Source organism: Sphingobacterium sp. UBA1498 (assembly GCF_002325125.1).
Taxonomy (GTDB): Bacteria; Bacteroidota; Bacteroidia; order Sphingobacteriales; family Sphingobacteriaceae; genus Sphingobacterium.
In genome coordinates this window covers 63,128-120,798 of record NZ_DCRG01000023.1, presented here as the reverse complement: position 1 = coordinate 120,798, position 57,671 = coordinate 63,128, and the positions used below count along the sequence as shown (strand labels likewise).

46 protein-coding genes (1 of these 46 cut by a window edge) are annotated in these 57,671 nt (G+C 41.2%); 15 read left to right on the top strand and 31 right to left on the bottom strand.

The annotated features are described in order from the left end of the window. Positions 1-119 carry the start of an excinuclease ABC subunit UvrA gene (uvrA, locus tag B3139_RS13735; RefSeq protein WP_293884009.1) on the bottom strand. The gene continues 2,722 nt to the left of window position 1, outside the view, so only the first 119 of its 2,841 coding nucleotides appear in the window; its start codon is at positions 117-119; the stop codon falls past the left edge of the window. A 157-nt stretch (positions 120-276) separates the two neighbouring features. Between uvrA and B3139_RS13730 the strand changes: the two genes are divergently transcribed. Continuing rightward, positions 277-1,332, top strand: coding sequence for a DUF2157 domain-containing protein (locus tag B3139_RS13730; protein WP_293884007.1), 1,056 nt, complete (start codon positions 277-279; stop codon positions 1,330-1,332). A gap of 3 nt (positions 1,333-1,335) precedes the next feature. Here B3139_RS13730 and B3139_RS13725 read toward each other — a convergent pair whose 3' ends face one another. Then, positions 1,336-2,010, bottom strand: a complete 675-nt coding sequence (locus B3139_RS13725) for a response regulator transcription factor (protein WP_293884005.1) — start codon at positions 2,008-2,010, stop codon at positions 1,336-1,338. Between the two features lie 73 nt (positions 2,011-2,083). Further along, positions 2,084-3,418, bottom strand: a complete 1,335-nt coding sequence (locus B3139_RS13720; protein ID WP_293884003.1) for a sensor histidine kinase — start codon at positions 3,416-3,418, stop codon at positions 2,084-2,086. A gap of 229 nt (positions 3,419-3,647) precedes the next feature. Here B3139_RS13720 and B3139_RS13715 point away from each other — a divergent pair, with 229 nt between their 5' ends. Then, the gene (locus tag B3139_RS13715) at positions 3,648-6,017 is read left to right on the top strand and encodes an outer membrane beta-barrel family protein (protein ID WP_293884001.1); all 2,370 of its coding nucleotides are present in this window, start codon (positions 3,648-3,650) and stop codon (positions 6,015-6,017) included. A gap of 141 nt (positions 6,018-6,158) precedes the next feature. Here the strand turns inward: B3139_RS13715 and B3139_RS13710 are convergent, their stop codons facing one another. From B3139_RS13710 to B3139_RS13700, 3 genes are all read right to left on the bottom strand, one after another. Next, complete coding sequence (locus B3139_RS13710; RefSeq protein ID WP_293883999.1) at positions 6,159-6,575, bottom strand: OsmC family protein; 417 nt, start codon at positions 6,573-6,575, stop codon at positions 6,159-6,161. 148 nt (positions 6,576-6,723) lie between these two features. Next, entirely contained in the window at positions 6,724-8,052 is a 1,329-nt protein-coding gene (locus B3139_RS13705; protein WP_293883997.1) for an SGNH/GDSL hydrolase family protein, read from the bottom strand. Positions 8,053-8,074: 22 nt separating this feature from the next. Further along, complete coding sequence (locus B3139_RS13700; RefSeq protein WP_293883995.1) at positions 8,075-9,301, bottom strand: OmpP1/FadL family transporter; 1,227 nt, start codon at positions 9,299-9,301, stop codon at positions 8,075-8,077. A 147-nt stretch (positions 9,302-9,448) separates the two neighbouring features. On the opposite strand from B3139_RS13700, the gene tpx reads away from it, so the two are divergent. After that, positions 9,449-9,949, top strand: coding sequence for a thiol peroxidase (gene tpx / locus B3139_RS13695; RefSeq protein WP_293883993.1), 501 nt, complete (start codon positions 9,449-9,451; stop codon positions 9,947-9,949). 78 nt (positions 9,950-10,027) lie between these two features. On the opposite strand, the gene B3139_RS13690 is transcribed toward tpx, so the two are convergent. Further along, positions 10,028-11,200: a trans-sulfuration enzyme family protein gene (locus tag B3139_RS13690; protein ID WP_293883991.1), complete on the bottom strand. Its 1,173-nt coding sequence runs from the start codon at positions 11,198-11,200 to the stop codon at positions 10,028-10,030. A 325-nt stretch (positions 11,201-11,525) separates the two neighbouring features. Here B3139_RS13690 and B3139_RS13685 point away from each other — a divergent pair, with 325 nt between their 5' ends. From B3139_RS13685 to B3139_RS13665, 5 genes are all read left to right on the top strand, one after another. After that, positions 11,526-13,409, top strand: coding sequence for an alpha-L-fucosidase (locus tag B3139_RS13685; RefSeq protein ID WP_293883989.1), 1,884 nt, complete (start codon positions 11,526-11,528; stop codon positions 13,407-13,409). Continuing rightward, entirely contained in the window at positions 13,399-15,738 is a 2,340-nt protein-coding gene (locus B3139_RS13680; protein WP_293883987.1) for a glycoside hydrolase family 95 protein, read from the top strand. Before B3139_RS13685 ends, B3139_RS13680 begins: the two co-directional genes overlap by 11 nt. Next, positions 15,725-16,927, top strand: coding sequence for a DUF4369 domain-containing protein (locus tag B3139_RS13675; RefSeq protein WP_293883985.1), 1,203 nt, complete (start codon positions 15,725-15,727; stop codon positions 16,925-16,927). The genes B3139_RS13680 and B3139_RS13675 overlap by 14 nt, the downstream gene beginning before the upstream one ends. Positions 16,928-16,992: 65 nt before the next feature. Next, the gene (locus B3139_RS13670) at positions 16,993-17,853 is read left to right on the top strand and encodes a helix-turn-helix domain-containing protein (protein WP_209578144.1); all 861 of its coding nucleotides are present in this window, start codon (positions 16,993-16,995) and stop codon (positions 17,851-17,853) included. 250 nt (positions 17,854-18,103) lie between these two features. Then, the gene (locus B3139_RS13665) at positions 18,104-19,546 is read left to right on the top strand and encodes a hypothetical protein (RefSeq protein ID WP_293883983.1); all 1,443 of its coding nucleotides are present in this window, start codon (positions 18,104-18,106) and stop codon (positions 19,544-19,546) included. Between the two features lie 90 nt (positions 19,547-19,636). On the opposite strand, the gene B3139_RS13660 is transcribed toward B3139_RS13665, so the two are convergent. The 4 genes from B3139_RS13660 to B3139_RS13645 all read right to left on the bottom strand — a co-directional run bounded on the left by B3139_RS13660 (position 19,637) and on the right by B3139_RS13645 (position 24,023). Beyond that, a complete protein-coding gene (locus tag B3139_RS13660) occupies positions 19,637-21,106 on the bottom strand; it encodes a glycine--tRNA ligase (protein WP_293883981.1) in 1,470 nt (489 codons plus the stop codon). A 32-nt stretch (positions 21,107-21,138) separates the two neighbouring features. Then, entirely contained in the window at positions 21,139-21,600 is a 462-nt protein-coding gene (gene bcp / locus B3139_RS13655) for a thioredoxin-dependent thiol peroxidase (protein WP_293883980.1), read from the bottom strand. A gap of 74 nt (positions 21,601-21,674) precedes the next feature. Then, positions 21,675-23,399, bottom strand: coding sequence for a M23 family metallopeptidase (locus B3139_RS13650; RefSeq protein ID WP_293883979.1), 1,725 nt, complete (start codon positions 23,397-23,399; stop codon positions 21,675-21,677). A gap of 12 nt (positions 23,400-23,411) precedes the next feature. Beyond that, positions 23,412-24,023, bottom strand: a complete 612-nt coding sequence (locus B3139_RS13645; RefSeq protein ID WP_293883978.1) for a fumarylacetoacetate hydrolase family protein — start codon at positions 24,021-24,023, stop codon at positions 23,412-23,414. 372 nt (positions 24,024-24,395) lie between these two features. Here B3139_RS13645 and B3139_RS13640 point away from each other — a divergent pair, with 372 nt between their 5' ends. The 6 genes from B3139_RS13640 to B3139_RS13615 all read left to right on the top strand — a co-directional run bounded on the left by B3139_RS13640 (position 24,396) and on the right by B3139_RS13615 (position 33,193). Next, positions 24,396-25,031: a DUF6266 family protein gene (locus B3139_RS13640; RefSeq protein WP_293883977.1), complete on the top strand. Its 636-nt coding sequence runs from the start codon at positions 24,396-24,398 to the stop codon at positions 25,029-25,031. Between the two features lie 36 nt (positions 25,032-25,067). Beyond that, a complete protein-coding gene (locus tag B3139_RS13635; RefSeq protein WP_293883975.1) occupies positions 25,068-25,727 on the top strand; it encodes an HAD family hydrolase in 660 nt (219 codons plus the stop codon). Positions 25,728-25,814: 87 nt separating this feature from the next. Continuing rightward, positions 25,815-26,303, top strand: coding sequence for a gluconate 2-dehydrogenase subunit 3 family protein (locus B3139_RS13630; protein ID WP_293883973.1), 489 nt, complete (start codon positions 25,815-25,817; stop codon positions 26,301-26,303). 7 nt (positions 26,304-26,310) lie between these two features. Further along, entirely contained in the window at positions 26,311-28,026 is a 1,716-nt protein-coding gene (locus B3139_RS13625; protein WP_293883971.1) for a GMC oxidoreductase, read from the top strand. 403 nt (positions 28,027-28,429) lie between these two features. After that, a complete protein-coding gene (locus B3139_RS13620; protein ID WP_293883969.1) occupies positions 28,430-31,612 on the top strand; it encodes a SusC/RagA family TonB-linked outer membrane protein in 3,183 nt (1,060 codons plus the stop codon). Between the two features lie 18 nt (positions 31,613-31,630). Next, positions 31,631-33,193 (top strand): RagB/SusD family nutrient uptake outer membrane protein, encoded by a 1,563-nt coding sequence (locus tag B3139_RS13615; RefSeq protein ID WP_293883967.1) that lies wholly within the window; start codon positions 31,631-31,633, stop codon positions 33,191-33,193. A gap of 226 nt (positions 33,194-33,419) precedes the next feature. Here the strand turns inward: B3139_RS13615 and nrdF are convergent, their stop codons facing one another. The 4 genes from nrdF to B3139_RS13595 are packed head-to-tail and all read right to left on the bottom strand — an operon-like array spanning position 33,420 to position 37,191. Further along, positions 33,420-34,406: a class 1b ribonucleoside-diphosphate reductase subunit beta gene (gene nrdF / locus B3139_RS13610; protein ID WP_209578155.1), complete on the bottom strand. Its 987-nt coding sequence runs from the start codon at positions 34,404-34,406 to the stop codon at positions 33,420-33,422. Positions 34,407-34,450: 44 nt separating this feature from the next. Then, the gene (gene nrdE / locus B3139_RS13605; protein WP_209578156.1) at positions 34,451-36,556 is read right to left on the bottom strand and encodes a class 1b ribonucleoside-diphosphate reductase subunit alpha; all 2,106 of its coding nucleotides are present in this window, start codon (positions 36,554-36,556) and stop codon (positions 34,451-34,453) included. After that, positions 36,516-36,923: a class Ib ribonucleoside-diphosphate reductase assembly flavoprotein NrdI gene (gene nrdI / locus B3139_RS13600; protein ID WP_293883963.1), complete on the bottom strand. Its 408-nt coding sequence runs from the start codon at positions 36,921-36,923 to the stop codon at positions 36,516-36,518. The genes nrdE and nrdI overlap by 41 nt, the downstream gene beginning before the upstream one ends. Before the next feature lie 34 nt (positions 36,924-36,957). Further along, on the bottom strand, positions 36,958-37,191 hold the full coding sequence (locus B3139_RS13595) for a thioredoxin family protein (RefSeq protein WP_046673718.1): 234 nt from the start codon (positions 37,189-37,191) through the stop codon (positions 36,958-36,960). A 460-nt stretch (positions 37,192-37,651) separates the two neighbouring features. On the opposite strand from B3139_RS13595, the gene B3139_RS13590 reads away from it, so the two are divergent. Further along, complete coding sequence (locus B3139_RS13590) at positions 37,652-40,054, top strand: S9 family peptidase (RefSeq protein ID WP_293883958.1); 2,403 nt, start codon at positions 37,652-37,654, stop codon at positions 40,052-40,054. A 113-nt stretch (positions 40,055-40,167) separates the two neighbouring features. On the opposite strand, the gene B3139_RS13585 is transcribed toward B3139_RS13590, so the two are convergent. The 16 genes from B3139_RS13585 to atpD all read right to left on the bottom strand — a co-directional run. Continuing rightward, positions 40,168-40,683 carry a DUF2911 domain-containing protein gene (locus B3139_RS13585; RefSeq protein WP_293883956.1) on the bottom strand — a complete coding sequence of 172 codons (516 nt, stop codon included), beginning with the start codon at positions 40,681-40,683 and terminating at the stop codon, positions 40,168-40,170. 173 nt (positions 40,684-40,856) lie between these two features. Continuing rightward, positions 40,857-42,104: a threonine ammonia-lyase IlvA gene (gene ilvA, locus B3139_RS13580; RefSeq protein ID WP_293883955.1), complete on the bottom strand. Its 1,248-nt coding sequence runs from the start codon at positions 42,102-42,104 to the stop codon at positions 40,857-40,859. A gap of 138 nt (positions 42,105-42,242) precedes the next feature. Next, on the bottom strand, positions 42,243-43,406 hold the full coding sequence (locus B3139_RS13575) for a 2-isopropylmalate synthase (protein WP_293883954.1): 1,164 nt from the start codon (positions 43,404-43,406) through the stop codon (positions 42,243-42,245). A gap of 123 nt (positions 43,407-43,529) precedes the next feature. Then, positions 43,530-44,603, bottom strand: a complete 1,074-nt coding sequence (gene leuB / locus B3139_RS13570; protein ID WP_293883953.1) for a 3-isopropylmalate dehydrogenase — start codon at positions 44,601-44,603, stop codon at positions 43,530-43,532. A gap of 85 nt (positions 44,604-44,688) precedes the next feature. After that, positions 44,689-46,167: an ATP-binding cassette domain-containing protein gene (locus B3139_RS13565; protein WP_293883951.1), complete on the bottom strand. Its 1,479-nt coding sequence runs from the start codon at positions 46,165-46,167 to the stop codon at positions 44,689-44,691. Beyond that, the gene (gene leuD, locus B3139_RS13560) at positions 46,161-46,751 is read right to left on the bottom strand and encodes a 3-isopropylmalate dehydratase small subunit (RefSeq protein WP_209578164.1); all 591 of its coding nucleotides are present in this window, start codon (positions 46,749-46,751) and stop codon (positions 46,161-46,163) included. Before leuD ends, B3139_RS13565 begins: the two co-directional genes overlap by 7 nt. A gap of 78 nt (positions 46,752-46,829) precedes the next feature. Then, positions 46,830-47,306: a PEGA domain-containing protein gene (locus B3139_RS13555; RefSeq protein WP_293883949.1), complete on the bottom strand. Its 477-nt coding sequence runs from the start codon at positions 47,304-47,306 to the stop codon at positions 46,830-46,832. Between the two features lie 33 nt (positions 47,307-47,339). After that, positions 47,340-48,737, bottom strand: coding sequence for a 3-isopropylmalate dehydratase large subunit (gene leuC, locus B3139_RS13550; protein ID WP_209578166.1), 1,398 nt, complete (start codon positions 48,735-48,737; stop codon positions 47,340-47,342). 132 nt (positions 48,738-48,869) lie between these two features. After that, entirely contained in the window at positions 48,870-50,351 is a 1,482-nt protein-coding gene (gene ilvC / locus B3139_RS13545) for a ketol-acid reductoisomerase (RefSeq protein WP_209578167.1), read from the bottom strand. A gap of 45 nt (positions 50,352-50,396) precedes the next feature. After that, the gene (locus B3139_RS13540) at positions 50,397-50,861 is read right to left on the bottom strand and encodes a DinB family protein (RefSeq protein WP_293883946.1); all 465 of its coding nucleotides are present in this window, start codon (positions 50,859-50,861) and stop codon (positions 50,397-50,399) included. 14 nt (positions 50,862-50,875) lie between these two features. Beyond that, entirely contained in the window at positions 50,876-51,466 is a 591-nt protein-coding gene (gene ilvN / locus B3139_RS13535; protein WP_209578168.1) for an acetolactate synthase small subunit, read from the bottom strand. 8 nt (positions 51,467-51,474) lie between these two features. After that, on the bottom strand, positions 51,475-53,217 hold the full coding sequence (ilvB, locus tag B3139_RS13530; protein WP_293883944.1) for a biosynthetic-type acetolactate synthase large subunit: 1,743 nt from the start codon (positions 53,215-53,217) through the stop codon (positions 51,475-51,477). Between the two features lie 94 nt (positions 53,218-53,311). Next, positions 53,312-55,012: a dihydroxy-acid dehydratase gene (ilvD, locus tag B3139_RS13525; RefSeq protein ID WP_293883942.1), complete on the bottom strand. Its 1,701-nt coding sequence runs from the start codon at positions 55,010-55,012 to the stop codon at positions 53,312-53,314. Then, a complete protein-coding gene (locus tag B3139_RS13520) occupies positions 54,996-55,886 on the bottom strand; it encodes a branched-chain amino acid transaminase (RefSeq protein WP_293883940.1) in 891 nt (296 codons plus the stop codon). Before B3139_RS13520 ends, ilvD begins: the two co-directional genes overlap by 17 nt. Before the next feature lie 396 nt (positions 55,887-56,282). Continuing rightward, on the bottom strand, positions 56,283-56,531 hold the full coding sequence (atpC, locus tag B3139_RS13515; RefSeq protein WP_209578172.1) for an ATP synthase F1 subunit epsilon: 249 nt from the start codon (positions 56,529-56,531) through the stop codon (positions 56,283-56,285). Positions 56,532-56,552: 21 nt separating this feature from the next. Further along, a partial coding sequence (gene atpD / locus B3139_RS13510; RefSeq protein WP_293883935.1) for a F0F1 ATP synthase subunit beta occupies positions 56,553-57,671 on the bottom strand: 1,119 nt, incomplete at its 5' end.

Here is a 57,671-nt window from a genome sequence, read left to right as displayed (position 1 = left end):
ATTACAACCAATTCATTTCTTGGAAAAGAAACATCTATATTTTTTAAATTGTGCGCACGCGCTCCAAATACCTGAACTTCACTTTGTTCGCCCAAATCTGGACTTCTTTTTATTGCCATGAAAACTCCTTAAGGTCCCTTTGTGAGGGATTAAATGCAAAACATGCAAAATTACAGATTTTAAAGGAATTATGCGAGCCGATCTGACTTTTGGAACAAAATGTGATATACAAGTGATTTAAAAAAATAATGTACCTTGCACCGTAAATCTAAATGTATGCGAAAATACGACGTCAGCAAACAAGAAAAGCAATCGATCGATGATATTGTCCAATTCTGGAAGAAAGAGAACTTATTGGATGAGCAAAAAGCGAACGAGCTGATGGAGAGTTTAGACGTGAAAAGTTTTGATTGGGGACAACTGGCTCGGTATGCCTTTTGGATTGCACTGGCATCTTTGGTATTCGCTGTTTTTTCGCTGTTTACCGATGCGTCATTCCTAGCCTTTGTGGATACCCTTTACGAAGCGCCAAATATCTTATTTTGTTTCTTTTTTGCTGCCGTGGCCGTATTGTTCTATACCCTGGGGTTTCGCTATAAGAAACGCTATCCTTATAAAAATTTATCCACCGAAACCATGATGCTGATTGGAGTTTTTGCTACAGCAGCCTGTATCGGATTCATGGGTAAGGTATTGGATAAAGATACCATGCACTACTCGCTTTTATTTTTGCTTTCCGTGGCGATTTATGGCTTCCTTGCTGTTAAGCTTGATAGTAAGCTCATCTGGACATTTATGCTTTTGGCGCTAGGGGTATGGTTTGCCACCGAAACAGCTTACCATAGCAATTGGGGATTCAAGTTTTGGGGAATGAATTATCCCCTTCGGTTCACCATTTTTGGGACACTGATCACTGCACTGGCCGTTTGGGCTCAACCCCGGTTCGCACAGCTGCAAGTCTTTCAGCCCATCAGTTATATTGTCGGATTGATCTACCTGATGGTATCCTTATGGACACTCTCTATTTTTGGGAATTATGCTGATTTTTATGAATGGACCGCCGTACGTCAATACCATATGTTCTATTGGGGGATATTGTCAACTGCGGTATCTGTATTTTTGGTCGTCTATGGTTTAAAGGCGAAAGACAATGTGAGCAGAGAAGTTGGGTTTGTATTTTTAGTGCTCAATATCTACACACGTTATGTGGAATACCTCTGGGACAACATCAATCGAGCCGTGTTCTTTTTAATTTTGGCCGTGTCCTTCTGGTTCGTCGGCCGTTGGGCAGAGAAATTATGGAACAAAAGGAAAGACGAAATAGCCGGATAATCGTCACAAATGGATGGTAAATCCAACACCTCTATTGGAATTAATGCTCAGATTGGGATCGAGGCTTAAGTATTTGCGGATCCGGGTAATAAACACGTCCATGCTCCTACCAGTAAAGAAATCTGCATTTCCCCATACCTTTTCAAGAATATCTTCACGGGTGACAAGCTGGCCCCTGTGTTGCCATAGAAATAGGAGCAGTTGTGCTTCGCGCTCGGTGAGCTTAAACTGACCTTGTGCATGGCTTAATACTAACTGTTCAGGGTGAAATACATACGTCCCGAGGACAATCGATCTTGGCGTACTATTTTTCTGATTTCGTTTTAATATATTCTGTATGCGAAGCAAGAGTTCTTCAGGGTCGCAAGGTTTGGTAACATAATCATCAGCACCGATTTTTAGTCCCGTAAGCTTGTCGATCTTTTGTTCTTTGGCGGTTAAAAAGATAAACGGTAATGCGGGATGCAGGGCATTAATTTCTTTGGCCAGACTAAAACCGCTGATTTGAGGAAGCATCACGTCCAGTATAACCAGGTCGTAGCTGGCTAGCTGCTGAAAATTTTCCGTAAGATCCTGAGGCTGCGCCATCCAATCTACGACAAATGCAGACAGCTCAAGATATTGCTTGAGCATAAAGCCAAAATCAGCGTCATCTTCAACGAGGAGTAATTTGTTCATTTTTTATATTCAGTCGTTCATCTAAACTACTAATCTACGGCTAAATGCCATCCCTCTAGCTGATTACACTACCTTATGATGGAATAGCAACGAGCGGCAATTGAATTTTAAACGTAGTACCTACACCAGGCTTACTAGTTACTGTAAGCTGTCCCTGATAACGATCCACGATTTTTTTAACAAGGAAAAGGCCAATTCCCAATCCTTTGGTGTCGTGTATATTGTTTTTTTGGATACGGTAAAACTTGTCGAAAATATAAGGGAGTTCGCACTCCTCCATGCCATCACCATTGTCTTGTACGTAAATTGAAAGCTTATTTTTCTTTTGCTCAAAATGAACTTTAAGCCATTTCGCGCCATACTTTACAGCATTGTTCATGAGATTCTGAAATAATGTTGTTGCATCGCTGAGGCCCAAGCATAATTTCCCTTCAGGCAATGGACTTGTTTCAAATGCAATGGCCGGGTTCGTCAATTGAAAATCATTGAAAATCGCTTGGAGTTCCATCGTGGTAACAGGAGGATGACCCGATGGTTTCAGGTCTTCGGCCAGTGGGGCAAGGGTGTGTTCCAGGCGATTGACTTGCCGCTCAATGACCGTTATAATATTTTCACCTGTCGATTTTCGAAGTGTCTTAGCGGCAATTTTTAAGGTTGCAATAGGGGTTTTAAGTTCATGCGATACATTGTCAACCACGTCGTGAAGCACGGTGATCTGCTTCTGCTGTTTTTTGAGATTTTGAATGGTTCTATAAAAAAGCCAAAGAAAGGCGGCCAATATAAATAAGGTGCTCAACAGGAGGGAGGTAAGTTCTTTGAATAATATCCAGTGGAGATTGGTTACCTCAAAAGAGCTCCTTCTATGGACTAAAAAGGTGTATAAGATTTCCTTGCTTTGGATGCTCTCTTCAATTTTCTGTGTTTCGGTTTTTTCCGTTATCCATTCACTGGAAGAAAGTTCAACAGGTCGTCGGAAATTTCCCTGTGTGGTGTAAACCGTAATGGGGCCATCAGCAATCTGCTTGTTAAAGTTTCTAAAATAAATACCCAAGATCTCCTTTTTTAGGATAACATCCATACCCAGTGGTTGAAATAGACTGTCGACATAGCGTGTGAGCTTCCCGGATGTTTTATGCGCATTGGCATGATATAGTCCTTTAAGCTGTTGAGCTGTTATCTCATTTTTAACCAATTTGATGTAGTAGTCTCTGGCGATGTCCTTGCTCATTAAATCATCATCAAAAAGACTGTCAATTTTGGGAGATTTGTTCAGTTTGCTTTTTACTGTTGCAAAAATATCGCGCTGTTTGAGCTGATAGGTGTTGTACAATTGATAGCCCTGAATGCCGATCAGTACAGCAAAAAATAATGTAAAGAGAACACTATAATTTTTGGGTTTCAATTCCATACACAAATATAACTGCTGAAGGCCAATATAATATACCTTAACGCAGTATTAACCCTTCATTAACCATTATTTACTACGGAGATGGACAATTTTGAGCCATCGGAAGCGTGTAAAAGTTCAGTGACTGTCAAATGCGGATAACCACAAAAAAGCATGCGTTTGACAGCACAGCTAATGGATATAACAATCCAGGTATGCGCTAATGAAATTAAAGACTAATTATTTGTACATGAAATCAATCCTATTTTTTCTCGCTTTCCCTTTAGTGCTTTCAGCACAGACAAAGATCGGGGGACAAGTGCAGGATACAAACAAAATTGTATTAGCAGGTGCAACCGTTATGCTATTGGATAGTAACTATCAAGCTATCCGTGAAGTGAAAACTGACCATCTTGGAACGTTTATGCTGTCGCTGGATCATTCTGGCAGCTATTATCTACGGTCCACTTATCTTAACTTTAGACCTCAGGAGCACTTTTTCCGTAGCGACACCATTGCTCGCCCTCTGATACTTGAACTTATTCCCGAATCAAAAGTACTCGAAGAAGCACAGGTTGTCGGGCGGGCGCCGAGATTGATCCGCAAGTTGGACCGCCTGGAATTTAACGTGCAGCATTCTAATCTTTCGGCGCTCAACAGTTGGGACATTTTGAAACGGACGCCATTAGTGATGGCAAATGGCTCAGATTTAATGGTCCGTGGGAGCAAAAATATTGTTGTATTGATTAATGAACGAAAAGTTATGCTCACGGGGGAGGAATTGAAAACCTATCTCGAGAATACGGCGGGCAGCGATGTCCAATCGATTGAGGTCATTACCAACCCACCTGCAAAATATGAAGCCGAGGGCAGTACCATTATCAATATTAAACTTTCCAAATCGAACCTCTATGGATATCGGGGTTCGGCGGTTGCGTTGGCCGAGAAAAGCAGTACCTGGAAGCAACTGTTTGGGCTGACCCAGTATTATAGAAATGAAAAAATCAACGTTCGGGGCACCTATAATTTCGGAAGGGGAACTTATGCACGTTACGAAACGAATTATGTGTATTATCCCAATGAGCAAACCTCGTGGGAAGGTGTGATGGATCGATTTGATACCAATAACAGTCAGAACAGCTATGTGCTTTCGATGGAATACACACCCGATTCAACCTGGACTGTTAGCGGAGGGCTAAATGGATATTATGGCCCCAAAGCCTACGGTACCTACGTGGTGCCAACTGTCATTTACGATAGCAACCGTATTCAACAGTCGAGTTACCTCACGACAAATGATCATGAGTCATCTACAGAGACAAAGAACATGTATCTCCAGGTCATTAAGAAGCTTAACGCCAGCTGGAGTATAAATTGGTCTTCTTACTTTACAGACCATCATTCGACAAATAATCAGGATGTGCTCACCGCGCTGAGATTTAAGGATCAACAACCCAGGGATACACGATTTATTAGCAACAACGGAAATAAAAATAGGCTCTTTTCTTCACAGGTCGATTTTTCCGGTAAAGTAAAGCAGCTTGGGATGGAATTTGGAGGGAAATTTAGCGATGTTACAACGACAAACAGTCTTGTGTTCACTGATGATGAATCGGGCAAGTTGGAGCATAGGCCGGATAAGAGCAGTGAGTTTGATTACAAAGAACGGAATGTAGCTCTTTATGGTTCATTGGACTATACCTGGAAAAAATGGAGCTGGAAAGCAGGATTAAGAGGAGAATATACCAACTTGAAGGGCATTGTATCAGAACCAGAAGATATCAATAAACAGGATTATTTTGTGCTCTTCCCGACATTTTATATGCAATATGACTTGACGGAAAATCAGCAGTTAGGTTTTTCCTATGGAAAGCGGATCAGTCGTCCTTCCTATTCTTGGCTCAATCCCGCAAAATCCTACTACAATCGTTTTTCATACTTTCAGGGAGATCCCCGTTTAAGGGCTACGATCGTGCATAACCTGAATCTGACGTGGACCAAAAACAACTGGAATATTGATCTATTCTACCGATTTGAAAAGTGGCCCAATATGGAAATAGCCTTGCAGGATAATGTCAACCACCAGCTGATTTATCATTATACCAACATTAAAAAGGGGCAGGGAGCAGGGATAGACCTGGGTAAGAGTTTTCAGTTTACTGAACGTTGGGGAATGAACCTGCAGCTAGAGGGAATGTACAATGAGAATTACTTTATGGGGACTGATGATGTGCTGCACAAGAACGATGTATATATTGGCAACGGAAATATAAGTAGCAGCTATGTCTTGAGCAAAGAAGCAGGCTGGAATCTTGAGCTCGGCAATACCTTTACATCGCCCACCATCCAGGGGCCATTTAAAATAACTGGCTATTCCAGTACCTATGTGATGACAAATCGAAAATTCTTTAAAAACAAGTTTGAGGTAAATCTATCGTTTATGGACATCTTTAAAACGGAAAAAATGACCATATCCTCCAAATATGCCGATCAAAATAACTTTTATAAAGATTATCGGGATACCAGAAAGGTGAATCTGACGCTGCGGTACCATTTTGGAAATCAGAAAGTCAAAAGTAACAATCAGCCCGCAAAAACAGAAGAGCAGAACCGCCTGTAAATCTGTTGAATTCTTACAAAATCAAATTCTTCATATCACTGTAACTTTATATCCATAAAGAAAATGAATAAGGCAAGAATTAAAAGCAAGCGTCCTCCACGTCTGATGTGGAGTACAATCAGATGTCAGAAAAGTGTTTTCTTAGTTTATTTTCAAAGAATACGTGATATTGATACCACCCGCGGACAACATATCATGTACAGAACAATATTTTTTAACGGCCAGTTCAGCCGCTTTAGCTGCTTTTACCTCATCAATTTCACCTTTTAAGAAGAAATTGATGTGTATAGCTGTAAATACCTGTGGTATTTCTTCCCGGCGTTTACCCTCCACTTCAACCTGGATATCGTCAATTTGTTGGCGTTGTTTTACCAGTATGCTATGGAGATCGAAGACACTACAAGAACCCAGTGCCATTAACACCAATTCCATGGGGCGAACACCTTTTCCTTCGCCGCCGATCGCTTCTGAACCATCGATGTTGACTTTGACCGAAGATAATTCGCTGCTGGCTTCGAAATGCACAGCCTGGTTGACGCGGTTTAATTTGATTTTCATCTTAACATATTTTATTCATTTTTTGCACACCAATTTTAGCGAATAGCCCTCATTGATAATAACAGATCTAACTAAAATCTGTGCAACACAAATATACAAAAAGGCAGACGATTATTCGTCTGCCTTTTGTCAGTATGTTGGTCACTGTTTATTTTGTGACGGTATCTGGCAGTTTAACACCGCGATATTTGGCTACGTCAACTTGTGGGATCTTCGATCCATATTTAGAATTGATGGCACTGATAAAGATGTTTGCCATGAGGGCATTCCCAATTGGCGTGAGGTGGATGCCATCCAAAGAGAATGCATTTCCAGTGATGTATTTGGCACTAACGGCTAATCCATTGATACGAACACCACCTTTTACATTGTTTAGGAATGCATGTACGTCTGCTAAAGCGAGGTCTTTTGAAGCTGCAGCAGCTTTGATGGCTGCATTGTACTCGTTGATCCGCTTCACAACTGTTGCTATTTCGCTTACATCAAGCACGTATTTGTCTTCAACAGGATTTTCGGGACGTAAACCATATGGAATCTGTGCTGCGTTTGGCTTACCCAATAGTCCTGCAGACAAGAAAGGAAGTACAAAATAATCTTGATCGGTCGCTGCACGAGATCCAGATTTCGTAGCGATATAAATATTCGTTACCGGCGCAGGCGGATTTGTTGCGTTGACAGCCGCTAGCAGAGCCGCACGGGTAACCGTTGTAAAATAAGGTGTTGCGGTTACATCTGGAATGGTGGCCAATACACCTTTTTGCCCGCCGGCAGTCAGTGCCTGCACATAGCCATTGAGAATCGCCGTAAATTGAGCTGTTTCAGTCAATACGGTTGTTGGATCGGGCTGATTCGTTGTTGGATTCATATTGACCACTCCTCCGTTAGTTGCCCAACCCAAAGCATCGTTGTTACCCAGTGCAAAACTAAAAAAGGTGTGGTTTTGTGTCGTTGAATAGGTGAAATACGTTTTCGAGGCGTCCCCGTCGGGCAATAAGCGCTCGAAATACGGATTGCCGGCAGTTGAGCCCATGCCTGCTACCATAGAAAGATCCATCCGCATACCCGGTACACCGAGGTTATTGACAGGATCAGTATATTTCGTTAATAGTTTTGTTGAACCAGGTCTGTAGGCAAGTTTATCCGTTACAGGTGCCGTCACGGGCTGTCCATTGACAAGTGCTGTAAGGGTGATGTAGCCAGAACCGTTGGCTTGATCTTCACTGAAAAACGGCGATTTAAATTCCCCGCCACCTACTTGTTTTAACTGCTCAGCAATTAAGTTGGGGTAAGCAACCTTTTGCCCCTCCAGATAAAGGCCCCCATCTGCATATCCTGCCGTCAATGAATTCCCGATGGCAACATATTTTGAAAAATTAAGCGATCCCGCCGAAGGTGTATACTCCTCCAAAGAAGGTTTGCACGAGGCAATTGCTACAAGTGCTAATGCCGCGGCTATGTAAAGTTTGTTTTTTTTCATCTTAGTCAAATTTGGCTGTTAATTACCATTTATAGCTTACACCAATGCCTGGAGCAAAAATATTAGTCGCATAAGTCCCCGAAAGACGGCTCTCAATATTGGTTGACTGGCGAGCCATGATACGCTGATAAGCAAAAGAACCTGTGACGTCAAATTTTGGGGATGGTTTTATTGTAAAACCCCCAGAGATTAAATATCGGGTGTTATCTGGTGTCTCTGGATAAACATAGGCGCTCTGTTGTACTGGAGTGGCGATATAGCCCCCTCCTACACGCAATTGCAAACGGTCGGAGGCAATATACTCCAAACCTGCTTTGATCGATCCTGCTTTATCATAATTTTTTGGCGAATGCGTATCTTGTAAGACAGGCGTATTTTCTTTGTAGTCAAAATCCAGTGCCTTATAAATGTCGTAATTGATTAGTGTTGCATCGATCGCCATTTTTAGCTTTTCCGAAAGCGGGAAGGCTATTCCGGCAGCAAAAGTGGATGGAAGAGGTAACTCAGCACTGAATTTGTTACCCGCAGGAAAATTACTTGCCACCGATTCCGGCACGTCAAAAGTTGCATCCCCATTTTTAAGTTTAGTGACAACTTTCGAGCGGTAACTTAAAGAGATGGAAAATTCATCTTCTAAATTGTAGTGGATACCCACATTATAACCTGTACCTGTACCGGTGCCCTTTAAGGTTGCAAGTCCTGCATGACCATCCGGATAGAATACAGGAACTGAATTTTCCAGGTCTACCGTACCGACGTTATAGACGAAACCACCACCGACACTAAAATTTTCAGTCAGTTTGAAACTTAATGTAGGTTGAATATAGATTGCGCGTAGCGAAAGGCTAACTAAACTGAATTTACCAACCCAATCCTTTCCCCAATCGACAGCCCCACCATATGGTGTATAAACTCCAATACCGGCTTTCCACCAGGAATTTTTAGGCCCAAATGCAGCAAATACTGAAAAAGGAGTGGATATTTGATTTCTAGTATTGTAAACAACGGTGCTTCCAACCTCTTGAAAGGCAGATTTGTACATGACAGCATTCCCAGCAACGGAAATGGCGTTATGATCCATTTTTGCTAAAGCACCCGGACTATAAAAAATGGAAGACTCATCTAAAAAGTAAGCAGAACCTGCTCCCCCCATTCCCACAGCTTTGGGACTTTGTAGATTCACTTGAGATCCTTGTGCAAACAGGAGTGACGGGCTTGCACAAAGTATTGAGAATAGTAGTTTCTTCATACTAGTGTTTATTTTTGGTTAACATTCCTCTTTCAAATACAATGCTAACATAATAAATGTTTGACTAAAATTAATAAATGTTGTGTAATATTTTTTTTGCTCGTACCTTTAAGTGCAAGGATAACAAAATTAAACGATCATAATTATATGGCTACAATTACATTTAAAGGCACTCCAGTAAATACAAAAGGCAGTTTACCTCAGGTTGGCGAGCAAGCACCTGATTTTAAATTAACTGCAGGCGATCTTTCCGATAAGTCTCTTGCAGACTTTAAAGGAAAAAAAATTGTGTTAAATATTTTTCCTAGTGTCGATACAGGAACTTGTGCTGCTTCTGTACGTGCATTTAATCAAGAGGCTTCTCAGTTGGATAACACGGTCGTATTGTGTATATCCAAAGACTTACCTTTTGCGCAAGGACGTTTTTGTGCAGCAGAAGGTTTAAATAATGTGGTGACATTATCAGAATATAAAGATTCAAACTTTTCTGATGCTTATCAATTGACTATCGCCGATGGTCCTTTGGCAGGTCTGTTGAGCCGTGTGGTCATCACATTGGATGAAAACGGAAAGGTATTGTATGAAGAGCAAGTTGCGGAAATTGCAGACGAGCCCAATTATGCTGCAGCCATTGCTTCCTTGAATTAAAGGCGATGGCAGAACGAATCAAAAACGCCTTCGCAATAAGTGAAGGCGTTTTTGATTTTAAGTGGAGCTTCTTCGCTGTTATTTTGTTTTCTCCAAAGCCTGCAAGATATCGTTGATAATATCTTGTTGATCTTCCAAACCCACCGATAGACGGATACTGCCGGGTTTGATGCCTAAATTGAGGCGTTCATCTTCGGATAGTTTAGAGTGTGTGGTGGAAGCAGGATGCGTAGCGATCGATCTTGAGTCACCCAGATTGGACGTGTATAAAATCATCTCCAACTGGTCCACAAAAGCTTTTGCGCGCTCGAAGCCTCCCTTGACAACCAACGTTACAATGCCACCACCGGCTTTCATCTGTTTCTTGGCCAGTTCATATTGTGGATGGCTGGGCAAGAATGGATATTTGACATCTTCAATCTCTGGATGATGTTCCAAAGCTATAGCCAAAGCCAATGCGTTGGAACAATGGCGGTCCATACGGATGCCCAAAGTGTCCAAACTTTTCGATATGATCCAGGCATTGAATGGGGATAACGCCGGACCTGTATGACGGATGAAGAACATCAGTTTGTCGATAAGCGCTTGTTTGCCGACAACAATCCCACCCAAAACACGGCCTTGCCCATCCATATACTTCGTCGCCGAATGGATAACCAGGTCAAATCCATACTGAATGGGTTTCTGGAGATAAGGTGTGGCAAAACAATTGTCGATCGAAAGGATAATATGGGGATATTTCTCTTTGAACTTACCCAACCATTCCAGATCCACCAATTCCAACCCGGGGTTAGAGGGAGATTCTAGAAAGATAATTTTTGTATTGGGCTGGATCGCTTTTTCCCATTCTTCGGGATTTGCTGCATCCACATAAGTCGTGGTCACTCCCCAGCGGGGGAATAGCTCCGTAAATAACTGGTGAGTAGACCCGAATATTGCGCGTGAAGAAACGATATGGTCTCCACTTTCAATAATTCCCGCAAAGGAAGCAAATACGGCCGCCATACCGGACGCAAATGATAACCCTGCTTCTGCACCTTCCAGAATACACACTTTGTTGATGAATTCTGAAGTATTTGGGTTGGCATAACGGGAGTATATCATCGCATCCTCTTCGCCAGCAAAGACCGCCCGACCTTGTTCAGCGCTGTCGAAGATAAAACTTGATGTAAGGTATAAGGGGGTCGAATGTTCGCGAAGTGCAGAACGATCGACCTGTTCACGTATGATTTTAGATTGATCTTGTTTCATGATATGTAAAGGTACGAGATGAAAATTTTATATCCACATTTTTAAGTAGTGAAATCATTTATTTTCATCAGATTTCCAAGGGTATTTTTCTGCATGTTAAACTTGTTTGCCTGCTCACAGTGGATCATAGTTGCTATTGAATTGCCATAGTTTCAGTCGGACCAAGCGATTGTCGGGTATGCTTAGCGGTATTAACATTCAAGACTTTTTATCCGCGAAGTGATTTTGGGGTTACAATCGTACGCAAATGTTACATACAGCATTTTGTAAAAACTTCTTATCTTAGGGCTTTACAACCTAATTTTCTAGCACATAAATAAAGACTATGTTGACAATCTTGTTATCTTCCATTTTACTTTCCAGCGGAACTGTAGCCAAGTCAGATACTTTAAAAGCTTATGGGGCTTTGCCGACAGAGCGTCAATTAAAGTGGCAGGAGATGGAAACGTATTGTTTGATCCATTATACACCAACAACTTTCCAAAACAAAGAATGGGGTTACGGTGATGCACAGCCTGCGTTGTTTAATCCTTCGGCTTTTGATGCGAACCAAATTGCGCAAGCTGCAGCGGCCGGTGGTTTCCGGGGGCTAATTAGTGTGGCAAAACACCACGATGGATTCTGTTTATGGCCAACCAAGACGACATCTTACAGTATTGCCGCTTCACCATGGAAAAATGGAAAAGGTGATATGGTCAAAGACTTTATGGAGGCGACCCACCGGAATGGGATGAAATTTGGTGTATATCTTTCTGCTTGGGACCGTCACGATGAACGTTACGGTACTCCAGCCTATGCCGATGCGTATAGGCAACAGCTCACTGAATTAATGAGCAATTATGGTCCATTGTTTACCTCTTGGCATGATGGCGCAAATGGTGGGGATGGCTTCTATGGTGGACATGAAGGGAAGCGCATCATCGATCGCACAACTTACTATGAGTGGCATGAAAAAACTTGGCCTATCGTACGTAAATTACAGCCCCAGGCGGTGATTTTTTCAGATATCGGTCCGGATATGCGTTGGGTTGGCAATGAAAGAGGATATGCGGCCGAAACATCATGGGCAACTTTTACGCCCATTGGGTTAAACGGAAAAGTCGCTGTTCCGGGTGCAACAGAATCACACAATGCCGAAACGGGCGACCGTAATGGTAAATATTGGATACCTGCTGAATGTGATGTGCCTCAACGCCCCGGATGGTTTTACCATGAGGAGCAAAATAGCCGCGTAAAAACACCGAACGAACTGTTTGAAATCTATCTGAAATCTGTAGGTAGGGGAGCCTGCATGAACCTGGGCTTAGCACCGATGCCCTCCGGTACATTACATGAGCACGATGTGAAGTCGTTGCAGGCTTTTGGAAAAAAAGTGAAGGAAACTTTCCGTACAAATCTAGCCAAAGGGGCAAGCATTACAGCATCAAATACACGTAATGACGACAGTAAAACCTACAGTACAGCGTTTATTATCGATGACGACCGCTATAGCTATTGGGCAACAGACGATGCCAAAACATCGGCTACGCTAGAAATTAAATTACAATCACCGGCTAAATTTGATCTTATCCAGTTAAGGGAGAATATTAAGCTGGGGCAACGTATCGATAGTGTTTTCGTTGAGCGATGGGAAAATAACAGCTGGAAGCCCTTAGCCAAAGCAACAAGCATTGGTGCAAACCGCCTGATCAAATTGGAACAGCCGCAGACTGCAAGTCGATTAAGGCTATATGTTTATGCGCCTGTAGCGATTACGCTCAGTGATTTTGGATTGTTTAAGGAATATGATGAGCCATTTGCCTTTCGCACAGAAGAAGTCAAAAAGCTACGCGGTTTTCAGATTAAAACCGGCAGATCTAATGCCAATGCCTATATGTTGGATGGAAAGGCGAATACTTTCGCTACAGTTGCCGATCAGGGCGTAATTGTTGTCTCCACAGACAAACCTGTTTCTGGTATCGGCTTCCTTCCTCGTCAAGATGGAAAGCATGTTGGCACACCAACACAGTATCGCATATCTACCAGTGCCGACGGTAAAAAATGGACTGTCGCCAAAGAAGGAGAGTTCTCTAATATTAAAGCAAACCCAATTTTACAACAGGTGTTTTTTGATACCAATAGCGCAACCAAGTTTATCAAATTTGAGCCCAAGCACTTTATAGAAGGCAGCGAATTAGCCATAGCAGAATTTGAATTGTATGGTAAATAGAATTTTAATGCTCATCGTGGTATGTGCCAGTCATACCACGATGCTTTTTGCTCAGCAACAGCCGCTTGTACTTTGGTATAATAAGCCCGCTAAAGTCTGGGAAGAAACTTTACCACTGGGAAACGGACTTATCGGCATGATGCCGGATGGCAATCCCCATCAGGAAAAAATTGTACTCAATGAGATCAGCATGTGGTCGGGTAGCCCCGAGGATCCCAATAAGGATGAGGCCTATAAAAATGTCGACGCCATTCAGGCACTACTTAAAGCGGGCAAAAATGATGAGGCCGAAAAGCTGGTTAACGAAACTTTTGTTACGAAAGGAAAGGGTTCTGGATTTGGCAACGGAGCAAATGTACCCTATGGCTGTTATCAACTGTTCGGCAACCTATTACTGGATTATAAATTGCCAGCCGGAACAGTGGAAGACTACAAACGCTCATTGGACTTAGCGACAGCGTCTGCGCAAACTTCATTTAAAATAAACGGGCAGCAGTTCCAACGAAACTATTATACATCCTTTGATAAAAATGTTGGACTTATCCAACTGAACCAACCGAAAGATAAGGTACAGAAGGTTGACCTATCGTTCCAGCGCCAAGAAAATATCGACCGGTACACCCTACTGAATGATGGAATTCTAATTGAAGGATCATTACCCGATGGAAAAGGTGGTAAAAACCTGAAGTTTGTCGGCTTAATTCGGGTAAAAGGTGAAAATCTGCAGATCAGCAAAATGGATCAGGTTTTGCAAGTATCGGTAAAGGGCAATCTCACAATCTATTTTTCCGCAAGTACTTCCTATTATGGAAAGAATCCAATACCTGTTGTCAAGGCAAATGTGGAAGCGGCAAAAATCGCTGATGAACAAAAAATATACCGCAACCATCTTGCTGCGTACCAAAAGATCTTCAATCGGGTAAAACTCAACCTATTTGGCAATGCAGCCAATGATACTATTCCTACGAATGAACGGATAGCAAATTTCTACAAAAATCCAGTACAGGATCCAGATCTGGCGACGATTTATTACCAATTTGGGAGATATTTGAATATTTCAAGTGCTGCTCCGAAAAATACAAATTCACTTCCCCCTAATTTGCAGGGCCTATGGGCAAATGAGATCAATACACCGTGGAATGGTGACTATCATCTCAACATCAATGCACAGATGAATCATTGGGGAGTAGAGGTCAACAACCTGACGGAATATCATCGGCCTTTTATCGAGCTGATCAAGCGTATTGCTAAGACGGGTGAACAGACCGCAAAGGCATACTATAATGCACCGGGATGGGTGGTTTATATGATGACCAATGTATGGGGATATTCTGCTCCGGGCGAGCAAGCTTCCTGGGGAGCTAGTACGGCTTCGGGCTGGCTATGTAACCATCTTTGGGAACATTATCTCTTTACCGGTGATAAAAGTTACCTCAGCGAGATTTATCCGATATTAAAAGGAGCTGCCGTGTTTTACGATCACACACTTGTTCAAGACCCTAAAACAGGGTGGTGGGTGACGTCGCCGTCGGTATCGCCAGAAAATGCGTTTCGGATGCCCAATGGGAAAGTTGCTGCGGTGGTGATGGGCCCTACAATTGATAACCAGATCGTTCGGGAATTGTATCAGGCGTTGATTCAGGCAGATGCTATTCTTAAAAAGAAAGACATTTTTGTTGATAGCCTCAAATTGAAGTTAAAAAATATTCCACCGCCTGTGGTCGTTAGCGCATCTGGGCGCGTGATGGAGTGGCTAGAGGATTATGAGGAAGTTGAACCTAAACATCGGCACGTATCGCATTTATATGGCCTATATCCAGCAGCATTTATATCGCCACAAACAACGCCCGAATGGGCTGAAGCGGCGCGTCAGACGCTCGCTGTACGTGGGGATGAAGGAACAGGCTGGTCGAGAGCCTGGAAGATATTGTTCTGGGCAAGACTGCAGGATGGAAATCATGCGCTCGAGATTCTAAGACAGCTACTCAAACCGGCATATCGCAATGAAACGACTTACCAAGGTGTTGGAGCGGGCACTTACCCCAATTTGTTCTGCGCGCATCCACCTTTCCAGATAGACGGAAATTTTGGTGGAGCAGCAGGGATTGCCGAGATGCTCATTCAGAGCCACAATGGTTATATCCACCTATTGCCTGCCTTACCCAAAGCTTGGCCAAAAGGGGAAGTTAAAGGTCTCAAGGCCCGAGGAAATTATACCGTAGATATCACATGGGAGAATGGGAAAGTCTCCGCATTGCAGATTAAAGGAAAAAAAGGAAAGATTCGACTATTTGAAAATGGAAATTACAGGGATTATGAAGTGCGTTAACTATGTGTGTTTGATAGCTGTGTTGGCCTTGGGGACAACAAGCTGTTCCCAACGCACAGAATCGGAAAAGAAAGCGGCAATAGCGAAGAGTTTCAGTTACACGATCACCGGAAAAACCACTGCCCCGGATGGGACGCAGGTAAGCCTCGTGGATCACGACAATACATTGCAGCAATTTGTAAAAACGCAGGTCACTAATGGACAATTTGTTCTGGAAGGCGAATTGGCTATGGCGGGATTTTACGATATCCAGATCAAGGGAATGGAGCCTTACACGTTAGTTCTCGAAGGTGGAAGCGACTACGAGCTGAACGAAGAACATGGGAAATTTACGTTGACGACATCTTCTTCCAATGCTAAAGATTTTATGCAGTTCAATGCGAAATATCAACAGCGTGAACAGGAAGAAAAAAGTAAAAGCACCAATAAAAGTCAACGGATAAAGCAGCTGGAGAGTCAGTTGCCTTCGATGGCAGCAAGAAACGACGGTTCTTATGAAAAAGCAGTGGATGAAATACAGCGGTTGAGCGGCACTGGCGCATTTAACCCACGCACACTTTATGCCGATTTTATTCTCGACAGTACCCACCGTTCCTCCTTGCTATTGCCTTATTTTTTTAAGTACGTATCGCTCGACCAGACAAATTATAAGAAATTTGATGCGGCATTGCAGGGCTTCGATGTTGAACTACAGAAACACCCTTATTTCAAATTTGCCAGGGAAAAGGTCGATAAGGTGAAAGATTTTTATGAAAATATGCCGGTGTTCCCATCGATAACGCCGATGAATGTGCAAAGGGATACGCTGAACCTGAAAGATGTTTCAAAATCAAAAATGTTGATTGCCGCATTTTGGAAAGCATCAAATAGCAATAGTAAAGCTGATATCAAGATGCTTCGGACAAAGGAAGCGCAACTGAATGCCCTAGGGGTAAAGGTTATTTACTTTTCGCTGGATAAGGATCTGGACAAATGGATGAAAGCAAGCAAAGATCTTGCCCTGGGAAAACAGAGTTACTTTTTAAACTACAACGATCAGGCTATGATGGAAAATAATTTTGGGATAGACCGCACACCAAGCTATTTGTGGATTAATCCGGAGACGCTCCAGATCTTATCTTTGAGCGGTGAAGATCCAGCGATGCCACCGTTTCTTGGGAAGGTAAGGGAATTTCTTGTTAAAAATTAACGTTTATTGTCTTAAAAAGCCCTATATTTGAAATAACTGTTTAATATTTGTTATTTCTATACCTAATGAAAGTTGTTCAATTTACAGTTCCGGTAGTTTACCAAGGATCTATTTGTGTGCAGGAAGACATCCTGCCTTCATTTTACAGCAATTACCACCGGCACAAGGAGATCCAGCTGACCTATATTTTAAAGGGGCGGGGAACGTTTATGATCGGCAACTTTACGCACAGTTTCGAGCAGGATGAAATCTATATTGTGGACGCGGATGAACCGCATATGTTCAAAACGGGAGAGGATGTAAAGGATGGTATTCATGCCATCCATATTTTTTTCGACTATGAACATTTTAGATCATTCTTGGACTTCCCTGAATTTGATGATGTCAAGTATTTTTTGGAACACATTAATGTCAGTAAAAAATTGGATGCGGAATATGCTGTAGCATTGAAAGAAAAGTTTGTGCAGATCAATGCAAGTGACGGTATCGATCGGTTGCTGTCGTTGGTAAAGCTGATTAATTTTTTGAGTAAAAAAGTAGATCAATGGACTTCACTGTATACCGGTATCCCACAAAAGAAGTTTTCAGATGCCGAAGGATTGCGGATCAACGAAATATTCCAATATACTTTTCAGCACTTTGGAGACAAGATTTCCCTGGAAGATATCGCTGCGGTAGCACACATGACACCACATGCATTCTGTAAGTATTTTAAAAAGCATACCCGGAAAACCTATGTTACTTTTCTCAATGAAATCCGCATTGAACGCGCCTGTAAAATGTTGATAGATGAATCTTCGGAAAGCGTTTCGAACATAGCATTTAAGACGGGATTTAATAATGTTGTGAATTTTAATCGGGTATTCAAAAAAATAACCAAACTCTCGCCGAGTGAATACCTGCAGGAACACCGCATGCGCGACTAGCGCGTTTGATGTTTCAGCGAGTCGTTCGCAATTGGCAGACACGCATCAGGTCCCATTGGAAGCGCAATTAAACGTGAAAGATGACGTTGATCTTCACTGTACGAATAATCCAGCCAAACTTTGTAAATCAGCGGCGGTATTCCCAAAAAGCAAAAATGAGTTGTAACATTTTGGTTACTATTTTGGATTTAAATAATTTATGAGTTAATTTTATTCTGCCGGTTAATTAACTTATAAATCATTTATATTTATGAAAAGAAAATCCAAGTCAACTTGGGGAATTCTTTCGGGTGTATTCATCCTGGTTTTAGCCGCATTGCCTTCGTGTAAAAAGCATGCAAAACTTCCCGATGAAAACAATGAAACAATTCATGCCGTAAAATTCAAGATCAAGGATTTTGAAACGATTGTTACTCCGCTAAAAAAACAAGCAACAAGCACAAATCGGGCTGCCTTAAGCAAAACCGCTTCCGAAAACGAGTTACTACTGTATCATTGGACCTTTGACAACAGCAACACCATTCCTGAGGCTGCGCTAGATGAAGGTATCTTAATCGATTACAACGATGGAAAGACAGATTATGATTTTCTGGCCGGCTGGCCCACAACGGGGAAAGCCATTAGTTTCAAAGGTGCTAGAGAGATCTTGATTAAAATTCCTACCCAAGGTATTCGTTCCATAGGCAGCTGGGTATTTGATGCAAATAGCTCAAGCACAGGTCCAAGGGCGCTCTTATTGAGTTACTCTTTGGATAAGGGAAATAATTTTTCGCTGCTCTCAGATACCATCAAGTATCCCTCAAATCTATCGTTGTCAGGAAAAGTCGCCGTGAACACCTCTTTGGCAGATATACCCCTAGGGTACAGTAAGGAGCTTTGGTTGAAAATTTCACTATTGGCTGGAAATAGAGATGGTGGAGCCGGTTATAGTGCAACGACAGGCACTTTTAAGATGGATAATTTGATGATTTATGGTCAAGTAAATCCAGAAGCGCTACCCAGCAAATTTTACTATCATGTTTTCGATGCGCATTCAAAGGCAATGGTTACCTCAGGGGTGCTTAACTCGCAGGACGCTTTTGATTTAGAATTGCCGAACGGCACCTACTATCTGAGCCTGATTGCCAAAAATTCAACATTGCCTCTGGTGATGTCGGAGGCCGCTGATTTTGAACACTTCTATGCTACGAATCCTTTTTCTGAACAGTCTGCAGAGTTATTTGCCGGTCGGGATACTTTTGAAGTGAAGGGTGTTACCGAGCGGGTATTGAACTTAAATCGGATCTACAGCGAGGTTAAACTGACATTTACCGACACGGAGGATCTAAGTATAATAGATAGTATACAGGTGGAGCAGCTTCATCCTGCATTTCATTATTATCCCTTTATAGCACGAAGTAATGATCAGCTCGATAAAAGTATGTTGACTATAGTCCCACATTTTACAGCAGAAAATCAAAGTTTTTCTTTCAATCAATTTATGGGCTATTATTTAGAAAACAAGGTCATTAAATATCAGTTCCGCGTTTTCAGGTCAGGTCAGTTACTACGTACATTTGAATTAGGTAGCGAAATCCGAAACAATGTTCAAATACAATTTAAGGGCAAATTGTTGGAATCTGCCCATGGAGCACTGGGTTTCCAGATCTTGAAGAACGAGCGTTGGGATGATCATATTGTGATAGCATACTAAGTAAAGCTTTTTTCATCTACCATCTAGCCTCCCTACATCTATAACAGAAAAAAGGTGTCNNGACACCTTTTTTCTGTTATAGCATTTTGGCTATATTAATTTTTTTAGCATGGTATTCCAACCAGCTAGGTCATTTATTATTTTTTCAAGATCGGCAATGGCAACACGTTCTTGTGCCATAGTATCCCGGTGGCGGATCGTGACAGTGTTGTCTTGCAAAGAATCGTAATCAACTGTGATACAGATCGGCGTTCCGATAGCATCCTGACGACGATAACGTTTTCCGATAGCATCTTTTTCGTCGTACTGAACATTGTAATCCAATTTCAGCGTATTCAATATTTCTCGCGCTTTTTCTGGCAAACCATCTTTTTTGGTTAATGGTAAAATTGCAGCTTTTACCGGAGCCAATGCTGGAGGGAATTTCAATACAACGCGCGAATCTTGTTTTTCTTCCGTAGAAAGATCTTCCGTTACCAGGGCGTTACATAATACAGTTAAGAAAAGGCGGTCCAATCCAATGGACGTTTCAATCACATACGGAATGTAGTTTTGATTGATCTCCGGATCAAAATATTGCATTTTCTTTTTAGAAAATTCCTGATGTTGTTTCAGGTCAAAATCTGTGCGCGAGTGAATACCTTCCACTTCTTTAAAGCCGAATGGGAAGTTGAATTCGATATCAACAGCCGCATTGGCGTAGTGTGCTAGTTTATCGTGATCGTGGTAACGGTAGTTGGAAGGATCGAAGCCTAAAGCCAAATGCCATTTCAGGCGAGTCTCTTTCCATTTATTGTACCATTCCAGTTCCGTGCCTGGGCGGCAGAAAAATTGCATTTCCATTTGCTCGAATTCGCGCATACGCATAATAAACTGACGTGCGATTACTTCATTCCGGAAAGCTTTACCAATTTGGGCAATACCAAAAGGAATTTTCATGCGTCCTGTTTTTTGTACGTTCAGGAAGTTGACGAAAATACCCTGTGCAGTTTCAGGACGAAGGTACACTTGATCTGCACCGTCAGCCATAGCACCCATTTGGGTTGCAAACATCAAATTAAATTGACGTACTTCAGTCCAGTTTTTGGTCCCTGAGACTGGGCATACAATGTTATGTTCTTCAATAATACTTTTCAGAGCGGCTAGATCGTCTGCATTCAATGCGGTATTCAACGACTCTAATAGTGCTGTTGCTTCAGTCGTTTTACCATCAGCTTCATAACGCGCAATTTTATCTTCGATCAATTGATCAGCACGGTAACGTTTTTTTGAATCCTTATTGTCGATCATCGGATCGTTGAATCCATCAACATGACCAGAGGCTTTCCATGTCGTAGGGTGCATGAAAATTGCGGCATCAATACCAACAATGTTTTCGTGCAATTGCACCATGGATTTCCACCAATACGTCTTTAGGTTGTTTTTTAATTCCGAACCTAATTGACCATAATCGTAGACGGCACTTAATCCGTCATATATTTCGCTCGATTGAAATACAAAACCGTATTCCTTCGCGTGTGATACTACACTTTTGAAAAAGTCGTCTGTCTGTTTGCTCATAAGTGGCAAATATAGATATAAGTATTTAGATTTTAAACGCCTAAATCGCGGATCTGCTGAGACGCATTTTTGTTATCTACTTTTTTGATTATATGTTGGATAATACCATCCGCATCAATCACAAAGGTAGTACGTGCTGTGCCCATATACTTTTTGCCATACATATTTTTTTCGACCCATACACCATAAGCCTCGACGAGTTTCATGTCTTCATCGACAAGCAACTGAAAAGGTAGCTCATGTTTACTGATGAATTTTTGATGTGATGCCTCATTGTCCACACTTACGCCTATGATCTCAAAACCATCTTTTTTCAAAGACTGATAATTGTCCCTGAAGTTACAGGCTTCTGTCGTACAGCCAGGTGTATTGTCTTTGGGATAAAAATATAAAATAACTTTTTGCCCTTTAAAATCGGAAAGATGGACGGTCTCGCCATGTTGATTTTTTGCACTGAAATCCGGTGCTTTCTGTCCTGCTTCTAGTGTTGCCATAATACGTTGTATTTAGTCATTTAAGATACGATTAATATCTTAAAACCGCTGATTTATTACCGAAAATCAGGACTCTATTTCATAAATGAAGCTTCGTATGTCTTTACATTTCCTTTGTTGTCTTTCACTTCAAGTTTAAAGTCGTGTCTGCCGCTGCTGAGGTCTGGTTCGAAGTCATGCCAGATATGTCTTGTTTTAGGATCATATTTCATTAACGCCCATTTCCCATCAATATAAGCGTCAAAAGTAGCTATACCCGATAGATTGTCGCTGATGGTAAAATCGATGGAGCGTTGATTAGATACATTCTTGCCGTCAGTCAGGTTACGCGCAATGATATTCGGTGCAATGGTATCGACAGCGATGTAAAAACCACCAAATTCGCGTACATTGGCTACCACCCAGCCGTTCTCATATTTACCCCCTTGTGCACCGCCATCAGAAGAAACGATCAAGGCTTTGTCATACAGGTTTTCAGACAGGGTGTAGTCGGGTTTGATCATGAGCTTGTAGTATCCGAAGACCGGTGTATACACGTTGTGGATATAGTGCATTGCCGAGTAACCCCTTGCTGGTTTTGCTCCTTGTGTATAATTGAAGTAAAGGTCGTCATACAAGATGTTTTTGCCCATGTAAATACGCGCGTTCTCGGCTTCATATTTGTTTTCGTCGGCATAGTGAAACATTTTAAGGCCCTTCGCAGTTGGGCGGCTGATTGACAGCGACAGATTGTTTTGTACCTTAAAATTCAATTCACTCGTATTCCCTTGAACATCTTTAACCACATATTTTACATCATGGACCTCATTGTCTTTCAACGTTATTTTACCGAGGTTATCCAAGTTTTTAAAGATGTTGATCGGGTTGTTTGGATCTTTGAAGCTCTTTTGCACGCGTACCCCCGACTTTTTTAAGTAAGGGTAGTCTACGTAGGACTGTATCGCACGGGTCTGATCAAAAGGAATGGATTCGAACAGTACCGTGCTGATGTTTTTATTATCCAAAAATAGTTCAATCGAATACACGCCATACGTAAAGGAGATGCCTCTCCGTTTATCAACGGTGTTGATTCCTAATCCAAAGGTGCCATTCACAGGTATCGGCGCTGTACTCGCTAAGCTATAGGTACCATTGCCGGCCGACTTGATCGTTTGATGTCTTCGAGGAGTATTTTCGTCGAATATTTCGGAACCTAAATCGTAGACCGTCATACCGCGGATAATCGGTTTTACACCGTCTGGAAACAACAGGCCAAACAATTGCGGATTAAGCGGCAATTGTGCTTTTGTATCCCGGATCTCGAAATGAAGATGTGGGCCAGCTGAACCACCGGTATTTCCTGAATTGGCAATAAATTCACCTTTTCTTACAGGAACTTGGTTGGGTTTGAGAAATACATCGACATCAAAACGTTTTTGTTTGTACTGCTCATCTTTGACGATTTTCGCAAGATCCGAATTGAAACTTTCGAGGTGCATGTACACAGAAGTATAACCATTCGGATGATCAATGTAAACATAATTGCCCCCACCACCAATTTGTACCCGTACACGGGATACAAAACCTTCTGCTGCCGCGTGTACAGGTATATTTATACGTTGTTGTGTACGGTAATCGTCTCCGCCATGAAAATGCGTCGCGCGCAATTCGCCAAACGATCCCGAAGCCTGCGGAGGAATATCCATCGGGCGGACAAAATAATTCTGTGGATAATTGCGGCTTTTGATAATATCTTGTCCCTTGATTAGACCTGTCATGCAGGCCAGCAGGGAGAGCATTGCTGTCGTTTTTTTTATCATGCTATTTCCCAGCTATTTGATTTTACAGCTAAACATCTTCTGTTCGCCAATGAAACCTTCCAATAAATCGCCGATGGCTACAGATCCGACACCAACTGGAGTTCCGGTGTAAATGAGGTCACCTTTGCGTAGGGTAATAAATTTGGAGGTGTAGACAATCAGATCTTCGTAGGAAAATATCATGTCCTTGGTATTTCCCTGTTGAACTGTTTGCCCATTTTGCTGCAGGGAGAAATCAATCGAATTTACTTCCGCAAATTCTTCTTTAGGAATCAAGTTGCTGATGACTGCCGAATGGTCAAATGCTTTTGCCAATTCCCAGGGAAGGCTTTTTGCTTTTAATTCTTGCTGTACATCCCTGGCGGTAAAGTCAATCCCCAGGCCGACAGCATCGAAATAAGTTGATGCAAATTTTGGTGTCACATGTTTTCCTTCCTTACATATCCGAAGGACGACTTCGGTTTCAAACTGGATATTTTTTGAAAATTCAGGATAATAGAAATCTTTGTTATCCTTTAACACCGCAGTATCAGGTTTTAAAAATATAATGGGAGTTTCAGGGACTGGATTATTGAGTTCTTTAGCGTGGTCGATGTAATTGCGACCGATAGCAATTATTTTCATGATATAAATTTTTAAGGCGATGAAGCTTTTAGATTTCTTAGCGAGCACTTAAGCTCGACGTCCATCGCATATCTCTGTTAAGCGGTATTCCTTCTGTATAGCTCACTTCAACAAACTTAGTAAATGTCCAAACCTTATCCAAAAATGATGATAAACAACCTGTATTATCCACTAGGTCAAATGGCCTATTTGCATAGGGTTTAGTTAGGGTTAGCTTAGGGTTTAGTTAGGGTTTGTTTAGGTATAGCCTAATTAAAACCTAACTTAAACCTATCTAAATTCTAATTTATTACTAAACTAAATCAAACATTGATGGCTATTATTTGTTAGGCTGTAAAATAGATTATAGCATTACAATAAAAAGGTTTAAAAATGGCAATATTAGAAGATGGTCCGAATGGTGGTTTTCGTGGTAAAGTGGGCTCAGTCTATGGTTATAACCTCAATGGCAAATGGGTGATACGCGGTTCACGTAGAAAGAGTTCCAAACCTCCAACTCACGCGCAATTGACACATCGTGAAAAAATGAAATTGGCCGGTAAGTTTTGTGGTTGGATAAAGCCTATTGTGAACTTTGGGTATCAATTTGAAGAATCTAAAAAATCGGGGCTTGGGAAATTTCAGCTTGCACAACAGCAGATTCTCAAAAACGCGATTGATTTGGATGTCGAAAATAGACCTGTTATTAATATGGAAAAAGTGCAGGTATTTGTCGGGGAGCTCATGTCACCCGAAGGTGTTGAGGCTCGATGGGAGGATGATCTGCTGAAATTACACTGGATACCGAATCCGAAATACAGGGATAGCACTTTTAAATTAAATTTGGCCTTGGTCAGTTTGGATAGGGAGGGGGATCTCAAAATGGCTATCGCGGATGCATGGCAGGGTGAATGTACGGTTGAGATCCCGAGATTTAAAATGGACAAATTTGATTATCATGTCTACATCGGTTTTTGGGATACCTATCAAGGTGTACTCTCCAATTCGACCTATTGCGGTGTCATTTAATAGGATTTTTCAGCCTACTTGTGTATCTTTAACACTATGGATAAAATTAAGGCAGTGTTATTTGACCTAGACGGAACGTTGATTGATTCGGAATATTTCTATTTCAAAAATTGGGCGCCGATATTAAAGGATGAATTTAATTTAGTGATCAGCTACGAAGATTGGATTCGTGATTTTGCAGGGCATACTTTAGCACATAATGTCAAGCGATTGGTCGATGACTACGGCTACGATACGACGGAAGAATATATGTGGAAGCGTACACGTGCAGCTTATGCCGATTCCAACATGAGCGACATAGAATTGATGCCGGATGCCCGGGAAATCTTAACGTTTTTGAAAGAGAGCGGCATTCATATCGGACTTGTCACCTCCAGTTTCCGCAGTACGGTAGATACGGTTTTGGGTAAACATGGGCTTTTGGATTATTTTGAATTTTTCGTTACCCGTGAGTGCGTCGAATTTCCCAAGCCTAATCCGGAGCCATACCGTTTGGCATTGACGAACTTAAACTTAGCAGCGGATAGTTGTGTGGCTATTGAGGATACGATAACTGGAAGCAAATCGGCTTTGGGCGCGGGTATGCGGTTGATTGCGGTGACGAAACAGGAGGTAGAACGTGCTAGACTAACAGCTGTGGATAACATTGTGGAAAACTTATCTGAAGCAAAAGCGCTGTTATCACAATGGATTTAAGGATTGCCGGATAATTTAATCGTTTTAGCATTTGTATTTTTATTTGGATATACGTAATATTACCGAATTGTAAATGGAATTCTGATTATGAACCGAAGAACCGCGATAAAGCAATTTTTCATTGTAGCAGGCGGACTGACAATCTTGTCGTCCTGTCTGAATGATGGTGGTGCATCCATTGTATTGAATAAGCTGAAGATTTCGGCGGAGGATGAGCAGTTTTTGGGCAATCTCGCCGACGTATTGATTCCCAAATCGGATACACCGGGAGGAAAGGATCTGAATCTGCATCTTTTTGTCATCAAAATGGTGGACGATTGTGAGTCGCCAGAAAATCAGGCTAAATTTGTTGCAGGTTTCAACGCATTGAAGAAGCGGTTAAATTTAGCAAATGGTCCAGAGACTGCGGCCACATTGATGGCGTTAAAAGACCAAACCGACGAGAAGGCTTTTTTTGAAACTTTCAAATCACGTGCAATTCAGGGGTATATGAACTCAGAATATGTGATGAAGAATAAGGTGATCTATAGACTTATTCCGGGTCCGTATAATGGTGAGGTAAAAGTTAAGGCGTAAATAGCACATGGCAAACTTAAATATTGACAGTGAAAAAAACAGGACCTACGATGCTATTGTAATCGGTTCTGGAATTAGCGGGGGATGGTCCGCGAAAGAGTTGTGCGAGAAGGGGTTAAAAACATTGGTGTTGGAACGTGGACGTGATGTTCAGCATATTAAAGATTACCCAACCACCAATATGATGCCCTGGGAGTTTGAGCATCGGAACGAAATGCCTTTCAAAGTAAAGGAAGAAAATCCAGTCGTCAGCAAATGTTATGCATTTCATGAGGATGCAGCCCATTTTTTTGTGAAGGATAAAGAGCACCCGTATATTCAGGAGAAGCCATTCGATTGGATCAGGGGATACCAGGTGGGGGGTAAATCGCTGTTATGGGCGAGACAGACACAACGTTGGTCTGATTTTGATTTTGAAGGCCCTGCCAGAGATGGTTTTGCTGTAGATTGGCCGATACGTTACGCCGATTTAGCACCTTGGTACAGTTACGTCGAAAAATTTGCCGGCATTGCTGGAAACCACGACGGACTTCCAGAATTGCCAGATGGTGAGTTTCTGCCGGGATACCCTTTAAATATTGTTGAAAAGTATTTTAAAGAAAGCGTTCAAAAGAGATTTCCGGAACGCAAGGTAATTTCAGCCCGCTGTGCACACCTCTCTAAGCCCAATCCCATTCACATCGAGCAAGGTCGTGTACAGTGTCAAAATCGGGTACTTTGCCAGCGCGGATGCCCTTTCGGTGGATATTTCAGTTCGAATGCCACGACAATCCCTTGGGCCGCAAAGACCGGAAATATGACCTTACGACCATTTTCTGTAGTTCACTCCATCCTGTATGATGAACAAAAAGGAAAAGCCGTGGGCGTACGTGTGATTGACACCAATACAAAAGAAGAAATTGATTTTTATGCTAAGCTAATTTTTGTCAATGCGGCGGCAATCAATACAAATTTGATCTTATTGAATTCTACATCCAACCGTTTTCCAAATGGTTTGGGCAACGATAGTGGAGTTTTAGGCAAATACGTCGCCTTTCATAATTATAGTGCGCGTATCTATGCAGAATATGAAGGACTGTTGGATTTTAAAACCGAAGGGCGGAATCCCGCGGGTGGGGGATATATTCCACGTTTCAGGAACTTGCATAAACAGGAGACCGACTTTTTAAGGGGGTATGCTGCCGGATTCGGAGCTTCGCGCGGTAAACAGTCCGATCGTTCGGGTTTAGGACTTGATCTGAAAAGTAATTTGTTAAATCCCAAATTAGGTGTGTGGCAGGTGGGATCTCACATGATGGGTGAAACCATACCAAAAGAATCGGGGATGGTTTCATTAGACAGTAGTAAAAAAGATGACTGGGGCATTCCGCTATTAAAAATTGCTGTCGATTATGATGAGAACGATGAAAAAATGAAAAATGATTACATCGCTGTCATGACGGAAATGTTTACAGATGCTGGCTTCACAAATATTCGTCCGGATACACACTGGCAGGCTCCAGGTTTGGATATTCATGAAATGGGCGGTGCACGTATGGGACACGATCCGAAGACTTCGGTATTGAACAAATGGAATCAAATGCATGCGGTGAAAAATGTATTTGTCACTGATGGTGCCAGTATGACGTCTACATCAACACAAAATCCTTCATTGACGTATATGGCATTTTCGGCACGGGCTGTCGATTATGCGATCAGCGAAATGAAAAAAGGAAATATCTAAAAGTGCGGTATTGGAGGAAGATTTTTTTTAAAAAATCTTCCTCCAATAAAAATAAAATGTTATCTTTCCAACTGGATAACATGTTACAACCAAGAAACAATAACCAAAAGAAAGACAAAAATTTATAGACAATTAAAAAACCAAAATTGGGAAACCAAAAAATTTTTACAACAAAAGCAAAAGCGATTTAGCTAATTTATTGCGAATTCTGTGAGACAATAATTCCATAGATATTTAGACCTGATGCTATTTATTTTATCGTAAATGAACGCAAAAGGAATCTAATAGGCAATTTTTCAAGCAGTAGATTGCAAAAAAACATCAATTAAGGGAAACTAAATTAAACTAGACGTTCTAAGCTTCATTTTGCTAAAACGTTTTTATAAACCAAATCACTATTAATATGAGCAAAGTTGACGTAAAATCACTTGCGCAGCTTGGGAAAAAATCAAAACTATTTTTCTCATTAGCTGTCATTGCTGGTACTTTCCAACAAGCCAATGCCGCAGTCGCAACTTCATTCAAGTACGAGGGCAAATCCGTCGTGAAAGAGATGAGCCATTTGCAGCAACAAGTTAAAGGGAAAGTATTGGATGCTACCGGAAAGCCAATTTCGGGAGTGAACATCGCCGTTAAAGGTACTTCAAAGGGTACGCAATCCGATGCCTTGGGTAATTTTACACTAGATGCTAAATCGGGGGATGTACTGGTAGTTTCTTCCGTTGGTTACAAAGCCAAAGAAGTCACTGTTTCCGGTACAACAGTTTCCGTGCAATTAGACGATGATCAAAGTCAATTGGACGAAGTTGTCGTTGTAGGGTACGGTACCATGCGTAAATCGGATGTAACGGGGTCTATTGCGATGGTTAAAGGAGCCGACCTGATTAAAGATCAAAGTTTCAGTGCTTTAGATGCCTTGAGAGGCAAAGCTTCGGGGGTAAATATCTTTTCGAATTCAAGCCAACCTGGTGCTAATGCGAATAGAGTTGTTATTCGTGGTGTAGCAACGATCAATTCTTCTTCCAACCCATTATATGTAGTTGATGGAGTCGTGATGGAAGATTTCAATTTGTTGAATCCGAATGATATTGAAAACATAGAGGTTTTAAAAGATGCTTCTTCTGCGGCAATCTACGGTGCGCGCGGAGCAAATGGTGTTATCTTGGTAACCACAAAACGTGGAAACAAAGATGGATCTCGAACGATTAGCTATCAAGGATCGGCGGGTGTTAGCTCGGCTCAGCGATACATGGATTTGCTCAATGCACAGGAATGGGTGGATGCCTTTATGATTGGGTTGGAAAATGAAAATAAGTACCAAGGAAAGTCATGGTCTTTAGATAAAAAGACGTGGTTTAATGATGCAGACTATTTTGATGCAAACGGCAATCCACTGTATGATACCGATTGGCAACGCGAGGCAACCCGTACGGCCATTTCACATAACCACCAATTAAATGTGCAACAAGGTGATGAAAAATCATCTGTTGGTGCATTTTTGAATTATACTGATCAACAGGGAATCATGAACAATACCTGGAATAAGCGGATCAATGCAAAAATGGCTTATGATGCAAAACCGACAACATGGCTCTCTACAGCAATTAATTTAACCGTCAATCACACCTGGGGGCGTTATACGCCGGAAGACGGTGGTGGACAGGAAGCGCGTCGTACCATGATCGAGATGATTCCTTGGTATCCTGTTTATGATAAAAATGGACTCTATACAAATTCTGCATCGTCTACGGTAGCCGAAAAATTAAGTTTTGAAGGAATGGCCAATCCGGTTTCCATTTTGGATTTGCAAAAACGCCTACGCTACAATACACAGATTTTTGGAAATGCGGCATTAACGTTTCATCTGGCCGATGGATTGGATTTGAAAACGCAATTGGGGATTGATCACCATAGAAAAGACTATAAAGGATACTCTTCAAAATTATTAAATAATATTTCCAGACCAAATGGCTGGGCAGAACGTTCGCATACGAATACGCTGTATTGGCAGGAAGAAACCTATCTGACCTATAATAAGCAATTTGATAAACATCGCATCAATGCGATGGCAGGTCTGTCGTGGCAAAAGAAGACCTATGACTACGATAAAATGCGGACGGAAGGATTCCCAGATGATTTCTATGAGTATAATCGAATGAACCTAGGTGTAACGCCAGCTACGCCTGAATCATTCTACAATGATTGGGCGATGAATTCGTATTTCTTGCGGGCAGCATACTCGTATGATAATCGCTACTCTGCAACAGTTACAAGTCGTTATGATGGTTCATCGAAATTTGGCAAGAACAATAAATATGCATTTTTCCCTTCATTAGGTTTGGCTTGGAATGTGTCCAACGAGGAATTTTTAAAGGATAGTCAGACCATTAGCAACTTGAAGCTGCATACAAGTTACGGTTTGACAGGGAACTCTGAAATTGATCCTTATAGATCGTTATCAATCGTAGATGCTGGTACAATTTTATTAAATAATACACGGGCGCCCTGGTCTTATGTCAGCACGATTTCAAATGAAGATTTAAAGTGGGAGAAAACTGCACAGTTTGATGTTGGGGTGGAATTGGGTTTACTTCAAAATCGTCTAAATTTTGATGTTTCTTATTACCGTCGAAAAACAACAGACCTACTGTTGGAGACACCGATACCAAGAGCGACCGGTTTCAAATCCGTCATGAAAAATATCGGCGCCGTACAAAATCAAGGTCTGGATATGATGATTACCGGTACGATTGTGACCAATGAGAATTTTGATTGGAAAGCATCGTTGAACGCCAACTACAACAAGAATAAGGTATTGAAATTGGGGGAGAACAATGCAGATATCTTAAAGAATGATTGGGTCGGTGGTGCAAATAGTGTGATCCGCGTTGGCGAAAACCTCAACAGCTTCTACGGCTATAGAAGGTTAGGTGTCTACACGAAAGCAGATGTTGATGCTGGAAACGCTACGGTGAAGCAAATTGGCCGTGCAAAACGCACAACCGAGAAAGAAATTATCGGTAAAGGTCTACCAGATTGGACCGGTAGCTTAATCAACAACTTGCGTTATAAAAACTTCGACTTTACGTTAGATCTACAATTTGTGAAGGGAGTGGATGTCATGCAACAATTCTTCCATTCAACGTATGATCGTTTTGGTATTACCAATGGTCTAAAAGAAATCCTGACGGATGCGTATAACGGTTCAAATCCGGATACCAAACAACAGGCGATCTACCTGACCAATGGAGGGCATGCTGGTCAGGACACCAATGTGGACGATGCTTGGGTTGCGGATGGTTCTTATGTGCGTGTAAATTTGATACAATTTGGCTATACGTTTAATTCGGACGTACTAAAGCGCATAGGATTATCCAGATTACGTGTTTATGCGAATGCAAATAATCCATTCTTATTCACATCAAAAGATTTTAAAGGTTACGACCCGGAAAGTACTTCTCAGTATGATCCAGAAATGACTTCTCAATTTACTGCACAAGGGAATGGAAAATTTGGACAAAACATGACCTTTTTCTCCTATCCTAGAGCGAAAACATTCTCTTTGGGTGTTAATGTTACATTTTAATGCATAGAATTTAAAAAGATGAAGAATAAATTATTTCTGTTGTTATTGGCCGGACTGGCTCTCACAACATCCTGTAATAAATTTTTGGACGAAAATCCTAGCTCTAACCTGTCATTAATTAGTTATTATGAAAATGAAGGACAGGCCGAAGCAACTGTAAATGCACTTTACCGTCGGGGTTCACCATTACGTTATTCTACAACAGGTTCCTATCTAGGTTCTACGGCTTCCATTAATACCATTTTAACCGGGTATTTTACGAATAGTTATGAAGGGCAAGAGCGTGTCACCTTGTTTGCGCGTGAGTTGACGCGACAACAAAATACGAGCGTAATATCTCCTACAATGAATACGATTTGGGATGGAGCTTACGAAGCCATTAATATCGCTAATGCAGGTGTAAAGTACATCCCGCAGATAAACATGGTCAATGAGACCAAGAAAAATACCTTATTGGCTGAAGCCAAATTTTTTAGAGCCTACAACTACTTTTATCTTGTCAAAACATTTGGAGCAGTGCCCTTGTATACACTCCCGAATGAGACATTGAACGATCCACTTTATCTAGAACGTACCGAGGCGACGAAAATCTATGAATTGATAGAGACAGACCTGAAAAGTGCTGTAGAGGTACTGCCAGCCAAGACGTTCGTAGACAATGGTCATCGTATTACAAAATACGTGGCGGCAATGCTGTTGGCAGATGTTTATTTGCAGCAAAGTAAATTTGCCGATGCGGCTACTATGGCTAAGATTGTGGTTAACTCGCCGCACAAGATGACACAAAATACGGACTTTGCAGAAAATAGTGCCTACAACTTGTTGCGTCGTACGGATAATCTGGATGAGGTTATCTATGCGCAAGAATTTGATGATATTATTGCCAATAGTGGGGCGCGAACAGCCACTGCTTTTAGCTCGTCCGCAGTTTCGGTATTTACTACTTATTCGATATTTGAGCGTGTTTTTGGTCCTACGAAACAGTTTTTGAATGTTTACGATAAAGATGATTTACGGATCAAACCTAACCAGTTCTATCACTGGTCTTATACCAATCCGATTAATGGTAAAAAATGGACTTCAGAAGATGCTGGTATATGGTATTATGTCGATGAGCAAGCTCTGTTAACGACGGGAAGAGGGACAAAGGACTGGAATTTTTACCGTTATCCAGAAGCTTTGTTAACTGCGGCCGAAAGTATCGCTAAAACAACTGGAGTCAGTGCTGAAGCTGCCGGATATTTAGCACAGGTCAAAGCACGTGCGAACACAGCTGGAAAATCCGTTGCTGCTTTCACGGCAGAACTACAAGGATTGTCAGCAGAAAATTTTGTCAAAGAATGCTGGAAAGAACGTCTACGCGAATTACCGCTGGAATACAAAATGTGGGATGATATTGTACGTACAAAGATGTTCCCTGTAATCTCCACAACAGAAGCCGGAAAAGTAGATTTTGTTCCGCTAATCGGTGCGAAAAACGCATCTGGTGCGACATTTAAAGAATCCGATCTCTTATGGCCTATTTCACCTGATGAGATTCAACGCAACAATAAATTGACTCAGAATCCAGGGTATCAATAGATCTTTCAATAGTGGTCATGGCTATCAAAATGGATAGCCATGACTATCTAAACTGATTTATAGGTGAAAATCCCGAATCAGCAAAGTTATTTTAGAACCAGCGCTTTGTCTAATGCTCCTTCACGCAAAAAAATCAGTGACTGTTCAGTGTTGGTCGGGTATCGGAGCCACATAAAAAAAGCCGTTAAGAATTGATCTTAACGGCTTTTTTACGTTATCGCCAATATTATATATCTACGACCACATCCATTTTAAAGTCATCATCTTTTAGATGAACAATCTCAGTTGCTTTTTCGTAGTTAGTTGATTTCTTGGAGAAGAAATCATGTTGTGTTGTCTCGGTATTCAATCCATTCAATACGATTGGATTGACCTGTTTTACTTCGAAGATCGGATCAAATCCAAGATTCATTAACGCTTTGTTGGCATTATAACGAACATATTCTTTCACCTCGGCAGTTAAGCCCACTTCGGTATAGATCTCTTCGGTATATTTCAATTCATTCTCATACAAATTGTAAAGAAGTGCCAAGAAACGTGCTTTGACCTGATCTTGATTTTTTAATTTTTTGAATTGATCTTGGGCGATCAATCCTACGAATACGCCATGTATCGATTCATCAGCGATGATTTTTTTAATGATATCAGCTGATGCGACCATCTCGCCTTGTCCACATAACCATAACGGTAGGAAGAACCCGGAATAGAACAGGAAGGACTCCAATAATACCGAAGAAGCCATCGCCATATAGATTTCTTCTTCTGAAGCATCTTCTTTATCGATCGCACGATAATAACCATCGATTGTTTGCGCTTTGTATTGTAAGTATTTATTTTGCTGAACCCATTCGAAAATATCGTTGATTTCAGCGGTTGTAGAAACTGTCGTGAAAATAGTGGAATACGATTTTGCATGGATAGCTTCCATCATACACATATAGGACAATACTGCTTTATTCTGTAATGTGTCGATATGATCGATGATCTTAGGCATACCCGTATGACTCTGAAGGGTATCCAATAAGGTTAAGCCACCCAATGCTTTTTTATACGCATCTTTCATTTCTGGACTGATACGTTTCCAACTATCAATATCTTTCGATGGAATGTATTCTGTGTCGATCCAGAATTGACGGATATTTTGTTCCCAGAACATTAATACATAATCGTTCTCGGGGGTATTCCAGTTGACGGCTTTATATGTTTTACTCATTTTTAGTTTAAAGTATTAGGCATTTAGTTTACCAAATCGCAAAATTAAGCTGAACAAGAGACACATTCGTCAATCGTTGATTTTCTTGTCCGTGTATAGTAAAGGGATTTTAACCCTAGTTTATGTGCATAGATATAATATCTCGATAAATCTCTCGTCGAATCTTTTGAGTTGGTATGCAAAATAGTGGATACACCCTGATCGATATGACGTTGAATGACTGAAATCAGCTTCAATACTTTGAATTGATCCATATCATATGCCGATTTGAAATAGAAATAATTATCATTTGTCAAATATGGCATTGGATAGTAAGTTGTGCTGTCGCCATATTCACGTACTTCAATGATATCTACAATAGGCATAACCGATGCAGTAGCATTCATGATATAGGAAGTCGACTGATTTGGAGCAATAGCCAAGCGATAAGCATGATAGATGCCATGTTCTTTGATTTGTGCTTTTAACGCCAACCAATCTTCTACCGTTGGAATATGTATACCTTCGAATAACTCCGTTACCTTCGCTGTCTTTGGCATGTAATCGCGGTTGACATAGTTGTTGAAATAGGTGCCATCAGCATAGGCTGATTTTTCAAATCCAACAAATGTTTTACCACGTTCTTTGGCAATTTCCATGGACGCTTCCAATGAATAATAGTTCATCATCATAAAGAACGTATTGGCAAAATCCAATGCTTCGTTCGATTCGTACATGATGAAGCTTTTTGCAAGATAACCGTGTAAGTTCATCGCACCTAGCCCTACGGAATGCAACTCGCGATTTGCTTTTGCAATCGAAGGGACCATATCAATATTGGTTACGTCTGTAACGACAGTTAAAGCACGCATAGCCGTTTTTACGGTTTCTTTGATACGTTTGTTGTCCATTACAGTTGCAATATTCAATGAACCAAGATTACAGGAGATCCCATAACGGATCGTGTCTTGTTTGCCATAGATCTCAATGTCGGATACTTGAGATACCTGCATGATCTCCGTACATAGGTTAGAGAATTTTACCTGACCGATTTCATTCAACGCATGGACACGGTTGGTATTCTCTTTAAAAAATATATACGGGTAACCGGATTCTTTTTGTGTCTGTGCAATCTTAACCAAGAGGTGACGGGCATTGATCTTTTTCTTTTTTACGTTTGGATTCGTGATCAATTCGTCGTACATTTTGTCCATATCCATCTCGTCCAAGAATTGTCCATACTCTTGCATGACGGTATGTGGGTAGATCAAATAGCAAGGCTCATCTTTTTCTGCCAATTCCATGAATTTATCAGGCACGATAATACCGATAGACAAGGATTTGATACGTACTTTTTCATCGACATTGATCTTTTTACAATCCAAAAACTCTTCAATATCGGAGTGAAAAATATTGAGATATACGGCACCTGCACCCGGACGCTGTCCCAATTGATTGGCATAGGAGAATGTATCTTCCATGATTTTCATAATAGGAAGTACACCGCCCGCACGACCTTCAACACCTTTAATTGCCTCGCCACGAGCACGGATTTTCGAAATATTGAAGGATACGCCACCACCGATAGAAGATAACTTCATAGCAGAATCAACAGCGTAACCAATACCATTTAAGTTGTCACCGATTTCATCAAGGAAACAAGATACCAATTCTCCCGAGCGTTTCTTTCCTGCATTTAAGAATGTAGGTGTCGCTGGTTGGTATTCTTGATTGATCATGATTTCGGCGTATTCAATTGCTTTTTTTACACCTTCTTCTCTTGCCAAGAATAGGGAAACAGCAACAACGCGGTCTTCATAGCGCTCTAGGAATTTCTCACCAGAATCGTCACGCAAAGCGTAGCTCTGGAAGAATTTGAAGGCCGCCATAAAAGATTCAAAACGGAATTTTTTAGCGTATACATAGTTGAATACTTCTTCCATCTCTTCAAATGTAAACCATTGGTAAAAGTCAATATAATAGTTATTCTCTACCAAATAGTCTATTTTTTCTTTCAATGTATAAAAGAACACCGTGTTCTTATTTACATATTCTAAGAAATAGGCACGAACTGCTTCCTTATCTTTATGTAAGCTGAATTCGTCATCATGCTTAATCATGATTTCATTATTAAGCAATATCCAGTTTTTTGCTACTTCGTTTGCTACCATCGCAAAAGTTCTTTAAGATGTCAATAAATTGATTAATGTCTTCCATTGTTCCGGACAGTTCAAATTTGAATGCCAGTGGAATGTCGAAATCTTGTGAAATGCGATCAGCTGCTAAGCCATAATTCGGACCCCAATTGCGATTACCGCTGGAAGTAACAGAATAGATGTTTTTAGCTTCGCGTTTCATGAATTCTACTGTATTTTCGGGTACCTGCCCAAAATTTGTGGTGAAAGTGACCAAATGGCCAGGTTCTTTTACCCTCAAATCGGGGGTTATTTTATGGATTTGCCAGCCTGTTATTTGAGCGACCTTATCCATAAAACGCTGTACGTTGCCCGTTTTGGAATCATAATAAATGTGTATCATGTTGTTGTTTGGTTTAAATGATACGCTGAATTTATTAAAGTGCAATGGCAGCCAATTCTTCTGGTTTAAAGCCAATGATACGGTGTTGAATCTCTTCATTTTCCAACACAATTACAGTAGGAACTGTGCGGATTTTGAATCTTGCGGCCAAGTCTGGTTCATCAAAAGGATTAACCGTTTCATATTGGATACCTTTTTGATCCAAATAAGCCGATACTTGTGCACAAGGGGCACAATCGTTTTTCTCAAATTTGATAATTCTTGCCATGTTACTTGTTTATTTTTTTTATTCCAATCTTTATAGAAAAACTCGGAACGAAGTTAATTGTATCAATTTTAATAGGGGAGCCCGATCCTAAGGTTAGGCCGGGCATTGAAAACAGACAATTACCAAATAGAACGGTCTGTTTCCGATACGTAAAAAACTTCATTGAGTTGCTAATTCTTTTATTAGCTTAACAAATATCCTACATTTTCCTGCTATGCGGTAGGTTGACTTTTCCACATTTTGGGTAAAAGTTTAACAGAGCATGCGTTTGTAGAAGATTGTTGTGGTTAAGTTATTGATTTTGTTAGCGTTAAGAATGTGGATAACTTTAAATTGGTAATTTTTACCGCTATTTTACAAATGTTTTAAGTTTAATTTGAGTGTCATAAAAAAGCTACAAATCTTGCTTCTTAATGAAAGTTTTATTATTTTATTTTGCCTTAATTTGAAAAATAAATTTATGAAGAAACTATTCTATGGTCTCTTGCTGTTAACTTCACTACAAACGCAAGCGCAGGAAAACATTACCTTTCAAAAACCTTCTACTGAAATTCTGGCGTTAGCGGATTATGTACGCCCTCCTCAGCTGAAAATTTCAGGCGATAAAAATTGGATGCTTTTTACATTCCGCCCGACTTATAAAAGTCTAGCTGAATTGGGGCAGGAAGAAATGAAACTGGCGGGATTAAGGATTAATCCGAAAACATATATGGAGAGCTCAACGCTCTTTTACGATAAGATAGCCTTAAAAAAAATCGATCAAAATGTTGAATATACTGACTTTTCCGGGATGCCAGAAAAGGCTGCACTATCCAATTTTATGTTTTCTCCGGACAATAAATGCTTGGCATTCAGCAATAGCAATGATAGTGGTACAGCTTTATTTGTCGTTGATCTCGCTACGCGGAACGTCAAACAGTTAACCAATTACAATTTGAATGGAACAATGACGGCACCTTTTCAATGGTTGAAAAATTCGTCAGGTTTAATGATCACCAGTCTGCCGCAGGATAGGCCTGCACTATTGGATCCTTCCAAAGATTTGCCGAAAGGGCCGGTTGTTTCCACAAGCGATGGAAAGGTTTCTCAGTTGAGAACGTATCAGGACTTGCTGAAGAACCCGTTGGACGAGGCAAACTTTGAAACATTGGCGCAGTCGAATCTGCAAATTGTGGATCTTAACGGCAAAATTTCCTCTTTTAAAGACAGAGCCATTTATACAGGGATCAGCTTTTCCCCGAATGGCGAATATGTGATGGTATCAACGATCGCGAAGCCCTATTCGTATGTGGTTCCGCTTTCGTATTTTCCACAGAAGGTACATATCTATGATCGGTCAGGTAAGGAAATCGCACTTGTAAATGAGGTGCCTTTAACGGAAGTTATGGCAAAGGGCTTTTCATCTACACGCGCTGGAAAACGGGCCTGGCATTGGCGGAGCGACCAACCTGCTACGTTAGCTTATATTGAAGCCCTTGACGGCGGGGATGCGAATAATAAAACGGAGTTTCGGGATGCCTTATATACCTTGCCATACCCTTTTAAAGGGGCGGGAAAGCTTATTTTTAAAACCAAAGACCGTTATGCAGGTGTAGTATGGGGCAATGAGAAGTATGCTTTGGTTCATTCGCAATGGTATGATACTAGAAATAAAAAAACTTTTGTGGTTAATCCTTCCACGGGAGAATCCAAACTGTTGCACGATCGGAACAGTCAAGACGTGTATAATGATCCTGGCGACGTGTATACGGAAAGAAATAGCTTAGGCACTTACGCTATGTATATAGATAAGGATAAGGTCTTATTTGTGGGCAAGGGGTTTACTAAAGATGGCGAGTTTCCCTTTGTGGATGAACTCAATTTACACTCTTTAAAGAAAAAGCGAATTTACACTGCAGCAGCATCCGCACTACAAGAACGTATCAGCCAAATAGTAAATCCCAAAACAGGTGACTTATTAATTTCGCTTCAATCAGCATCGATCTACCCCAATTATTCCATGAAAAATATGAAATCAGGGAAACAGACGACACTAACAGCTCTTGAAAACCCGTTCAAATCCTTGGAAAAAGTTCATAAAGAGATTTTGAATTACAAACGTAACGATGGGGTAGAGCTTTCGGGAACGCTTTATCTGCCTGCCGGTTATGATTTTAATAAAAAGGAAAAATTGCCATTGCTCATGTGGGCTTACCCAAGGGAATACAAGGATAAGCATACCGCTGGACAGAGCACGGCCAACCCTAAGGAGTTTACATTCCCAAGTTATGGTTCTTTTATCTATTGGGTATCCAAAGGGTATGCTGTATTGGATAATGCTGCCTTTCCAATTGTTGGAGAAGGGACAAAAGAACCGAATGATACTTTTATTGAGCAACTTGTGGCCAATGCTGAGGCAGCAATCGATGCGGTAGACCGGCTGGGCTATATCGATCGAAAAAAAGTTGCGGTAGGCGGGCATTCCTATGGTGCATTTATGACAGCGCATTTGTTGTCCAATTCTAAATTGTTTGCAGTGGGAATAGCACGTTCTGGAGCATATAATCGAACCTTAACGCCATTCGGTTTTCAAAGTGAGCAGCGAAACTTCTGGGATGATCCCGCATTGTATATGACCATGTCTCCTTTTGTAAGTGCCGATCGGATGAAAACGCCACTGTTATTGATTCACGGTGGAGCAGATAATAATCCCGGGACGTTTACTTTGCAGACAGAGCGCTATTTCCAGGCGCTGAAAAATTTGGGAGCTCCTGTGCGCATGGTGATTTTGCCGCGTGAAGCGCATGGATATGTTGCCAAAGAAAATATCTTCCATCTATTGTGGGAGCAGGATCAATTTTTGCAAAAATACTTAAAAAATTAACTGTCTGGCCGAAACTATTGTGATCCGGACAAGACGCTATTTTAAGAAAAAAGGGACTACTGTCAGTCCCTTTTTCTGTGCAATAAATTTTGCTTGACTATCGAGCATCGTACCTATTTGCTCGCTTTGACCGTAAAGGGTACGACATATGCTCCCCACTCCAAGGAGACTGTTCCCTGTGGACTTGCATTAATCTTAAATTGTTCCTGTGAGGTACTTGCTGTTGCATTACTGACGGAAATGCTTAAGGCGTCTTCTTTGGAATCATATTTCGTTCCCCACTGATTCCAAACTTTATTGAACATGAGCGTTGTTTCATGTTCGCCCGGGATACTGTAAAGACTATATTTTCCAGCGGCCAATTTCTTGCCTTCAACCAATACATCTTTATCGAATTCGATCGTGGTGGCTTCATTTGCTCCGGTTCGCCATACTTTACCGATAGGGGCAACATCAACACCCAATTGACGGCCTTTCAATGATGGACGGCTGTAATTGATGTCGATTGTGATACCATCGACCGTAGTCACCTTGGTGTTGTCAGGAGGACTTGGTCGTTTACTTTTGTCTGTCTGCGCAAAGGTAAGCTGACCTATTAAGGTCAGAATTGCTAAAATCACTACTCTCATATGTGCTTATTTTTTTGATTAAACAATTAAATATAAGATTTTTATGTGATGAAAATTTTCCGTTTTATTAGAACTTTACGAAATCATGACCGGTCGGTCTTAGGCGCTATGAGTTGTATCCTGGAAATAGATAAAAATAAAAAGCCAGCGTTTTAAGCGCTGGCTTTTTATTTTTATACCAAATACTCGAATAATGTTTGGTCTTTGTTGATCTCAATGACATCAAACTTATATTCTTTCATGCGTTCAATCAATGTTGTATAATCTTCGGGTTTGTTGAGCTCGATGCCGACTAGCGCGGGCCCCCTTTCTCGCTCAGTCTTTTTGATAAACTCAAATCGTGTAATATCATCTTTAGGTCCCAATACTTCGGATACGAAAAGTTTCAATGCGCCAGGCCTTTGCGGGAAACGAACGATGAAATAATGTTTGTAACCTTCGTAAAGTAAAGACAGTTCTTTGATTTCACTCATACGGTCAATATCATTATTTCCACCGGATATGATACAGACGACTTTCTTTCCTTTAATTTCATCTTTGTGGAACTCGAGCGCTGCTACGGAAAGTGCTCCTGCAGGTTCGACGACAATTGCATCCTTATTATATAGTTCTAAGATACAGGTACAGATTTTTCCTTCAGGAATAGAACGCGTATCATCCAGCAGTTGTTTGGCGATTTCGAATGTTGTGGCACCGATTTTTTTAACAGCGGCCCCATCAACGAATTTGTTAATATGTTCAAGTTCAATCGGTGCGCCATGTGTCAGGGCAGCTTGCATGGAAGGGGCACCTTCGGGTTCTACACCATAACATTTGATTGCTTTGTTTTTATTTTTAAGGTAATAGCTAGCGCCTGCAGCCAGACCGCCACCACCAATAGGAATAAACATAGCGTCCATATCGGGTAGATCCTGCAAGGCTTCAACAGCAACGGTGCCCTGACCTTCTACAATTTTGAGGTCATCAAAAGGAGGGATAAAAGTCATGCCGTACTCTGCTGTATAAGCTAGCGCAGCCTTTTGGCAGTCGTCAAAGGTGTCGCCGGTTAAGATGATTTCTACATTGCCATTACCCCACATTTCGGTTTGCGAAATTTTCTGGCGTGGTGTCGGACCGGGCATAAATATCACCCCTTTGATATCGAGTTTATTACAGGAGAAAGCGACGCCTTGTGCATGATTACCTGCGCTTGCGCATACAACACCAAGCTGCCGCTCTTCTTCTGTAAGTGAAATAATCTTATTATAGGCTCCTCGTAGCTTGTACGAACGTACGACCTGTAGGTCTTCTCGTTTGAGGTAAACTTCGGCGCCATATTTTTCGGATAAATGCCTGTTATACTGTAAGGGGGTGCGATTGACCACAGACTTGATGCGTTCAAGCGTGGCCTCGGAGTCGATATTTAAGGTTGAAAGATTCATTGTTAGAGGATTGCCCAGTTAAGGTAGGTAAGAAAATGCAGATACCCGCTATTATACTAAAGATTCTACCGCTACTGTGTGTTTTAATATAGTTGATTTTTTTTGAAGAAAAAAGGCTGCATGAGCAGCCTTCCTTTTCTAGATTTTTTCTTGGACGAGGCTTTTCAGGTCATCATCACAAATATTTTTCTTTTCGTCGGCCAGAACCAAAAAGCGTTGATAGCAATCTGCTAGATCGTCTTTTTCAAGGTGAAATCCTAAGCGCTCTAAATGGTGTTTAAGTGCATGTCTTCCAGAACGGGCCGTTAAAATGATATCAGCTTCCAACAAACCAACATCTTCTGGTCTGATAATCTCATAGTTTTCGCGATGCTTTAAGAATCCATCCTGGTGGATGCCTGAGCTATGTGCAAAGGCATTGCGACCTACAATAGCTTTATTTGGCTGCACAGGCATGTTCATCATTTCACTTACCTTGCGGGATAAGTAGGTAAACATGCGGCTATCAATATTCGATGTTAAACTTCCAAATGCTTGCTTGTGTACCTTAAGGATCATGGCCACTTCTTCCAGCGACGTGTTACCAGCACGCTCACCGATACCGTTTATTGTACATTCTACCTGACGGGCACCATTTTGTATCGCAGCGACGGAATTTGCCGTTGCAAGTCCCAAGTCATTATGGCAATGAGCGGAAATGATCGCTTGATCAATATTGCGTACATGTTCTTTCAGATACTTGATTTTTGATCCATATTGGTCCGGTAAACAATAACCGTTTGTATCAGGAATATTAACGACAGTAGCTCCGGCAGCAATGACCGATTCCACCATTTTAGCTAGAAATTCTAAGTCTGCGCGACCAGCATCTTCTGCATAAAACTCGACATCCTCAACATAGGATTTAGCATGTTTTACAGCGGAAACAGCTCGTTCTAAAATTTCTTCTCGTGTGCTATTGAATTTATATTTGATATGCATGTCCGAAGAGCCTATACCCGTATGGATGCGCGGGCGTTTGGCGTATTTTAATGCTTCGGCAGCGACATCAATATCGTTTTTATTGGCACGGGTCAATGCACATATAATGACATCGTTCACGGCTTTAGACAATTCTACCACCGATTGAAAATCACCAGGGCTAGACACTGGGAAACCAGCTTCGATAATATCAACGCCAAGTTTTTCTAAGTCCTTTGCGATCTCAATTTTCTCTCGAGTAGTTAATTGGCATCCGGGTACCTGTTCGCCATCACGCAATGTGGTGTCGAAGATGTAAAGATGATTAGGATCGTGTAACATAATTTCTTAATTCAAAAGATTTATAAACTAAATATGTAAGAAGCAATGCATTTAAAGTGCCCGAGCAAAGGCTTGCGGCATCTGATTCCCAATACTCACTACTTCATTACTCATATCTCAATACTATTTAATAAACTCCAATACTTTTTGCCCCATTTCTTGGGTGCCTAAAATTTTTGAAGCTTCTGTGCTACTGTTTGCAATGTCACCGGTTCTCCAACCAGCTTTTAATGTTTCAGCTACAGCATGGGTAACCGTTTTAGCTTCTTCCTGTAGGCCAAAGCTAATATCAAGCATCAAGGCTGCAGATAATATTGACGCAAGTGGATTTGCTTTATTTTGACCAGCGATATCGTGCGCAGAGCCATGTATAGGTTCGAAGAAGCCTGTACCATCGCCTACGGAAGCGGAAGCCAACATACCCATGGATCCTGCAATTTGAGAAGCCTCGTCTGTTAGGATATCACCAAAAAGATTGGCGGTTAAAACAACATCAAACTTCTTTGGATTTTTAACCAATTGCATGGCGGCATTATCAATGAACATGTGCTCTGTTTCAACATCTGGATATTCTTTTGCGATTTCTTGTACAACTTCTCTCCAAAGACGTGAAGTTTCCAAAACATTAGCTTTATCAACAGAGCATAATCTTTTATTACGTGTGCGCGCTGCCTCGTAAGCTTTACGTGCGATACGCTCAACTTCGTAACGGTGGTAATTCATCAAATCTGACGCAAAGGTGTTGTCCTCATTGCGATTTTTCTCGCCAAAATATACATCGCCTGTTAATTCACGAAAGAAAAGGATATCTGTCCCTTGAAGAATTTCTGGCTTTAAGCTTGAAGCATCCAACAATTCATCAAATAATAATATCGGGCGAAGATTAGCATAAAGACCCAGCTCTTTACGTATCTTTAGTAAACCCTGTTCAGGTCTAACTTTAGCAGATGGGTCATTATCATACTTGATATGGCCAATGGCACCGAAAAGGATCGCATCAGAAGCTTTTGCTTTCGCTAATGTCTCGTCAGGTAGCGGATTGCCAGTAGCTTCAATCGCCGTATGGCCCATGATGGCTTCATCGAAGCTAAATTCATGACCATAATTTTCACCGATTTTTTCTAGAACTTTTTTACCCCAAGTGGTTACTTCTTGGCCGATGCCATCTCCAGGTATGATTAAAATATTTTTTTTCATTGTTTTATAACTATTGAGCTGTTAGTCTCTAAATGCTAACCGCTAACATCTATTTTCTATTCTAACTGGTCGTTTTCCACATTTCTTATGTGGAAAAAGCCTCTTTTTTGTGGATAACTCTAGTTATCGCTTTCACTTCTCCCTTTTCCAACACCATTTTCTTATCAATGCAAGTTGGTAGCTGAGCGTGGAAATGCCCTACATAGATGAGGGTTTGGCCGCTTTTACTCAGATCATCGATGACGTCGTTGAAATACTGTGTCTGCTCTTTGTCCAGCCCCTGACATGGTTCGTCCAAAATCAACAATTCAGGATGTTTCACGATCGTGCGGGCCAGTAGAACCAAACGTTGTTGGCCTAGGGGTAATGATCCCAATGTTTTATGTTTAACCTCTTTGAGGTCAAAAAAATGAAGAATTTGCTCCAGCTTCTGCTGTTGTTCAAATCCTAATCGTTGATAGAGGCTCATGGAATTAAAGAATCCCGAAGCGATGGTCTGTCCAACGTTGGCATTCATATCGTAGTACCAATGTAATTCTGGCGATATGATCCCCAAATGTTCTTTGATGTCCCAGATACTTTCTCCAGATCCTCTTTTTTTACCGAAAAGATAGATGTCATTGGCATAGGCCTGGGGATGATCTCCATTGATTAAACTAAGCAAAGTTGATTTTCCAGAGCCATTATGACCTTGCAGTAGCCACTTTTCACCAGCTTTTACCTCCCAGTCTATGTTTTTTAGAACTTGTTTTTCTCCATAAGAGATATTAATCTTGTTCATCTTTACCATGATCTGAGAAGAAACTTCTGGCGCTCGTTGCAGAAAATAAGGCAGTGCCTTTCTCGTTCGGCGTAACCCTCTGGATAGCTCTTCGCTACGTTGGCGAATAACGATCTTGCCCTCCTGAATTTCTGCGAAGCGATCGATGCAGCTGGGGTATTCCTCATCATTACTAATAAGCAACAACGACACACCTTTATTTGCCAACTGATCAAAAATGTGATTGAGGTCTTGCCGAGACTGTACGTCTAAACCTGTATAAGGTTGATCAATGATAAGGACCTCAGGCTGGAGCCATAGCGCTTTGATCAATTGTAGTCTTTTATGCTCCCCACTGGAGAGTTCGATCAACTGTTGATCTTTGAAATTTTCAAAACCAAAAATTGTCAGATAGTTGCGTACGTCGTCAAAAGAGAGTTGCTCCTCCTGTGCAAAATGTTTCAACTCTGCAAAAACAGTTAACGTATCGTTTTTCGCGAATTTGTTGTAGCGCTGTTGATAATAAAAGTTGCGGTCGCCTTCCAGATTGGTAAACTGAAACCAATTGGAAACATAGTGAATTTTTGAAGAAAGGGTATTGTTGGAGCCGAGGTTGAATTCGATTTTTCCTTCATATTTTATTTGACCGGCAATTGCTTTTGCAAGCGTCGTTTTTCCGGTACCACTCGGTCCTCCTAAGATCCATTGTTCACCCTTAAAAATTTGCCAATTTAAATCTTGCAATACGATATCTCTACCGTACTGAACAGTTAAATTGGCAATATGGACGACAGGATCTACCATTGTCTGTTTACTTCAAATGCTTTGATTAAATCTTTTTGGTTAAGGATAAAATCGATATCATCATATCCATTAATCAAGCATGATTTTTTGTATGGATTGATTTCAAATTCAAACTGATCGCCTGTTTCTTTCAACATAACTGTTTGTTTTTCCAGGTCGACGATAATTTCTGTATTAGGATTTTGATGCACTAATTCGAATATTTTCCCTAAAAACTCTTCTGGAACTTGAATGGGCAAAACCCCATTATTCAGCGCATTTCCTTTGAAGATATCTGCAAAGAATGAACTGATAACAACGTCAAAACCATAGTCTTGAATAGCCCAGGCAGCGTGTTCGCGACTAGAGCCACAGCCAAAGTTTTTCCCCGCAACCAATATTTTTCCCGAATAGGTCGGGTTGTTCAATACGAAATCCGTTTTGGGCTGATTGTCTGATTCATAGCGCCAATCACGGAATAAATTATCTCCAAATCCTTCGCGCGTTGTCGCTTTTAGAAAACGCGCTGGAATGATCTGATCGGTATCAATATTTTCAATAGGTAGTGGAACTACCCGTGAAGTTAAAGTTTCAAATTTTTTCATTTTTTCAAAGTCAAAATAAAAAACGGAGCTGAGTCTATTAGCCCTCCGTTTTTTATCTGTTTTATTTTTTGTCGAACGCTAATTGTTCAAAACCTTTTCTCTTTGCTTTTCATACTCCTCTTTGGTAATGAGCTTGTCATCGTACATCTTTTTTAGCTCTTGTAATTTAGCTGACAATGATGTGTCTGTTGACTCTTTTTTTGCTCCGCTACCTAGAGGTATCAATTCATACGTATGTTGCTCTTTATATTTCATGGTCCATAGAAATGGAACGAGTACAAATATCCCCCCGATGATAGCACCGACGTCAGCTTTTTCATTTCTAGAAAAACTGGTAATAAAAGGCTCATAACCTTCTTTTTCTATTTTCAAGTCAGTTGTGCTGCCAACGATTTTGGTGTCTTTATAAGAATACGGTGTTGTACCCGCATACTCTCCTTGAATATAAACTTTTGCCCCAACTGGATTTGATTGAATCAATGTTTTGCTCGCACAACTGGTAAAAAGTGTAGCCCCCGCTAAGATGATAGATGTGATTTTAGTAGTACTTTTCATTTTTGGATTAATATATTTTACGCTTTATTTTTTTTAGATCAACTCTCTCACATCTGTTACTTTACCTGTTACAGCCGCAGCGGCTGCTGTTAAAGGAGATACCAGCATGGTACGTGCATTAGGCCCTTGACGTCCTTCGAAGTTTCTATTTGAAGTCGAAACGCAATATTTGCCAGCAGGGATTTTATCTTCGTTCATCCCTAGACATGCCGAGCATCCTGGTTCGCGTAGCTGGAATCCCGCTGCCTCAAATATTCTATCCAAGCCTTCTTCTTTGGCTTGTTTTTCTACTTGTTTTGAGCCTGGTACAATCCATACTTCAACGTCCTGTGCTTTCTGCTTACCCTGTACGAATGAAGCAACTTCACGTAAGTCTTCGATACGGGAATTGGTACAACTTCCGATGAAGACGTAATCAACACGGTTGCCTAATACTGTTGAATCGTCTTTAAAGCCCATGTAGTCTAATGCTTTTTGATACGATGGTCTTTCTGATTCTGGCTGAGCAGTAGTTGCTGGAATATGTTCTGCAATTCCCATTCCCATCCCGGGGTTGGTACCGTAGGTAATCATGGGAGCGATGTCTTCCGCATCAAAAGTCAATACTTTATCGAAGATGGCATCTTCGTCGGAATATAATGTTTTCCAGTAGGCTAGCGCTTTATCCCATTCTTCTCCTTTCGGCGCAAATTCACGACCTTCCACATAATCAAATGTAATCTGATCAGGTGCAATTAACCCTCCGCGAGCCCCCATTTCAATGCTCATGTTACAGATGGTCATACGTGCCTCCATACTTAACGAACGGATCGCTGAACCAGCATATTCGATAAAGTAACCCGTACCGCCGGCAGCTGAAATTTTGGAGATGATATACAAGATGATATCTTTGGCTCCAACGCCTTTTTGAAGGGTACCATTAACTTCAATTTTCATTGTTTTGGGCTTCGACTGCAATAGACATTGGGTAGCGAAGACTTGTTCTACTTGAGAGGTTCCTATACCAAAAGCAATAGCTCCAAAAGCACCGTGAGTGGAGGTATGGCTATCGCCACACACCATTGTTTTACCCGGTAAGGTAATACCCAGCTCTGGACCGATAACGTGTACGATACCTTGGTAGGGATGTCCCAAACCGTATAATTCAATACCAAATTCAGCACAATTTTTGGTGAGCATATCAACCTGATAACGCGATAGTTCTTCTTTGATTGGTAAATGCTGATTAAGTGTCGGTACATTATGGTCGGCAGTAGCTACCGTTTGTTTTGGGCGAAAAACTGGGATTCCTCTTTTACGTAGGCCATCAAAAGCTTGAGGTGAAGTAACTTCATGAATTAAATGGGTATCGATATAAATAATATCTGGGAACCCTTCTTCACGCTTAACCACGTGAGCATCCCAAATCTTTTCTACTAAAGTTTTTGACATTTTTTATTCTCTCTTATGTTATTTTTATATTAGCCAAGGTGATATTGTAAATGTCTCAATATCACCTTGGTTTCAATATACTAAATTACGAAATTTTCATGATTTTGAAGCATGTATAATTCTGTATAAACTTTAAACAGTTTTGATCGCTTTCATTGCGGTCATTGCTTTACGCAATTTGCGTCCAACAATTTCCACGGGGTGGTCGCGTAAAATTTCATTGATAACAACCAATTGAGCATTGTCAACTGAACCATCTCGGCCTTCGTTAAAGTTTTTACCGACTAAATCAGTATCTACAGTTTTCATAAAGTCTGCCAACAACGGTTTACAAGCCTGATCGAATAGGTAACAACCGTATTCAGCTGTATCAGAGATGACGCGGTTCATTTCGAACAATTTCTTACGGGCGATTGTATTGGCGATTAATGGTGTTTCGTGCAATGATTCATAGTATGCTGATTCAGGTTTTATACCCGCTTCAACCATCGTTTCGAACGCCAATTCAACACCGGCACGGATGAAAGCAACCATCAATGTGTAGTTGTCGAAATACTCCTGTTCGTTGATCTTAACATCACCAGCAGGTGTTTTTTCGAATGCCGTTTCACCTGTTTCAGCGCGCCATTTCAATAAGTTTGCATCACCATTAGCCCAATCTTCCATCATTGTCTTGCTAAAGTGTCCTGACATGATATCGTCTTGATGTTTTTGAAACAATGGACGCATAATATCTTTCAATTCCTCAGAGATTTCAAAAGCTTTCACCTTTGCTGGGTTGCTTAGACGATCCATCATGCCGCTTACACCACCGTGCTTTAGGGCTTCTGTGATCACTTCTACGCCATATTGTACCAATTTAGAGGCGTAGCCTGCTTCAATTCCTTTTTCGATCATTTTGTCGAAAGATAAGATCGAACCTGTTTGCAACAATCCGCAAAGAATCGTTTGCTCACCCATCAAATCTGATTTTACTTCAGCTACGAATGAAGATTTCAATACACCTGCTTTGTGACCACCTGTTCCTACACAATATGCTTTTGCTTCAGCCCAGCCTTTTCCTTGTGGGTCATTCTCCGGGTGAACAGCGATTAAGGTAGGTACACCAAAGCCACGAAGGTACTCTGCGCGAACCTCAGAACCTGGACATTTTGGCGCAACCATGATGACAGTAATATCTTTACGGATCTGCATGCCTTCTTCCACAATGTTGAAACCGTGTGAATACGATAATGTAGCGCCTTCTTTCATCAAAGGCATTACGGCGTTGATAACTGAAGTGTGTTGTTTATCTGGAGTCAAGTTGATGACTAAATCTGCAGTGGGAATCAATTCTTCGTAAGTTCCTACATTAAAATTGTTGTCCGTAGCATTTTTCCAAGAATCTCTTTTTTGTTCAATAGCTTCCTTACGTAAAGCATAAGAAACGTCCAATCCGCTATCTCTTAAGTTTAAACCTTGGTTCAAGCCTTGTGCGCCACATCCTACGATTACGATTTTTTTACCTTTTAAAGCATTTACGCCATCCGTGAATTCGGTGTTGTCCATGAATTCAGCGTGACTTAATTGTTCTAACTGCTCTCTAAGCGGTAAAGTGTTGAAATAATTTGCCATTGTTTTACTTTCTTTCTGTTATGGGTTGTTGATTATTTGTTTTAATTATTGTACTAATCTGCGTTGTGCCATTGCATAGCCGAAATGAACATTGTCATGTCCAGATGTCAGGGCAATAACTTCTTCAATGGTGTCCATTGGATAACCATAGGTTGCTGTTGAAAAGGAAGTGATTTCTCCAAAGACACCATTGTCATAATCGGCGGCAATTTGCTCAATACTACGGATGGCGATTTCTTTTAATTCATCGATCTCCGCTTGTTCAACAAAGCGGGTTGGTTTGGTATCTTTTTTATAATCTTCGTTATATTTTACCCAAGCCGTATCGGCTTTAATTCCTGTACGCACATAGATCAAGGTCTGGGTACTGACAACGATATGCGCAAAATTCCAGATGATATTGTTGTTAAATCCTACAGGAATTTTGTTAAGCTGTTCTATAGAAAGGCCTTCAATTAATTCAATGAATTTTTGACGTGACTTTAAGATAAATTTAAATGTTTCTTGCATGATATTTTTAATGCTTACATTGTAAATACATCATCTCTTTTGTCGAGATATTCGTTTTCTACAATTTCTTCAGAAGGCTCTCGGGCTTCAAACTGAACCAATTTGGAGTGGAAGCCAGCACTATCCTTGATGATGGCAATACGAGCTCCACGTACAAATTCGATCAAGCCATATTTTGTCAGCTCTTCGGTTAACTTATCAATCTCTTCGCGGTGACCGGCCGTTTCAAATACAATATAATCGTTGCGGATCACAACGACATTCGCACCGTATTGGCGTAACAACCGCTCGACGTAAACTTTTTCATTCACAACATCCGCAGGAACTTTATATAATGCCTGTTCTTGCCAGATCACTTCATCATTGGTGTTGTAATAGGCTTTGAGGATGTCAATTTGTTTTTCCAGCTGACGGCAAAGCTTACGCAGAACATCCTCCGCTTCTGTGATCACAATGGTAAAACGATGTATCCCTTCCACTTCAGAAGGGGAAGTGTTCAAACTTTCGATATTGATTTTTCTTCTCGAAAAAATCGTTGAAATCCGACCGATAAGACCGATAGAATTCTCTGTATATAGGGTGATGGTATATTCTTGTTTTTCCATGTTAAATTCTACTTTAAGCGTATCTCAGATACCGATGTTCCTTGCGCAACCATTGGGAATACATTATTTTCCTTACCGACCATCACTTCCAATAGATAAGCTCCGTCATGATCAATCATTGTTTTCAGGGCATTACGAAGATCTTTTCTTTCCGAAATCTTCTGACCGTCGATGTAATAGCCTTTCGCTACAGCAACAAAATCAGGACTCGTGATATTCACGAATGAATAGCGCCTGTCGTGGAATAATTGCTGCCATTGACGCACCATGCCCAGGAATTCATTGTTGAGAATCATAATTTTGACTTTTGCACCAAATTGCATGATCGTTCCCAACTCTTGGATGGTCATCTGTATACCACCGTCGCCGATGATGGCCACAACGGTTTTTTCTGGAGCGCCATACCAAGCACCGATAGCTGCTGGAAGTCCAAAACCCATGGTTCCCAAACCTCCTGAGGTTACATTTGATTTGCTGTTATTAAATTTAGCATAGCGACAAGTTACCATTTGATGTTGACCAACATCGGTTGTGATGATTGCATCACCTCCCGTCAATTCATTCAACACATTGATTACTTCACCCATCGTCATAATATCTGTTTGCGGATGAAGTTCATCCTGGATAACTTCCTTGATTTCTTCTTTTTCAAGTTCGCGGAATTGCGCTAACCAAGCAGAATGGTCTGTTGCATTTATCAATTCCGTCAGCATCGGGAGTGATTCTTTACAGTCGCCCCATACAGGTACGGTTGTCTGTACATTTTTGTCAATCTCGGCGGGGTCTATATCCAAATGGATTACTTTTGCCTGTTTGGCGTATTTATCCAAACGACCCGTTACGCGGTCGTCGAATCGCATACCGATAGCAATCAACACATCGCATTCATTGGTCATCACGTTTGGCGCATAGTTACCATGCATACCAAGCATGCCGACATGAAGTTTATGGTCTGTTGGTAGGGCACTCAAACCCATAACAGTGCTCGCAGATGGGATACCGGCCTTTTCGATAAATGTTTTAAATTCCTCCTCGGCTTTTCCTAAAATAATTCCTTGTCCCCAAAGAACAAATGGTTTCTTGGCATTGTTGATTAGGGCTGCCGCTTGTTCGACATATTCTTTTCGTACTTGTGGTGCAGGTCTGTAGCTGCGTACATGGTTGCACTTTTCGTAACCATAATAATCAAACAATTGCAATTGCGCGTTTTTCGTGATATCGATCAGTACCGGCCCGGGACGGCCAGTGCTGGCAATGTAAAATGCTTTTGCAAGTGCAGCTGGAATTTCAGTGGCGTCGGTAACTTGATAGTTCCACTTTGTAACCGGTGCCGTGATATTGATGACATCAGTTTCCTGAAATGCATCAGTTCCTAATAGTGAAGCGAAGACCTGACCTGTGACACAGACGATCGGGTTACTGTCAATCATGGCGTCAGCCAATCCAGTAACTAAGTTTGTTGCTCCAGGACCACTTGTCGCAAAGACGACACCGGTACGACCTGAAGATCTTGCATAACCTTGCGCCGCGTGGATTCCACCTTGTTCATGGCGCACTAAAATATGCTTCAGACGATCCGTATAATCATAAAGGGCATCATAGATGGGCATAATTGCGCCTCCAGGATAACCAAATACGGTATCAACTCCTTCGCTCAATAAGGCTTCCAGTACAGCTTTAGATCCCGAAATTTGTGTCGGGGTTTGTTGCGCTGCGGTAGCCTTATTTTCTGTTATTTCCAGTGTACTCATTACGTTGATTTTTTTTTGTTGATTATTCAGTCTTTTTAGTATTTAGCTATTCGATCAGGAGACGTTAGAGCTCAACGTCTCCATTTCTTGATTTCTATAGATCGGTTACACAACCTTCTGAGGCATCTGCAACTGTTTTAGCATATTTATATAATACGCCTTTGCTAACTTTCAATGCCGGTTGTACCCAAGCTGTGCGGCGTTGTACGATCTCCTCATCCGAAAGGATGACATTGATGCTGTTATTGACCGCGTCAATCTCGATGATATCATCATCATGTACAAGGCCGATCAACCCACCTTTGTAAGATTCCGGTGTGATATGCCCTACGACAAAACCATGCGTTCCACCAGAGAAGCGGCCATCAGTAATCAAAGCAACAGATTTACCCAAGCCCGCGCCGATAATCAATGAGGTCGGTTTGAGCATTTCAGGCATGCCTGGTGCCCCTACAGGACCTTCATTTTTGATTACGACAACATCCCCAGGCTTGATTCGTCCCGATGCAATACCTGCTACTAAATCATGTTCGCCGTCGAATACGCGTGCAGGGCCGGTGAATTTTTCACCTTCCTTACCGGAGATTTTTGCTACAGAGCCTTTTTCAGCAAGATTTCCGTAAAGAATCTGTAAGTGTCCTGTGGCTTTAATAGGATCGCTTAATGGTTTGATAATCGGTTGATCATATTCCATGATTGATTTAACATCAGCCAAGTTTTCGGCAACGGTTTTTCCTGTTACAGTAATGCAGTCGCCATGGAGTAAGCCTTCGTCTAAGAGATACTTCATGACAGCAGGAGTTCCACCATATTGTTGGAGATCTTGCATCAAGTATTTACCGGATGGTTTAAAGTCGGCTAACACAGGCGTTTCATCGCTCATGCGTTGAAAGTCATCTTGGGTGATGTCTACGCCTATCGCTTTACCTATAGCAATAAAGTGAAGAACAGCATTCGTGCTTCCCCCCAAGATAACAATGGTGCGTAAAGCATTTTCAAATGCCTTGCGTGTCATGATATCAGAAGGCTTGATATCTTTCTCAAGTAGGGTACGGATGTGTTTACCTGCCTCGAGGCATTCATTTTTCTTCTCTTCCGATATTGCTGGATTGGAAGACGAGTAAGGCAAGCTCATGCCCAAGGCTTCAATAGCAGAAGCCATGGTATTTGCTGTATACATCCCGCCACAGGCACCTGCACCGGGACAGGTATGTTTGATAATCCCTTCATAGTCTTCATCGGATAGATTTCCGCAGATGCGTTGTCCCAATGCTTCAAATGCAGATACAATGTTTAATTCTTCCCCTTTATAGTGGCCAGGAGCGATTGTTCCACCATATACCATTAAAGAAGGACGGTCCAGACGAGCCATTGCCATAATAGCGCCGGGCATGTTTTTATCACAGCCAGGAATAGAGATCAAGCCATCATAATATTGCCCACCGCAGATTGTTTCGATACTGTCAGCGATCACATCCCGGCTTACCAATGAATAACGCATGCCATCTGTACCATTACTCATCCCGTCGCTGACGCCAATGGTTCCGAAGGTCAGGCCTACTAAATTATTGTTCCAAACGCCCTTTTTGACGATTTGTGCCAAATCATTTAAGTGCATATTACACGTATTACCATCATATCCCATGCTGGCAATACCGACCTGTGCTTTGTCCATGTCGGCATCTGTAAGACCGATACCGTAAAGCATGGCTTTTGCAGCAGGTTGCGTTTCGTCTTGTGTAAATGTACGGCTGTATTTGTTCATTGCATTTTCGCCGTTAGATGATGACTTCATAATTTTCGTTCTCTAATACTAAATTTTTATAACGTCTTTGGATTGATGCCCCTATGCTATGTTCCCAAGCTTCTTGATAGATGACATCATCGACTTGTTTGATTCCGATGATTTCTGCGGCAGTCCCACATAAGAAGGCGCTGTCTGCGGTATAAATATCTTCAACAGTCAGTTGCTTTTCGATAACTTCGAAATTTAACTTTTTACAGATATTTTTCACCGTTTGGCGTGTAATGCCCGGGAAGATGTTTTTCGTGGGCGGTGTATAGATTTTGAAATCTTTTTCAATAAAAATGTTTTCACTGGATGCTTGGGCAACATAGCCTTCATGATCGAGCATTAAAGCTTCGTCATACCCTCTTTTGATGGCTTCCGTTGTGGCAAGAATAGAGTTAACATATTGCCCAGAGATTTTCGAGTCAATTTTAAACGATTTTGGATTAGGTCTTTTGATATCCGAAATACATACCCGTAATAAGTTTTGACCAAGATATGGTCCCCATTCCCAGGCTGCAATCATGATGGTTGCTTCGGTTGATGAGGTTAAGTGCATATTTGAACCGGTCAATACCAATGGACGTATATAGGCTTCTCTGAGGTTGTTGGTGGCCAGAAGCTCATAACAAATTTCGATCAGCTCTCTATTACTCCAACGATAAGGAATATTAACTCCTTCACATGATTTCTTCAAACGGTCGAAATGCTTATCAGCTTTAAAGATACGGGGGCCATTGTGGGTATTATATGCGCGTAATCCATCGAATACAGCATACCCATAATGCAGTGACTGCGCAAACGGATCCAACGCCGCTTCGGAAGCTTTTACAAAAGCTCCATTCAAATAGATCAATGTATTTTTATCGTAGTATTTCATAACCCTGAATTTACCTCAGTATAATAATTCCCTTCGTGGTGTTTTGGTGGTAAATCATGTGATCTCAAGTTTCTATAAAAACTTTCGATTTTCATTTCCTCAAGGTAGCAGGAATTACAATAATTGGCAATAGGCAAACTGCTAATTTTAAATTTAGAATAAAATTTTATATTAAATGCTTTTTGCAATTTTTTTTGATAAAATAGTAGATTTGGTCAGTTTTATATTTTGTTAGTCGTATACCATATTTAATATCGGTCTACTGTTGTGAAAAATAATTTTTTGTGACAACGGTCAATTTTCTTCTTAAAATGATGAAAACGTCAAAAAAACTTTAAAAAAAAAGCTTCCGATATTTCTATCGGAAGCTTTTAAATTTTATAAAATCGATTTGATTTAATCTCCGATAATTCCTTCAGCAAGCACGGTAATGACATTGTCTTTTGCTTCGACAACACCACCTTTAATGAACACTTCTTGTTCACCTTTACCTTGTTGAATAATTACTTTTCCATCTTCCAAAGTAGAAACGATGGCAGCGTGGTCTTTCAAAATTTGGAAAGAGCCTGCAGAGCCAGGTACAGTAACAGCCGTTACTTCGCCTTCGAATGCTAATTTGTCAGGAGTGATAATTGTTAATTTCATTATTCTTAGATATAATCTAAATTAAACTGCTTCTGCTAATAATTTTTTACCTTTTTCGATAGCATCATCAATGTTACCTACTAAGTTGAAGGCAGCTTCAGGATACTCATCTACTTCACCGTCAATAATCATATTGAATCCTTTGATGGTATCTTTGATATCTACCAATACGCCTTTTAAACCTGTAAACTGCTCTGCAACATGGAAAGGTTGTGATAAGAAGCGTTGTACACGACGTGCACGGTGTACTGTTAATTTATCTTCTTCAGATAATTCGTCCATACCTAAGATGGCGATGATATCTTGCAATTCTTTATAACGTTGAAGAATTTCTTTTACACGTTGAGCGGTATTGTAGTGTTCGTTACCTAAAACGGCTGGAGAAAGGATACGCGATGTAGAATCTAATGGATCCACGGCAGGGTAGATACCTAACTCAGCAATTTTACGAGACAATACTGTGGTTGCATCCAAGTGGGCGAAAGTTGTCGCTGGAGCAGGGTCAGTTAAGTCATCGGCAGGTACATATACAGCTTGTACAGAAGTGATAGATCCGTTTTTAGTTGATGTGATACGCTCTTGCATTAAACCCATTTCCGTTGCCAACGTTGGTTGATAACCTACGGCTGATGGCATACGACCCAATAGGGCTGATACTTCAGAACCTGCTTGTGTAAAACGGAAGATGTTATCAATGAAGAATAATACGTCACGGCCCTGACCTTCGCCATCACCGTCACGGAAGTATTCCGCTACTGTAAGGCCTGATAAAGCAACACGCGCACGTGCACCAGGAGGCTCATTCATTTGACCGAATACGAATGTACATTTTGAATCTTTCATCAATTCGTGGTCTACAGTGTCTAAAGGCCATTCGCCTTTTTCCATGCCTTCCATAAAATGCTCACCATATTTGATGATACCAGATTCTAACATCTCGCGCAACAAGTCATTACCTTCCCGAGTACGTTCACCTACACCGGCGAATACAGAAAGACCACCGTGACCTTTTGCGATATTGTTGATTAATTCTTGGATTAATACAGTTTTACCTACACCGGCACCACCGAATAAACCAATTTTACCACCTTTAGCATATGGCTCTAAAAGGTCAATAACTTTGATACCAGTAAAAAGTAC

Coding starts and splice junctions, on each gene's coding strand:
- B3139_RS13730 (WP_293884007.1), top strand. CDS start 277: ATGCGAAAATACGACGTCAGCAAACAAGAAAAGCAATCGATCGATGAT.
- B3139_RS13725 (WP_293884005.1), bottom strand. CDS start 2,010: ATGAACAAATTACTCCTCGTTGAAGATGACGCTGATTTTGGCTTTATG.
- B3139_RS13720 (WP_293884003.1), bottom strand. CDS start 3,418: ATGGAATTGAAACCCAAAAATTATAGTGTTCTCTTTACATTATTTTTT.
- B3139_RS13715 (WP_293884001.1), top strand. CDS start 3,648: ATGAAATCAATCCTATTTTTTCTCGCTTTCCCTTTAGTGCTTTCAGCA.
- B3139_RS13710 (WP_293883999.1), bottom strand. CDS start 6,575: ATGAAAATCAAATTAAACCGCGTCAACCAGGCTGTGCATTTCGAAGCC.
- B3139_RS13705 (WP_293883997.1), bottom strand. CDS start 8,052: ATGAAAAAAAACAAACTTTACATAGCCGCGGCATTAGCACTTGTAGCA.
- B3139_RS13700 (WP_293883995.1), bottom strand. CDS start 9,301: ATGAAGAAACTACTATTCTCAATACTTTGTGCAAGCCCGTCACTCCTG.
- tpx (WP_293883993.1), top strand. CDS start 9,449: ATGGCTACAATTACATTTAAAGGCACTCCAGTAAATACAAAAGGCAGT.
- B3139_RS13690 (WP_293883991.1), bottom strand. CDS start 11,200: ATGAAACAAGATCAATCTAAAATCATACGTGAACAGGTCGATCGTTCT.
- B3139_RS13685 (WP_293883989.1), top strand. CDS start 11,526: ATGTTGACAATCTTGTTATCTTCCATTTTACTTTCCAGCGGAACTGTA.
- B3139_RS13680 (WP_293883987.1), top strand. CDS start 13,399: ATGGTAAATAGAATTTTAATGCTCATCGTGGTATGTGCCAGTCATACC.
- B3139_RS13675 (WP_293883985.1), top strand. CDS start 15,725: ATGAAGTGCGTTAACTATGTGTGTTTGATAGCTGTGTTGGCCTTGGGG.
- B3139_RS13670 (WP_209578144.1), top strand. CDS start 16,993: ATGAAAGTTGTTCAATTTACAGTTCCGGTAGTTTACCAAGGATCTATT.
- B3139_RS13665 (WP_293883983.1), top strand. CDS start 18,104: ATGAAAAGAAAATCCAAGTCAACTTGGGGAATTCTTTCGGGTGTATTC.
- B3139_RS13660 (WP_293883981.1), bottom strand. CDS start 21,106: ATGAGCAAACAGACAGACGACTTTTTCAAAAGTGTAGTATCACACGCG.
- bcp (WP_293883980.1), bottom strand. CDS start 21,600: ATGGCAACACTAGAAGCAGGACAGAAAGCACCGGATTTCAGTGCAAAA.
- B3139_RS13650 (WP_293883979.1), bottom strand. CDS start 23,399: ATGATAAAAAAAACGACAGCAATGCTCTCCCTGCTGGCCTGCATGACA.
- B3139_RS13645 (WP_293883978.1), bottom strand. CDS start 24,023: ATGAAAATAATTGCTATCGGTCGCAATTACATCGACCACGCTAAAGAA.
- B3139_RS13640 (WP_293883977.1), top strand. CDS start 24,396: ATGGCAATATTAGAAGATGGTCCGAATGGTGGTTTTCGTGGTAAAGTG.
- B3139_RS13635 (WP_293883975.1), top strand. CDS start 25,068: ATGGATAAAATTAAGGCAGTGTTATTTGACCTAGACGGAACGTTGATT.
- B3139_RS13630 (WP_293883973.1), top strand. CDS start 25,815: ATGAACCGAAGAACCGCGATAAAGCAATTTTTCATTGTAGCAGGCGGA.
- B3139_RS13625 (WP_293883971.1), top strand. CDS start 26,311: ATGGCAAACTTAAATATTGACAGTGAAAAAAACAGGACCTACGATGCT.
- B3139_RS13620 (WP_293883969.1), top strand. CDS start 28,430: ATGAGCAAAGTTGACGTAAAATCACTTGCGCAGCTTGGGAAAAAATCA.
- B3139_RS13615 (WP_293883967.1), top strand. CDS start 31,631: ATGAAGAATAAATTATTTCTGTTGTTATTGGCCGGACTGGCTCTCACA.
- nrdF (WP_209578155.1), bottom strand. CDS start 34,406: ATGAGTAAAACATATAAAGCCGTCAACTGGAATACCCCCGAGAACGAT.
- nrdE (WP_209578156.1), bottom strand. CDS start 36,556: ATGGTAGCAAACGAAGTAGCAAAAAACTGGATATTGCTTAATAATGAA.
- nrdI (WP_293883963.1), bottom strand. CDS start 36,923: ATGATACACATTTATTATGATTCCAAAACGGGCAACGTACAGCGTTTT.
- B3139_RS13595 (WP_046673718.1), bottom strand. CDS start 37,191: ATGGCAAGAATTATCAAATTTGAGAAAAACGATTGTGCCCCTTGTGCA.
- B3139_RS13590 (WP_293883958.1), top strand. CDS start 37,652: ATGAAGAAACTATTCTATGGTCTCTTGCTGTTAACTTCACTACAAACG.
- B3139_RS13585 (WP_293883956.1), bottom strand. CDS start 40,683: ATGAGAGTAGTGATTTTAGCAATTCTGACCTTAATAGGTCAGCTTACC.
- ilvA (WP_293883955.1), bottom strand. CDS start 42,104: ATGAATCTTTCAACCTTAAATATCGACTCCGAGGCCACGCTTGAACGC.
- B3139_RS13575 (WP_293883954.1), bottom strand. CDS start 43,406: ATGTTACACGATCCTAATCATCTTTACATCTTCGACACCACATTGCGT.
- leuB (WP_293883953.1), bottom strand. CDS start 44,603: ATGAAAAAAAATATTTTAATCATACCTGGAGATGGCATCGGCCAAGAA.
- B3139_RS13565 (WP_293883951.1), bottom strand. CDS start 46,167: ATGGTAGATCCTGTCGTCCATATTGCCAATTTAACTGTTCAGTACGGT.
- leuD (WP_209578164.1), bottom strand. CDS start 46,751: ATGAAAAAATTTGAAACTTTAACTTCACGGGTAGTTCCACTACCTATT.
- B3139_RS13555 (WP_293883949.1), bottom strand. CDS start 47,306: ATGAAAAGTACTACTAAAATCACATCTATCATCTTAGCGGGGGCTACA.
- leuC (WP_209578166.1), bottom strand. CDS start 48,737: ATGTCAAAAACTTTAGTAGAAAAGATTTGGGATGCTCACGTGGTTAAG.
- ilvC (WP_209578167.1), bottom strand. CDS start 50,351: ATGGCAAATTATTTCAACACTTTACCGCTTAGAGAGCAGTTAGAACAA.
- B3139_RS13540 (WP_293883946.1), bottom strand. CDS start 50,861: ATGCAAGAAACATTTAAATTTATCTTAAAGTCACGTCAAAAATTCATT.
- ilvN (WP_209578168.1), bottom strand. CDS start 51,466: ATGGAAAAACAAGAATATACCATCACCCTATATACAGAGAATTCTATC.
- ilvB (WP_293883944.1), bottom strand. CDS start 53,217: ATGAGTACACTGGAAATAACAGAAAATAAGGCTACCGCAGCGCAACAA.
- ilvD (WP_293883942.1), bottom strand. CDS start 55,012: ATGAAGTCATCATCTAACGGCGAAAATGCAATGAACAAATACAGCCGT.
- B3139_RS13520 (WP_293883940.1), bottom strand. CDS start 55,886: ATGAAATACTACGATAAAAATACATTGATCTATTTGAATGGAGCTTTT.
- atpC (WP_209578172.1), bottom strand. CDS start 56,531: ATGAAATTAACAATTATCACTCCTGACAAATTAGCATTCGAAGGCGAA.